Below are 55,890 nucleotides of genomic sequence, written 5' to 3' on the forward strand. Positions count from 1 at the left end.
CCAGCAATTGAAGGATCTGGAGGCCGATCGCGTGCTGGCGCGGACCGACTACAAGGAAGTGCCGCCGCGTGTGGACTACGCGCTGACCCCGCTCGGTCGCACCCTGGCCGACGCGATAATCCCGCTGTGCACATGGGGAACCGAGAACGCGGCGGAAATGGCAAGTATCTTTGCCAAGCGCGACGCTTTGCCCTAGCAAGCGGACGGCAACGGCCCTTTTACATCTCGAGGCCACCATTTCGACCATCGCAGCCTCCAAGGCAAACAACCCTTGACGTAAAGATAGGGTGAACCAACGCTTTCGTCTGTGCGGAGGCGAACGCGCCCGGTCTCGCCGATTCGTCGGTACTTGGTGAGGATGCCAACGCATTGCAACGAATTCTCATGCTGCCGGAGGACGCCTTGTGAGTCAGCCAGCGCAACTCGAAAATCCGGCGACCGTGCCCCAGAAGCTCGGCGGTGAATTCGCATTTAGTGGCAGTAGAAATAGGTCCATTCGCAGTTATCGACGTTGCTTACACTTGCATGTCGGCAGTCTAATCTGCCCGAAATTTTCCAAGGATTTGTCTGGCTGTCCGAAGCCGGCGCCGCTGAGCATTGGCTGATTGGCCTGGGCGTGACGACTGCATCTGGTCTGGACGAAGTGGCAACGGCCGGTACAGCGCGGCGGCGAGACGGCAGAATGCGTCCATGCCAAACATCGCCTCGATCCTGAAAGCTGAAATCTCCCGCGTTGCTCGCAAAGAAGTGCGCGCTGAGATAGAAACGCTCAAGAAGGCATCTGTTGCCCATCGCTCGTCGATTTCTGAGCTACGTCACCAAGTGAATTCACTCGAGAAGGAACTGCGTCATCTTGCGAAGGATTCGAAGCGCCCCACCACTGCAATCGATTCGGACAATGAAGCGGCCGCAGGCACGAAGCGCCGATTCAGCGCAACCAGATTGGCGGCGCACCGCGCAAAGCTCGGGCTCTCCGCGGCGAGCTATGGACAACTGATCGGCGTTTCCGGGCAAACCAACTACCATTGGGAACAAGGCAAGGCACGTCCGCCAGTGGTACAGCTCGAAAAGCTCGCGGAAGTGCGCGATCTCGGCGCGCGCGAAATTGCGGAGCGCCTCACCACGCGATAGTCAGAGCTTTTCGCAGATCAGCGAGGGATCGCATAGCGAAGTCAGTTCGCCGATGTACGAAGTGAGCGCCTCCCGGACCGAGGCCTCCCCCGCGTCGCAGCGGCTCCTCATGATGATGTTTACTGCAACTTCAATCTTTTTCCAAGGATGAAGGACGCCACCCAGTTGGCATGATCTAAACAGTGTCCAAGGTTTGGGGATCAGATCAAGGTCTGGTGGACACCATGCTGGTCAAGCAGATAGGCTGATTCAAGATGAATTGGCCGGACGCAGACGACGGTCAAGCCGATTTGCAAGATCTTGCAGGTTGCCCGTCGGGCTATCGGCGGCGCGGGGCGCTGCCGCGCGAGCCGCATTAGCGCTGCGCCACAGCACACCCCCACCACGCCCCCGCGTGGACCAACTCAAATGGGCGGAAATTGATAGATCAGTTCTTCCAACATCGCGTGCACTTGTGCGGGGGAGAACGCGGGATCGAGTGTCTTGTCTCCGTGCATCGGAATGCTTTGTCTCCAGCAATGCCATGTGGCGTGAATCTCGCCCGTGTCGGCGTCACCTGCGAAGACAAGCGAGTTGAGCCGTCCACCTTGGCTGCCCCATCGAAAACTCACATATGGCGGCTTCTCCTGTTGCGCCCCTTCGCCTCTGTCCACATAACACTCCGTGGACTCTCCAAGCTTGGCTTCCAGGTAGCCATGGAACTTAACGAACACAGGGTAGACCAGCTCGCTGAGCTGCTGATTCACGCGATGAACTCTTCGATCACGATCGGCAGCAATATCTTCTACTCGGGGCTGCACGAGTCTGGTGTCGAAGTACGAGTCCAACAACTGAAAATCCAAACTTTTCATATGTCCTTCCGATGGTTCACGTTGAAACGCTGCTGAATACTTGGCGATGCACACGGAACACGCGTGATTCGTATCGCCTGCTACGCACCTGCCCACCGGCAGACCGCTTGCTTACGGCGAGCGAACTCTAGGTTCGCTCTCGCGCACCTCCTTTCAAGCGCAATGCGTTGGTGATGACCGACGCTGAGCTCAGGCTCATCGCCAGCGCCGCGATCATCGGAGACAGAAGCCAACCTGTGAACGGGAATAGCACGCCTGCGGCCAAGGGGATTCCGAGCGCGTTGTAGAGGAATGCGAACCCGAGGTTCTGCTTCATGTTCGCGATGGTCAGCTCGGAAATTACGCGCGCTTGTGCGATGCCACGCAGATCGCCCTTCACCAATGTGACCTGTGCGCTGTTCATCGCGACGTCCGTACCGGTGCCCATCGCCACGCCGACGTCTGCCTTGGCAAGCGCCGGTGCATCGTTGATGCCATCACCTGCCATCGCGACGACGCGCCCCTCGCGCTGCAGCTTGTCCACCAAAGCGAGCTTGTCGGCAGGTTTGACTTCCCCATGCACTTCGTCGATGCCCAGCTTCGCTGAGACAGCCCGGGCCGTGGTCAGTCCGTCGCCGGTTGCCATGATCACTCGCATGCCAGAGGCCTTGAGAGCGGCCAACGCCTCCACGGTGGTAGCCTTGATCGGATCCGATACCGACAGCAAACCGGCTGGCTGGCCGCCCACCGCCAGGAACATGACGCTGGCGCCTTGCGCGCGCATCGCCTCGGCTTGCGGCTTCAGATCGTCGACTGCGACGCGCAACTGATCCATCAGCGCCGTGTTTCCAAGCGCCAGCTTCCTGCCGCCCACGCTGCCACTCACGCCAATCCCGCTACTGGACTCGAAGTCGTCGGGCGTGGTCAGCGCGAGATTGCGCTCGCGCGCCGCGCGCACGATGGCGTCTGCCAGAGGGTGTTCGCTTCCCTGGTCCAGGCTTGCCGCGAGGCGAAGCACCTCGTCCTCGGTAAAGCCGGGTGAGGGCACTGAGCGCTCGAACTGCGGTCGCCCCTCCGTCAACGTCCCTGTCTTGTCAACGATAAGAGTGTCAACCTTGCGGAAGTTCTCGATCGCGGCGGCATCGCGGAACAGCACGCCCTGCGTCGCTGCCTTGCCTGTTGCCACCATGATCGACATCGGCGTTGCCAGACCCAGCGCGCAGGGACAGGCGATGATGAGCACCGCAACCGCGTTGATCAGGCCGTAGACCCAGCTCGGTTCCGGTCCGAAGAATCCCCAGGCGAAGAACGTCAGCACCGCGATGCCGATGACGGTCATCACGAAGTAGCCGGCAACCTGATCGGCCATCCGCTGCATCGGCGCCCTGGAGCGCTGGGCCTGCGCGACCATCTGCACGATGCTCGCGAGCACGGTCTGCGAGCCGACCTTTTCCGACTGCATGACCAGCGCGCCGTTGGTGTTCAGCGTCGCGCCGATGAGCTTGTCCCCAACGCGCTTGGTCACGGGCAGCGGTTCGCCGGTGAGCATCGACTCGTCGACCGCGCTGCCGCCTTCGATCACCACCCCGTCCACGGGCACTTTCTCGCCAGGACGCACACGCAGCTTGTCGCCGACGTGCACGTGACTGATCGGTACGTCTGCCTCAGTGCCGTCATCGCCAATCCGGCGCGCCGTCTTGGGCGCAAGGCCGAGCAGCGACTTGATCGCCGCTGAAGTTTGCGAACGTGCCTTGAGTTCGAGGATCTGGCCCAGCAGGGTGAGAGAAATGATCACCGCAGCCGCCTCGAAGTAGACCGATACGCGCCCCATCGAGACGAACGACGCGGGAAACACGCCGGGTGTCACAGTGGCCACGACGCTGTAGACAAAGGCGGCGGCCGTACCCAGACCGATCAAGGTCCACATGTTCGGGCTGCGATTCGCCACGGATTGCACTGCGCGCTCAAAGAACGGCCAACCGGCCCACAACACGATTGGCACGGTGAGCACGAGTTCGATCCAGCTCTGCGTACCCATCTCGAACCACCGCAGGCGATGACCGGCCATGGCAAGCAAGGTGACGACGACGGTGAGCGGCAATGTCCAGATGAAGCGCCGCTTGAAATCTTTCAGTTCTGGATCCTCTCCCTCATCGAGGGTCGGCATCTCGGGTTCCAGCGTCATGCCGCATTTGGGGCAATTGCCCGGATGGTCCTGGCGGATCTCCGGGTGCATCGGGCAGGTGAAGATCGCGCCTGCAGGGGCAGGTTGCTCGGGCTCCACCTGCGCAAGCACGAGCGGAACCGTCGGGTGCGCTGCGTGCTGGGCGTACTTCTCCGGGTCAGCCGCGAACTTGACCTTGCAACCTGCACTGCAGAAATAGACCGGCTCACCTTCGTGATGTAAGACATGAGGGGACTGCGCGGTCACCGTCATCCCGCAAACGGGATCCTTCAGAGCCGTATCGGTCTCATGCGGATGCTCTCCGGAGTCGATCGGGTTGGCTCCATGAGGCCCCTCGTGGTGTTCATGCGGGTTGGACGGCGTAGGGTTAATTCGAATTCTCCAACGAAAAATTGGCCGGATGCACGCCCCTCCGGCGCGTCACGTCCACAGTGGGCTGCCTGGGACCCACAGCCAATTCATGCTGGTGTCCCAGGCGGGGGCGGATCACTTCGGCGGATAGCCCGCTTCCGTCAGGGCAGCAGTCACGGACGCTCGATCCTCGGTGCTGTCGATGCGCAGTGTCTTGGTCGGCAGATCGACTTCGATCTTCGCCTTGGCGTCCAGATTCTTGACGGCCTGTGCGATCCGACTCGCGCAACCGCCACAGGACATCGACTGGATCACGAACTCTTGCATGGAAGACTCCTTGTATGAAAGTGAACCCAGTGTCAGGCTTGACATCATGTGAAGGTCAAGTACTTTCTTCGATCTCCGGGGATGTGATTTTTTGCCTTCAGGCTTCCACGTCCAGGATCATCATCAGGCCCCCACCACCGTCCTGGTCGACGTTGTTGTTCGTGGTGTGGTGCGGGATGTGGCAGTGGAAAAGCCAATTGTCGGGCCGAAGCGCCTTCAGGCGCGTACGAAGCGCTTGCCATTGCCAGTCACCTGCACCATGCGGACCGGAAAAACCAGGCGCGTAGGTGCGAACGGGCCTTGCGCAAGGGCACTGCTTACCCGCTCAGGGATGCTTTTTCATCCACGCATCCAACTGCGCGATTTCCTTGGTTTGGTCCTTGATGATCTTGCGTGCCATCGCTTTGAGTTCCGGCGATTTACCATGCGCGATCTCGGGCTTGGCCATCTCGAGCGCTTGCTGGTGATGCATCTTCATCAGCATCGCGAAATCCTTGTCGGTGTCCCCCGACATCTGCATCTTCTGCATTCCGTCCATGCCGCTCATCATGGACTTTTTCATTTCCTCCGATCCGCTGCCGTTTGACATTTGCGCTGGAGACATGGCCATCGGTGCTGGCGCCGCTGGCGTGGCGGATTGGGTTTGCGCCGCTGCGCTCAGCGCAAAGCCGGCGAGCGCGCAGGCGCTCGCGAAAGCCTTGAGAGACTGGGAGTTCATGGTTTGTCCTTGGTGGTTGTGAAATCAATGTGGCATTTCAAGGCAGGCGATCGCGCAGACGCGACAGGCCTTCGCGCACGACTGGCAATGCGGTAACTTGTGCTTGTCGCACTCCTGCGCACAGGCTTCGCAGATGTCAGCGCACAGGCTGCAAATTTCTTTCGCATGTTCACTGCCACGGGCTGTGGCGGCGGCGGTCAGCCTGCAGATCGGCATGCAATCCATGTTCAGCGCGATGCATCTGGCCATCATCTTGACGTTGTCCTCACTCAAGCAGGCTGCCACGCATCGACTGCTCGCAACGGCGCACTCGTTGCAGGCCTCGATGCAGGCGGAATCGGTTTCATGTGACATGGTTGTCTCCTTTTGCGTAGCGACCAGAGCGGTCATGAGAGACGATGCAACCGTGCCGGCTTGCCGGACCCAAAGGCGTTAAGTCGCCGTTTGGCACACGGACAAAGCGAAGATGAAGCGGGTATCGAACGCGTGAATTCCCTGAATGTTTCAGCAGAGTGCAGCAGCTCCGAGCGGACGTCTGTCGGACCAACCCGGTCGTGACTGCGAATTGCGGGTGGCGTCATCGTTTACCCCGGCGGCTTTTCACGGATGCGCTCGAACGAGGGGCTCTCCGACTTCTGTGGCCGTCAGATCTGTCTTTGCGGTACTTGCGGCGCTGCCAGTACACGAACAACGCGAAAACGATCATCCCCGCGATCCAGGCAATAAACATGGTGCTCACCACATTCACGGAGACCCACCGGCCCGTCACATACATACGTAGCCCCGCTTGGATTGCCTGCCACCGATGCGCGCGAACGACGGCACCAGAAGCGTGAGGAGAAAGCACTGGATGGGCTGCACGATGATTTCAGGCAGATTGCCGTTCGAGGCTTAGCGCAGACCCGCGATGTAGTCGGACACTGCCTTGATCTCGCGATCGTTGAGCTTCGCTGCAACGCCGCTCATGGGCATGCTGTTGAGCCGACCCCCATCGCGAAATGCGGTCAGCTGCGCAGCGATGTATTCGGCATGCTGACCACCCAGTCGCGGGTACTGGATCGGGATACCGGCGCCGTTTGGACTGTGGCACCCGGCACAGGCCGGTATGGCGCGGTCACCAATACCGCCCCGGTATATCTTCTCGCCCAACGCTACCAGGTCCTTATCCTTCGCAAACCCGGGCTTGATGGGCTTGGAACCCAGGAACCAGGCGACATCGCGCATTTCCTGATCGGACAGCATCGCGGCCATTCCGCTCATGACGGGACTCTTGCGTTTGCCTGACTTGAATTCCTGGAGTTGCTTGACCAGGTACTCTGGGTGCTGCTGAGCCAGCTTGGGATTGGCGGGAATGGCCGAGTTCCCATCTGCGTTGTGGCACGCGGCGCATGACTTTGCGTTGAAGACGACTTCGCCGTTCGCGATGTCGGCCTTGGCCGGCCTGACGGGCGCTTTCTCCATGGCTGCCATCGGCATGGGATCGGCTGCGAAAGAGAAGCCAGAGGCAACTGCGCCGAGAGCGGCAAGCAAAAGAGGCGCGAACGATTTCATGGGGTGTTCAGTGGTGTGGGGGCGGCCGGATGGAAGGTGAACTGGAGATCTCGCGGTGGCACGGTCAACCGCTCGGCGCTCGTGAATGCGAAAGGACGCGGATGGGCGTGCCGCATCGAATGACACTGGTGGATACGGTGTCCCCCTGGCTGACCGGTGTCGCAGGGTCCAGCATCACGACATGCGCGTGGCGCTGCCCTGTGGACCGATCTACCAGCGTGGCAAAGCGCCGCGCTGCAAGCTCTTCGGTGCTGGGGGCATCCCGGCAGTCCGTGCGATGGCCGTGTCGGATGGCGCTCGCGTGGCCGATCTCGACGATCTCCCCCGTCTGCCAGCCCTCCTGAAAGTCGCGATGCCGCCGATAGAAATCGGCGCAGCCCGTCACGCCACTGGCGAGCACCAGACCAACCACTAGCGCCCGCTGTCGCGTGACTGTGCTGCCGGCCACGCCGCACAGGCGTGCTAGTTCGTGTGCGCCCGAAGGCACGCCAGAAGGCCCACTTGCAGCAGGATGTGCCATGACGATGATGCAATGTTCGCCCACCGCGACAGCCATGCTCGAACGAGTAACGCGGCCTCATCAATGCCTGACCTTCTCGCGGTCGGGGTGCTGGATGAAGCCGGCTCATTGGCAGGCCGGCAAGGTTCAGCGTGCAGCTTCGATCTTCGTGACGACGATCTTGCCGTCGATCTTTTCCGCCTGGAAACGGACCTTGGCGCCGCTATCGACCTTGTCGAGCATGGCGTCGTCCTTCACACCGAACACCATCGTCATGCCCGGCATGTCGAGGTTCTTCAGGGGACCATGCTTGATCGTGAGCTTCTTGTTGTCCTTGTCCACCTTGCGGATCTCGCCTTCGCTGAGATCCGAGGACGCGGCACCATCTAATCCGCCGGCCGCCGGCGCCTTCTCGCTCATGGTCGGCATGTCTGCCATGGATTTGGATGACTGCGCGCTGGCCGCGCCAGCAAATGAGAGGGCGACAACGAATGCCAAAAGTGCGATGCGAATGTTCGACATGAAAATCTCCTTGGATATGAATGAATTTGGAGCTCCGCCGCGTCCCGATGGAAGCCTGCGGCGGACGTTTCGCGCTTACTTCCCGGTCTTGGTGACGTTCACGGCGCCCTTCATGCCGGCGTCATAGTGACCCGGCTGCAGGCACGCGAAGTCGACCTTGCCGGCCTTGGTGAATTGCCAGACGATCTCGCCGCTCTTGCCTGCGGCCAGCGTCACCATGTTCGGATCGGAGTGCTCCATCTCCGGGTTCTTCTTCATGACTTCGTAGTGCTCCTTGAGCTCCTTTTCAGTGCCGAGCACGAGTTCGTGCTTGATCTGGCCGGAGTTCTTGATCACGAAGCGCACGGTCTCGCCCTGCTTGACGCTGATGTCGGTCGGCGTGAAGCGCATGCTGTCGGCCATCTCGACGTTGATCGTGCGCATGGCCTTGGTGGCCACGCCGGGCTTGCCGATCGCCTCGTCGGCATCGTGGCCGTGACCACCAGCATGGGTGCCCGACGCGGAAGCGCCCGCTGCTGCCAGCGCCACCAGGGTCGCAAATGCAGTCTTGCGCAGAGTTTGGTTCATGTGTTTCCTTTGAAAGCTGAGTTTGGAGGGAGGGAGAAAACATCAGTGGCCGGAGTGACCATTGGCGGGTTTTCGAATTTGGACTTCGATGTTCTTGGCGGGCATGTTCTGAGGAGTCATCGCGGCCGCGCCGGCACCGCGTTGGCGCGGGGTCTCGGGCGGCGGGCCATCCAGCTCGTAGGCGACGGTGCCTTTGGGATGCTTGAACCAGCCGGGGTTGGAGTAGTCGCCGGCTTTCTGGTTTTTGCGCACCTTGACCACGCTGAACATGCCGCCCATCTCGACCGAACCGAACGGACCTTCGCCCGTCATCATTCGCGCGGTGTTGTCGGGAATCGGCATTTCCATCTCGGCCATGTCGGCCATGCCGCGCTCGCCCATGACCATGTAGTCGGGCACCAGGTTCGAGATCTGCTTGGCCACGTCCTTGTGGTCCAGGCCGATCATGGTCGGCACTTCGTGGCCCATCGCATTCATCGTGTGATGGCTCTTGTGGCAGTGGAAAGCCCAATCGCCTTCCTCATCGGCCAAAAACTCCAATTGGCGCATCTGTCCAACAGCCACGTCGGTCGTCACCTCGTACTGGCGGGACGTTTTGGGCGTCGGGCCACCGTCGGTGCCAGTGACCAGGAATTCGTGTCCGTGCAGGTGCATCGGGTGGTTCGTCATCGTCAGATTGCCGACGCGAATGCGCACCTTGTCGTTGAGCCGCACGTTGAGCGAGTCGATGCCGGGGAAGATGCGGCTGTTCCAGGACCACAGGTTGAAATCCAGCATCGTCATGATCTTGGGCGTGGCGCTCCCGGGCTCGACGTCGTAAGCGTTGAGCAGGAATACGAAGTCACGGTCCACCTTCTCGATCAGCGGATGCTCGGCCTTCGGGTGCGTCACCCAGAAGCCCATCATTCCCATCGCCATCTGCGTCATCTCGTCCGCGTGCGGGTGGTACATGAAAGTGCCTGGACGACGTGCAACGAATTCGTAGACGAAGGTCTTGCCTGGACGGATCGGCGGCTGGTTCAGGCCCGCGACGCCGTCCATGCCGTTGGGCAGGCGCTGGCCATGCCAGTGCACGCTCGTGTGCTCGGGCAGCTTGTTGGTCACGAAGATCCGTACCCGATCGCCTTCCACCACTTCGATGGTGGGTCCCGGCGACTGGCCGTTGTATCCCCACAGGTTGGCCTTGAAACCCGGAGCCATCTCGCGCACCACGGGCTCGGCAACGAGGTGGAATTCCTTGACCCCGTTGTTCATACGCCAGGGCAGCGTCCAGCCGTTGAGCGTGACCACGGGGTTGTAGGGACGTCCGCTCGATGGCATCAACGGCGCCATGGTGTTGGGTGTCGTCTGGAACACCGGCTCGGGCAAGGCGGCCATCGCGACCTTGCTCACGCTGGCGGCGGCGATGGCGCCGGTGATTGCACCAGCACCGCCGAGGAAATTGCGTCTGTTTTTCATATCGTTCAAATTGGTTGGAGAGCTCAGGTCTTGGGCTCAGTGGGCCGCGCCAGCGGCGGCGCCTTCGCCACCCGAGCTGGCCATCGAGCCGCCCATGGACGTCGGCTTGCCCATCACAGAAGCCGCCAAGGCGGCGTCGGCCAGCCAGAACTGCTGCTGGGCATTGATGGCGTTGGTCACGCTGGAGATCTGGTCGCGCGCTTCGGCCAGCAGCTCGAAGACGCCGATCAGCATGCCGTTGTAGCGAAGGACGTTTTCGTCGGCCATGGCTTGGCGCAATGGGACGATTTCGTCGCGGTAGTGCCGCGCGATGTCGTAGGCGGTGCGGTAGGCTGAATACCCCTCACGCAGTTGCGAGGAGGCGCCGCGCACGGTGGCGTCATACCGATTCGCTGCCGCCAGAGACTGCGCGTTCAACATATCGCGCTGGGCCGATCCCCAGTCGAACAGCGGCAACCGGATATCAAGCTCGAAGCCTCGTCGCGTGCTCTTGGTGCCTTCCGCGTTGTCGAACACGGTGTCGCGACGCCCCCCCACTTCGAGGTCGATGAAGGTCGACAACAGGTTGATGCCTTGCGATTTGCCCGCGACATCCAGTTGCGCACGCGCGAGTTGGACATCCAGACGTTGTTCGGTCGCAGTGGCCGCAACCTCCTTCGCCTCGCGAGGAGTCTTTGGCAGGTCAGGCAGGCGTTCAGGCAAGGCCAGCTTGGCGGCCTGGGCATCGTCCAGGCCCAGCACACGAATCAGTTCCTCGCGTGCGGCTGTCGTGGCGTGCTGCGCCGAGGCGAGCTGCGTTGTCGCGTCGGCATAGAACACCTGCTGGCGCGCGCGCTGCAGCTTGCTGAAGTTGCCGATGAGCTGCATTCGGCGCGCAAGCTCGGCGCTGGCCTGGGCCGACTTGTTGACCTGCTCGGCGTACTGAAGCGATTGCTGTGCTGCGACCGCTCGGACCCATGCCTGCTTGACCTGGGTGACCTGTTCGATCACCGTGCCGGTCAGTTGGAGCTTGGCCTGGTTGGCTTGGCTCTTGGCGATCGACAGGCGCTGCGGCAGCAAAATAAGGTCCACAAGGCCGAAGGAAAGCAGACGCCCGAGCTCAAGTTCGCTGTTCAGGCGCATGCGCTCGAACGTAAAAATCGGGTTGGGCAGCCGGCTGCTCTGGTTGGCCGCGGCGATGTCGCCCCAGCTCTGAGCAATCAGGGCCTGAACTGACGGGCTGTTGGCCAGGGCGAGTTGCACCGCGTCGTTCTGCGACAGCGGCTTGGCAAGCAACTCCTGCGTCAGCGCGCCGCGGCGATCACGCTGCTCCTGGGTCCGGCTGAACTCCAGCTTTCCGCCGGTGAACTGCTGGGCATTGGTGTTCGCGTCCTTCAGGGCGTCGTCGATACCGACCGAGGCGCACCCGGCCAGGACAGCGGCCGCGAGGGCAATCGCCGTCAAACGCAAGGCGCGCTTCATGGCTTCTCCTTCTTCATTGGCGCGCCAGACATGCCGGGCATCGCTGGCATGGGCATCGAGTGGCCCGGTTGCGCGGCAGGTGCAGCAGCACCGCCCTTGGGCGTCTCGGCCTCGGCCGCGCCGGACCCCGACGCCTCCTTGGCGTAGGCCTGCCAGCCGCCTCGGCGGTAGACCGTCTCGTTAGCCTCTTTCCAGGGAATGGGCTTTTCGTCGGCAAAGGGCTGATAGCCCTCAAGCGCGGACTTGTAGGTCAGGACAGTCGGCGTCGACGTAGACGCCGCACTGGAGTTCGCGGATGCGGGCTGCGCCACAGCGACAACCGCGCTGAGAGTTGCCAAGGCCGCGATTGCGGCCGCGGCGGGAAAAGCTGCCAGCCAACGGGCTGACGATGAATGGGACATGGAATCCTCGCAAGTTCATGAACGGAGTACGTCAGAGCTGCCCGAAAAGGCATGACGCAGGCGATGCATGAGCGTTCGCAGCGGCCCGTGACGCGGGTCACAGGCGCACGAACGCGTTAAGCGCGAGGAGGTTTGTCGAGTACGCGCGGCGCGAGCGTGGCCACGGTGATGGCCGGCTCCGCCAGATCAGCGTGAGGGAAGTCGTGGAAAACAGCCAGTTCCAGCGTACTGGTCAGCGCCGTGGCATGGCAGGCGCCGCAGGTGCCACATTTGTGCATCGCGTCAGGCTCCGCACTCGACGTCTTGGCGGTGGTTTCCTTGGCGGGCGGCTTGGCTGACTGCCCTGTCTCGTGGTGATGGTCACCATGCCCGTCCGCATGCGGATGTTGGGAATGGTCGTGCATCCCCGGCAACTCGACGGACATTTGCGCCATCGCACCAGCGTGTCCGGGCCCGCAAAAGATCATGGCTGCCGCCGCGTACCCCTGGAAGGGCACGGCGAACATCACGATCAAAAGAACGAACAGGCGAACCCGGTGCATACGGAGAATTCTAAGTGCGGTAGTGTGTCAGTAGCGACCTGTGCGTGTATCCAGTCCTGTGCGAAATGCTCAGGGCTGCGTTGCACGAGCGGTGCTCGTGTTCGCTTCGGGCACAGGAAGGGACGCGCCGAGTCGCGATGCCGCGTCCCAGTTGGGCTGCGTCTGCGCGGCCTGCAGTTCGGCCAACACTTCTTCACGCGACTTACCAGATCCCACCTTTGGGGTGCTCATCGATCCCCAGCGCAACATGCCCGCCCACTCGGGCTTGGCCTGCGCATTGGCCAGATCGGCGGCCACCCGGGCGTCGGATTGGGCGGGACCCGTTTCGTTCGGGTGGTACATCACGCCCGCTTCGTTCGGTGCGAAGTGAGTAGGTCCGGCGGACGCCACCAACGGCGCTATGAATGCCACACCTGCGCCCATGGCCAGGACGAGGGGGAAGGGGAGGACTTGACGCTTGTTCATGATGTGTCTCCTTCGATGAAATGCACTGAATGCGCCAGCAACGACCCCGCGCCGACGATGCCAGCCTGTTGACCGGCATGTGGGCACTTTAGGAAGCAAGGCCGACAATCGCCCTCCATCCGGATTACAAAGAAGTAATCCCAAAGCGTCATCTCGCGCCCTACCATTTCGGGGATGCGAATACTGGTGATCGAAGACGAACACAAACTGGGCGACTACCTCGTCAAAGGCCTCACCGAAAGCGGCTTCGTGGTTGATTTGGCGCGTTCCGGTCTCGAAGGGCGAAGTCTTGCGCTCGACGGCGACTACGACCTGCTGGTGCTGGACGTGATGCTTCCGGGCATCGATGGCTTCACCGTGCTCGATGCGGTACGCAGATCCAAGTCGATGCCGGTGCTCATGCTCACGGCCCGAGACGAAGTGGCGGACCGGGTGCGCGGACTCCAAAGCGGAGCAGACGACTATCTTTCCAAGCCGTTCGCCTTCTCCGAATTGCTCGCCCGGATCCAGGCGCTTCTGCGCCGCGGCAAGCTGCATGAAGTGTCGAGCTTTGTGCTCAAGGACCTGACGCTGGATATGAACGCGCGCAAAGCGTCACGCAACGGACAGCGCCTTGAGCTGACCGCCAAAGAATTCGCATTGCTGACGTTGCTCATGCGCCGCCAAGGCAACGTGCTCTCGCGCACGCAGTTGGCAGAGCAGGTTTGGGATATGAATTTCGACAGCGACACAAACCTCGTGGAAGTAGCCATACGACGCCTGCGCAGCAAGATCGACGATCCATTCGAGGAAAAACTGCTGCACACCGTGCGCGGCATGGGGTATGTGCTGGAGAGCCGGCAGGGTAGCGCATCGTGAGTTTCGCGAAAGTCATCGCTACGCCCGAAGTTATCGCTGCCCCTACGGCCGCTGGGCCAGGCGTTTGCGCCACCAGGCATGCACAGAGCACTGGCTCCATTCAAACGGCCTTGTCTCGCTGGTTTGCTGCACAGGCCTTCATCGGCCTGAGCCTTGTGTGCATGGCGATCTATGCTGTCACTGCATGGAGCTTTCAGGTCAAGCAGACCAGTGAGTTCGAGCGTCAGTCCGAATTGATCAAGCACCTGATCCAGGAGTCGCGCGATGAAGCAGGGCGCGACGGGCTGCGCCACAAGCTGGATGATTTCTTCTCGACCCATGCGGAAATCAGTCTGGTGCTGCGCCGCGGCAACGAGATCATCTACTCATCGACGCCAATTCGGGCGTCCGCGCGCTGGCTCTGGATGTCAACGCAGGAATCACAGGCGCCGTCGACCGATGCAACCATGCACCTGCAGCTTGGTATCGATGTCCAGGAGGATGCCCATCTCCTGGCGCGACTTGCCTGGACCCTCGTCGGTGCAGTCTTTCTCGGCTCCGGCATCATCTCGCTGACGGGGGCGCTTCTGGTGCGGCGGGGGCTGAAGCCTCTACAAAATCTCGTTCAACAAACCAAGGCCACGGGGCCTGCAAACCCGGGGCGGCGCATCGATCCCGCACCCTATGCCTCCGAGATCACGCCATGGGTCACGCAATTCAACGCAGTGCTCGATCGTGCCGAACAGGCCTATCAGCAGCTGGAATCGTTCAATGCAGACGTTGCGCATGAACTTCGCACGCCGCTGGCCAACCTGATCGGAATGGTGGAGGTCGAGCTGGCACGGCCAAGGTCGGCCGAGGAACTGCGCGACGCCTTGTTGTCGGCGCTGGAAGAGGCAAGGCGCGTTTCCGCGATCGTGGTCGACATGCTCTTTTTGTCCAAAGCGGACCGAGGTACCGTTGCGCGTCGCTCGACCCCGGTCAGCCTGGCCGACCAAGTTCGAACGGTGCTGGATTTTCACGAGGCCACGCTGGAAGACGTCGGGCTGAAGGTGCATGTCAGCGGCGATGCGAGTATTGGCATCGACGCTGGTCTGGTGCGCCGGGCGTTGTCGAACCTGCTGAGCAACGCTAGCCGGTATGCGACGGCGGGCTCCACGATTGCCGTCGTGATCGACACGCAGCCCGACGGGGTCTGGGTCAAGGTTGCCAACCGTGGCGAGCCGGTCGCCGACGACGTGTTGCCCAATCTTTTTAAACGGTTCTTCCGGGCGGAGCGGTCTCGCACCGATTCATCAGAGCACCATGGACTGGGCTTAGCGATCGTCGCCGCGATCGCGCGGATGCACGGCGGGCAGACTCGCGCGACGTCTCGATCGGGCGTCACCGAGATCAGCTTCTCTCTGGGGTTGCCCGAGGGCTGATTCGACTTGGGACGCGCGCCGCTTTGACGCGCTATCGGCAGCCGTCAACCGCGCGGGCGTTGCGGATCGTCTTCTTCGATGTCGGTGTCCAAGGCGCCATTGTCGTGCAGCGAATCGGCCTGCGCGTCCCTCGCAGCAGCCAGACTCTGGGCGACGAATGTCGCAAATAGCCTGATGTCACCCTGGCCGCTTGCCGCGTTCAGCGCCGCCATGTACCGGTCGCGTTCTTCAAGACGTAGTACCGTCCAGGCGAGACCGCCCGAGGCCAGCAGCGTGTTCATGATGAAGCGCCCTAGTCGGCCATTGCCGTCCATGTAAGGGTGAATGAAGACGAACATGAAGTGACCCAGCACCGCGCGCACCGCGACCGAGCGTTCGTCACGCAGCAGTTCGAAGAGCACAGGCATCATCTCGCGCACGGCTTCGCGCGGCGGCGGTACATGTTGGGCATTGCGGATGTAGACCTGGTGCGCGCGGTAGCCCGCCAGGTCCGTCGCCGCCAGTATCCCGGCGGTGACGCTCGGCGCGAACATCGCGCGGAACCAGGCGCCATGATCGCCCTTGAGGACGTCACCGGCGTTTGCGCCGCTGAAGATCTTCCGGATAGAAGCCTTGACCTCGTTGTGCGCCAGCCAGTAGCCGTGCGCCGCCATCGCATCCCTGGACTGCCGGTCCTGCTCGTGGATGTCCTCGTTCCAATCCCCGCTCGCCACACGACGGATCAATTCCGGCGTGGCTCGGTAGCCTTCGATGGACAGCGAATGGTAGGCATCAGTGACATAGACATCTTCGATCGCGCGCATGAATACGTCGACGTCGCCGGGAGGCCCGGGCTGCTGCTGCGGGAAGGCCTTTACCACGTCGTCGCGCATCGAGGCCCACATGAGCCGCAGCCTGGAGACACAGGGAGACTCGATGCGATCGCCCGGGACAATCCTCGGCGGGATCTCGAACGGATTGAATTCAGTGACCTTGTTGCCCAAAGCGCGCATGAATCCCAGGATGTCGTCCGCGATCGCACCTCGACCCACCGCCCGGAACGCGCCGGCAAGCCGGCCGGCGATCGTGCTGTGGTTGCCCTCGGCGAGCAGACGGCTAAGTTCCGATGCATCGCTGACGGACAACAGCACGACCTGTGCATCCTGGGCGGAGGCCCTGAAGAAGTTCTCGGGCGCCTTCAAGAGAGCTTGGGCCAGCGTCATCGTGCGGATGTTACCGACGCTGCCGCGCCGGTCCGGGCCCGGAAAATCCCTCGCCTGATAGTCCATGAGCGAGAACCCGTTGGGCAGGGCCAGCACCCCGTTCTTGCCCAGCGGCGAATGAACGACGACCTGCTGGGGCAGCAAGGTCGTGCCGGCGTGCAGTTTCAGCGAATACTCCGCCGACACGCACCAGTCGGCGCCGAACCGGGCATTGCAGTAGGCGGCAATGAAGTCTTTCATTCCAGCAATCCAGGGCGTCGTGTCGCCTGCCTTGGCCGAGGGATTCGCGGACATGTACCAACCCTGGATCACCGGCTGGAGATACCTCGCAGCGAGTAGCGCCTCGCGGTCGGTGCGGGAAAACTGGCCCGTGTTGAACACGTCAAGGCCCTGCGCCTGGAGCCCATGCAGTGCTTCCAGGGCCGCGGCCTACCGCCGCTGCGCGGGGCTGGCCTTAGGCGAAGCCGAGGTCGGACGGGTGACCATGTTTCATGCTCGCATAGTCGGTGGGGGGCCGATAGCGCTCGACTGCTAGGTTTCGATGCCGATCGATTGCTAGATTTAATTGTGAAGCGATTGCTAGATTATGCTGCACTTCGAGCGCTAGAGATTTATGAGAAGGTGACGCACCTGATTTCGGCGCGCCGTGCTTCAATCTCAGGCGTCGCGCCATACGCCCCGTCTCATCCTGTCCATGTCCATCCGTCTTGAAGTTCTCATCGGTCACTGGAAGACCGATCCGTTGAGCACCTACAACTCTTGGTTCCTGTGGAACGAGCGACTGAAAAACTTCCGCTCCATCCGCCGCGGGCTGGCCCAGGTGGTCAAAGACATCGATGCGGGGACCTTCGGCAGCGCGTTTCGTGGATCTTCTCTTGAGACCGTCGTGGGATCGGTGGCGGAGCGTCTCGTGTTCCCAAGAATCTTGGGGACCCAACCCATGCCTGCTGCGCCTGCCGCCGGCACCCGAAAACCACGGAAATTCAACGCGTCCAGCAGATGACGCAACTGTAATCTGCGCGTGCGGTAACTCGCAGACCTGCGGCCTAGAGTCCATGCATCGGAAGGAGAAAAGTCACTGACTGCTCACCTCCGCAAATGCCAACCCTCTCATTGCCAAAGGACCGAACATGAAGACTTCACTCAAGACCTCCCTGATGCTGGCCGCACTGCTCGGCGCGATCGCCGGCCCCGCACTGGCCGGCAACTATGCCGAAGGCGATCCCCGCCCGGCGCCGATGACCTCGAACACAAGCCGCTCGGCCGTGGCCTCGGACACGCAGCGCTGGCTGCAGACCTCCGTGGATCAGGGCTACCCTGAGGGCAACCCGCGTGCCATCGTGAGTGTGTCCTCCAACACCCGGGCGGTGGTCCAGGCCGACACGCTGGCCTGGATGCGTTCGGGTCTGGCTGCGGCCACGAACGGTGAAGCGGGTGCCGACACGGCTCGCCCGGCCTACCGACAAGCCGCTGCGGAGTACGCGCGCCTTCGTGGTGAGCAGCCGGAGTTCGGCACGCCGGTAGAGCGCCTCACCCAGCAAGGCCAACTGCCGGACGCGCTCACGACGGTTCGCCGATGATCTAGGGGCCGGCCAATCCGCGGGCGAAGGCTGCTGGAGATTTGAGCGCTGCCTACGACGCTCGCGCCAACGCAAGCCGTGCATGTCGCCTCGGCTTGCCCCATTTCTTGCGCGACAGGCCTAGAATTCGTGCAATCACCTCGCAAGCACTGATTCCATCAGCAGCGTTTCACGCCTTCTTTCCATGGCCATCAATGCAACCCTCGTCACACGGCTCGCCAACGCACCCTGCGTTCGGCCTGTGATTGTGTTGGCGTTGCCAGGGGCGCAGCGATGACACGCGCACTGGTTCGGTTGGTGGCCCGTGGCCTGATTGGCTTGCTGCTGTTCTCGCAGCTGGCGATTGCCGCTTACGCTTGTCCGGCGCTCTCCGTGAGTCTGGCGGGTCACTCGTCCTCCGCGATGTCCATGCAGATGGCACAAGATGCCGCCGCTGCAACGGACAGCGCCCGTGATTCCGCCATGCAAGAGTCGCCGTGCGCGGACATGGTCGGTGGAACAGACACGGCTTCCAGCAATCTGTGTGCCGAACACTGCAAGTACGGGCAGCAAAGCGACCACGCTTCCACACTGACGGTCCCCACGGTGTTGCTGTCGGTCCTCTACCCCATGACCCCTTGGGTGCCCGAGACGGCGCCCCCCGCCCGCCCTGCGGCGGCTTCCCTGAGTGCACTGGTTGCGGCATCGCCTCCGCACGCCATCCTGCACTGCGTCTACCGAACTTGATCGCCTGACCGACCTTGTGTCGACCGCCCGTTATGGGCCGGTGCGACGCGTCGATCGTGCCTTGCCGTGTTCGTCGAGCTGTGCTCGGCGCACCAGCGCGGCCCGACAACCTACTCGCAGGTTCGTCAGGAGATTCCATGTTCCCTACTTCTTTTCAGGCTGCGCCGATCGTGCGATCCGCGCGCCGCCCCTTTCGCCCCGCCAGCCTTTGGGTTGTCGCGTTAACGCTCTGCGCGAGCACCATCAGCCTGAGCGCCTTCGCGCAGCAGACGCTCTCTCTCGACGCAGCGCTGCGGCTCGCCGAGGAGCGTTCGTGCCAACTCGTCGCACAAGACTCGGCCGCAGGCGCTGCACGCGCCATGGCCGTGGCCGCCGGGCAACTGCCCGATCCGGTGTTGAAGGCCGGTATCAACAACCTGCCGGTCAATGGAAGCGACCGCTTCAACCTCACGCGCGACTTCATGACGATGCGCTCGATTGGGGTGATACAGGAGTTCACCCGCTCCGACAAGCGCCAGGCCCGTGCGGCGCGCTTTGACCGAGAAGCCGAGGTCGCCGAAGGAAGTCGCGCCGTGGCCCTGGCCAACCTGCGCCGCGACACCGCAATCGCCTGGCTCGATCGCTACTACCAGGGTCGAATATGGGACCTGCTTCAAACGCAGCGCTCCGAGCTGAACCTGCAGATCGAGGGCTCCGATGCCGCCTATCGCGGCGGCCGTGGCACACAGGCTGACGTGTTCACGGCGCGCTCCGCATTAGCGCAACTGGACGATCGGATCCTTGCGCAGGAGCGCCAGATCGCCACGGCCAAGACGCGTCTGGCGCGCTGGGTGGGACCGGGCACGTCCCAGCCCTCGGCCACGCTCCCCGATCTGGGTTCCGTGCGTCTGGACGCCCGCGATCTGGAGGCCCAGATCGGTGAGCATCCGCAGATCGCGCTGATGGCGCGGCAGGAAGCCGTGGCGCGCGCGGAAGCTGACATCGCGCAAAGCAACAAGCGCTCCGACTGGAGCGTCGAGCTGATGTACAACCAGCGCGGCCCAGCGTACTCGAACATGGTCTCGCTCAACGTGTCCATTCCACTGCAGTGGGACCAGAAGAATCGCCAGGAGCGAGAACTGGCAGCCAAGCTGGCCACGGTCGAGCAACTGCAGGCCCAGCGTGAGGAAACGACGCGAGAGAGTGCTGCCGAGGCGCTCTCATGGCTCCAGCAATGGCAGAGCAACCGCAAGCGACTCGCGCTCTACGACAGCTCGCTCATGCCACTCGCCGCCGAACGCACTCAGGCGGTCCTGGCCGCATACCGAGGCGGTGCGAGCACCTTGGCCGTCGCGCTCGAGGCGCGGCGCATGGAGATCGACACACGCACAGAGCGCCTTCGCCTTGAGATGGAAACCGCCGCGTTGTGGGCCCAACTCGAGTTCCTGATTCCCGCCAACCATCCCGCGCTTGATACCAGCGCGCCTGTGGCCGCGGGCGAGACCAAAAGATCGCAGAAATGAAAACAAAACCTCTTGTCCTCGGACTGATCACGGTGGTCATCCTCGCTGCCGCAGCCTTCGGCGCCTATACCTTCGGGGTGCAGCGCGGAAGAACCATGGGCCCATCATCGACCGTCTCCGTTGCTGCGTCGACGATGGCCACAACCTCAGCGAGCGCAGAGGCTGTGCCTGCGGCCTCCCCCAACGAAACCGGAGAAGACGCAACGCGGCGCCACTTGGCAGCAGGGCTCAAGGCCGGCGACACCGACCCGGCCAATGGCAAGAAGATCCTCTACTACCACGACCCCATGGTGCCGGGAAACAGGTTCGACAAACCGGCCAAGTCGCCTTTCATGGACATGATGATGTCGCCCGTCTACGCAGGTGGTGACGGCGACCAGAACACTGTGACCGTGAGCGCGCGCGTGCAGCAGAACCTGGGCGTGCGAACCGCTCTCGTGGCCGAGGGTGCCGTATCGCCGCAGGTATCTACCGTGGGCAGCATCGCCTTCAACGAGCGTGACCAGGTCATCGTGCAGGCCCGGGCGACCGGTTACGTCGAACGCCTGAACGTGCGCGCCACGCTCGATCAGGTGAAAAAAGGCCAGGCCCTGGCCGAGCTCTATGTGCCCGAATGGATCGCGGCACAGGAAGAGTTCTTGTCGGTGCAGCGCATGCGCGGGACCGACCTGGCCTCGCTGGTCGACGGTGCGCGCCAACGCATGCGCCAAGTCGGCATGAACGACGGGCAGATCGACCTCGTCGCGCGCAGCGGTCGCACGCAGCCTCGTATCACACTGTTTGCGCCCATCAGTGGCGTCGTCACGGAACTGGCCGCACGTGAAGGCATGACGGTGAGCGCCGGCACCACGCTGTTCCGTATCAATGGCCTAGCCACCGTCTGGGCCAATGCCGAAGTACCCGAGAGCCAGTCGGCACTGGTGCGTCCAGGCGTCAGGGTGCAGGCCAGAACGTCTGCCGCGCCGGGCGAGACCTTCGACGGCAAGGTGCAAGCCCTTCTTCCCGATGTGAATCCGGCGACACGCACGCTGAAGGCACGCGTGGAGCTGACCAATCCGACCGGCAGGTTGGTGCCCGGCATGTTCGTGTCGATGCAGTTCACGAACATGCGTGCCGACAAGGGGCTGCTGATTCCGACCGAAGCCGTCATCCAGACGGGCAAGCGCTCGGTCGTCATGCTCGCGGAGGACAACGGCCGGTTTCGGCCGGTTGCCGTCGAGATCGGCCTCGAAAGCGGCGGTCAGACCGAGATCAAGCGCGGATTGCAGGCCGGCCAGCGCGTCGTGGCGTCCTCGCAGTTCCTGATCGACTCCGAGGCCAGCCTCAAGGGTGTCGAGGCGCGCCTGAACACCGCGCCGAGCGCTGCAGTTCCTGTGGCGGCAGTGGCCCCTGTCGCGCCGACTGCGGCGACCCCGAGGCATGTGGCCGAAGGCAAGGTGGAAAGCATGACCAAGGACGCGATCACCTTCTCGCATGGTCCGATCCCGACGATGAAGTGGGGGGCAATGACCATGGAGTTCAAGCTGCCGCCCGGCGGCGTCCCAGTCAACTTGAAGCCCGGCGACCGCGCGAGCTTCGAGTTCTTCATCGACACGGACGACCTGCCTCAGCTGACCCGAGTGACGCCCACGGCAAACGCTCCCATGGCTGGCACCTCTGCGAACTCCAAGGCCCCTCCGGTCGCCACGCCAGCTGCGCCCGCAACCCCGGGAAGCAAACCATGATTGCCAAGCTGATTCGCTGGTCCATCGCCAACCGCTTCCTCGTGCTGCTGGCCACGGTGATGCTCAGCGCCTGGGGCGTGTATTCCGTCTTGCGCACGCCGCTGGACGCGCTACCCGACCTCTCGGACGTGCAGGTCATCATCCGCACGAGCTACCCGGGGCAGGCGCCGCGCATTGTCGAGAACCAGATCACTTACCCCCTCACCACGACCATGCTGTCGGTGCCGGGTGCCAAGACGGTCCGCGGCTACTCCTTCTTCGGCGACTCGTTCGTCTACGTGCTGTTTGAGGATGGAACCGATCTCTACTGGGCGCGCTCGCGGGTGCTGGAATACCTGAACCAGGTGCAGTCGCGCCTGCCGGCAGGCGCAAAAGCCTCGCTCGGCCCCGATGCCACCGGCGTGGGCTGGATCTACCAGTACGCATTGGTCGACCGTAGCGGCACACAGGATGCCTCGCAATTGCGTGCCTTGCAGGACTGGTTCCTCAAGTATGAGCTGAAGACCGTGCCCAACGTGGCCGAGGTCGCCTCGATCGGCGGCATGGTGCGCCAGTACCAGGTGGTGCTCGATCCCGAGAAGCTCGCCGCCTACCGAATCCCTCACACCAAGGTGGTGGAGGCGATCCAGAAGGCGAACCAGGAAACCGGCGGCTCGGTGCTCGAGCTCGGCGAGGCGGAATACATGGTGCGCGCCTCGGGCTATCTCCAGGGCCTGGAAGACTTCCGCAAGATTCCGTTGATGACGACCGACGCCGGTGTGTCGGTGCGCCTGGGCGACGTGGCGCGCATTCAGGTCGGGCCCGAGATGCGCCGCGGCATCGGCGAGCTCGATGGAGAGGGCGAAGCCGTTGGCGGCGTGATCGTGATGCGCTCCGGAAAGAACGCGCTGGAGACCATCACCGCTGTCAAGGAAAAGCTCCAGACGCTGCAGGCGAGCTTGCCCAAGGGGGTGGAAATCGTCCCGACCTACGACCGATCCAATCTGATCGAGCGGGCGGTGCGCAACCTCGGCTTCAAGCTGCTCGAGGAATTCATCGTCGTCGCGGTGGTGTGCTTCATCTTCCTGTTCCACCTGCGTTCCGCGTTCGTCGCGATCGTCTCGCTGCCGATCGGCATCTTGGTGGCCTTCATCGTGATGCGCTATCAGGGCGTCAACGCCAACATCATGTCGCTCGGCGGTATCGCGATCGCTATCGGTGCGATGGTGGATGCTGCGGTGGTCATGATCGAGAACGCCCACAAGCACATCGAGAAGTGGAAGCACGATCACCCGGACCAGACGCTGCGCGCAGAGACCCACTGGCGCGTGATCGCGGACTCGGCCGCCGAGGTGGGCCCTGCGCTGTTCTTTTCGCTGCTCATCATCACGCTATCGTTCATCCCGGTCTTCACGCTGGAGGCACAGGAGGGACGCATGTTCTCGCCGCTGGCTTTCACCAAGACATACGCAATGGCGGCAGCAGCCGGCCTCTCGGTGACATTGATCCCGGTGCTGATGGGCTACCTGATCTGCGGCAAGATTCCCGACGAAAAGACCAACCCCTTGAACCGCCTCCTCATCGCGGTCTATAAACCGTTGCTCGATGCAGTGCTGCGCTGGCCGAAACTGACGCTGTCGGGCGCCGTGGTCGTGCTGGTGCTGAGCCTGTGGCCGCTGCAGCACATTGGTGGCGAATTCATGCCGCGCCTGGACGAGGGCGACCTGCTCTACATGCCCTCGGCACTGCCGGGCCTGTCGACGGGCAAGGCCGGCGAGTTGCTGCAGCAGACCGACCGGCTGATCAAGACGGTTCCCGAGGTGGCGAGCGTCTACGGCAAAGCCGGGCGCGCGGAGTCGGCAACCGATCCGGCGCCGATGGAGATGTTCGAGACGACCATCCAGTTCAAGCCGCGCGAGCAGTGGCGCGCTGGCATGACGCAGGACAAGCTGGTCGAGGAGCTCGACCGCATCGTCAAGGTGCCCGGCCTGACCAACATCTGGGTGCCCCCGATCCGCAACCGGATCGACATGCTGGCCACCGGCATCAAGAGCCCGGTGGGCGTGAAGGTGGCAGGCACCGACCTCGCCACCATTGACCACATCACAGGCGAGATCGAGCGCGTGCTCAAAAACGTACCGGGTGTGTCGAGCGCCTTGGCCGAACGGCTCACCGGCGGCCGGTACGTGGACGTGAACATCAAGCGCGACGAGGCTGCGCGGTTCGGCATGAACATAGCCGATGTGCAGTCGGTCATCGCCTCGGCAGTGGGCGGCGAGAACATCGGCGAGACGATCGAGGGACTGCAGCGCTTCCCGATCAACGTGCGCTACCCGCGGGAGATCCGGGACTCGCTGGAGCAACTGCGGGCGCTGCCGATCGTCACCGAGCGCGGCGCGCGGTTTGTGCTCTCGGACGTGGCGGACATCCGTGTCACCGACGGGCCGCCGATGCTGCGCAGCGAGAACGCGCGGCTGTCTGGCTGGGTCTACGTGGACATCCGGGGACGAGACCTGCGCTCGGCGGTGCAAGACATGCAGCGCGTCGTTGCGAAGGAGGTGAAACTCCCGCCAGGCTACGCGGTGTCGTGGTCCGGTCAGTTCGAGTTCCTGGAGCGGGCTACGGCGAAGCTAAAGGTGGTGGTGCCGTTCACGCTGCTGATCATCCTCGTGCTGCTGTACCTGACCTTCAAGCGCTTCGACGAGGCTTTGCTGATCATGGCGGCGCTGCCGTTTGCGCTGGTCGGCGGCATCTGGCTGCTCTACCTGCTCAGCTACAACCTTTCTGTTGCTGGCGCGGTCGGGTTCATCGCGCTAGCAGGGGTGTCGGCGGAGTTCGGCGTGATCATGCTGCTGTACCTGAAGCACGCTTGGGACGAGCGCATTGACGAAGGCAAGACGAGCACCGCCGACCTGCTGGACGCGATCCGGGAAGGCGCGGTGCTGCGCGTGCGCCCCAAGGCCATGACGGTCGCGGTCATCCTGGCGGGCCTGTTCCCGATCATGTGGGGGACCGGTACCGGTTCCGAAGTGATGCAACGCATCGCCGCGCCCATGGTGGGCGGGATGATCACCGCTCCGCTGCTGTCGATGTTCGTGATTCCTGCCGCTTATCTCCTGATACGCCGGCGGCGCAAGCCTCGCGATCAGTACACACCTCGCCGCGCTTTCTGGACGAGAAGGCATGATCAAACCTGATCGCCCGCAGCGACGGTGCGCTCCCTTTGGCATTGCACTGCTGTATCTGTGCCCAGCCTCGGTCAGCACGGCGGCGCTGCTTGTCGCAGAAGCAGGAGTGCTCGACACCCACAAGCCCTTCGTTCGCAACAAAGCTGGCGGCGACTTCAAGGTCGTCGCAGCGCGGCAGTTGTAGTCGCCGCAAGCCAGTCCCATCCACAAGGAAATTCCAGTTGCCGATCCTGCAAAAAATCCGCCAATGGGCCCGCCGTATCAAACACGACGCTGTGACCCTGTGGTTTGCGTGCCGCCATCCGCGCACTTCATGGCTGCCCAAAGCGCTGGCGGCCTTTGTCGTCGCCTACGCGCTCAGCCCGATCGACCTGATCCCGGATTTCATCCCGGTGCTAGGGTATCTGGACGATGTCCTCTTGCTGCCCGGCCTGATCTGGCTGGCGATCCGCCTGTTGCCGAAGGAGGTACTCGTCGAATGCCGTGTGCAGGCGCACGACTGGATACGGCGCGGCGAGGGCAAGCCGCGCAGCCCGTGGGGCATCGCTTTTGTTCTTGCAGTCTGGCTCGGTGTTGCGGTAGGTTTCTGGCTGTGGCTTCGATAAGGAGAAATCATCCATGAACCCCGCCGCATGGCCGCGCCGTTGCGCATGCAATTTGCTTGCGCTGTGTCTAAGCGGCTGGCACCGCGAAACGCCTCGCACGGCGAAGGCCATCGGGCTTTTCGTTGTCGTCTACGCGGCGAGTCCCGTGGACTGGCCCCCTGAAGTGGTGCCCATGTCGGGCTACTTGGACGACCTCGTATTGCTGACAGCCCTTTCATGGCTGGCAGTACGGATGCTGCCGCGAGGCGTATGGCAAGAGTGCCGCGTGAGGAGTGACGACTGGATCAACATCTGCGTCGGCTGGCTCAGCCGCGCGTCGACGACGCTCATGCTGGCGTTGGCTTTGTTGGCAGTCGCTGGGTGGCTCTGGGCGTGGTTCGTCGCTTGGGCGGGACGGTAAAACGAACGCGAGCTCGGCGCTCTACGTCAAGGCGACGAGGTAGAGGAGGTCGGCAAGCAGCCTGGCAGCCCTTGCGCACCCTCGGGTGGCAGGATGCCCCAGCGCACACGCACGCTGCGCGCGTCGTCCTCGCCCGCCCAGGGCAGGCGCAAGCTGCCGGTGCAGTTGGCGGTGGCCAGCAGCGGCTCCAGCAGCGCTCCCTCTGAGCGGAACTCCGGCGTGTCGAGGATCAGCACCATGCCGCCTTCGCGTGCCAGCGCGCCGGGGGACAGCCAGGGCGAGGTGCGCGGGTCGCCGTCGATCAGCAACTGCACGGCCGGGTCCATGTGCAGGACCACCGCGCCGGCGAACCAGGTGTCGCCCACCATCAGCCGCAGGGGACGGTCGCCAGCGCGCTCGCGCCACACGGCATCGACGGCCTCGGCGATCTGTCGCGAGGGCAGGTTGGCACGCGTGATGTAGCCGTGCCTTGCGCTCCAGACACCGTCGACCCAAGCTTGACCGAACGAACCTGCGACATGCAACAGTGCCGCCGCGGCGAGCGTGACGGCCCAGCGGCGCCGGCCCCAGCGCTCTGCCTCGAGACCCGGCACCACCGCCACTGCCCACACCGCAGCCGGCAGGAAGAAGGTGCTGAGCCACGACGCCACCAGGTGCGTCTGCAGCAGGGCCGACGCTGCCAGCACCAGGCACGCTGGCCCGAGGGTCGCCCAAGCGAGAAATCGCCGGTCGAAGCCATCCTGCGCCGCCGGTCGCACACCCGGGCTGCGCTCGCGGGTGAACCAGGCCACTGCGACGAACAGCAGCATCGGCGACAGCCGCGCGACCTGCACCAGCAGGATGCGAAGCGGCCGGGAGTGCACGTGCGCGGCCAGGCCCGAAGGATGCACCGAGTGCCGTGCGTAGCCGATGGTCTGGTTGCCATGATGCAACAGCCACACCAGGTGCGGCGCCATGAGCAGCAGTGCCACCGCGCCAGCGCGCAGCAGGTCGCGCCGCACGCGCGCATCGCGCCACGCTCCCTCGCGGACGATGAAGGCCGCGCCCACCGCGAACTGCACCACGGCGCTGTATTTGGTGAGCATCGACAGCGCGGCGAACACACCGAGCCATAGCCAGTCGAGGCGCCCCGTTGCCGGCGCGCGCAACACGCGCCACAGCATCCACCAGTAGCCTGCCATCGGCAGCAGCTGCACCGTGTTGTGGTTGAAGATGGTCGCGCGCTGCACGTGGTAGGTCACCAGCGTGCCGAGCAGCACGGCCAGCGCCGCCCGCGCGGGAGACATCATGCCCAGCGACCAGCGCCACAGGATGTAGAGAGCCCCTGCCCCGCAGCCCACTCCTGCGGCGTAGGTCAGCCAAGCCTGACGACCAGCCAGGGAGACCAGCAGGCCCATCAGCCAGCTCGGCAGCGGCGGATGCTTGTAGTAGCCCCATTCCAGGCTGCCGCCCCAGAAGAGCTCCTCGACGTTGTCCCACGGGGGTGTCTCGTAGAACGTTGCCATGGGCAAGGTCCAGAGCACCACCAGCATGCCGAGTGCGGCAAGGACCGCGCAGTGCAGTGGGAAAGGTCGCGCGGTCGCCGGCAGGGCACGACCGGCGGGGGATTCAGCCAAGAGTTCATCGCAGCCGTTTGTAGTACGACCGGCCTACCAGGGGCTGACTTGGCGTTCCGAATCCGCGACAAACATGGAGGCGTTCGCCGACGGTCCTCTGCCATTGCAAAACCGCGACGCGAAGCATGCGGCAAATAACGCGTCGCGAGCTTCGGCAGGTACGCAACCTTCTGCCTCTGACCTGCGCCTCGGGTCCCGAGGTCAGTCTCGGCGCTGCTCGGCGCGCTGAGGAATCAGCAGAACGCAACCGAGTATGAAAGCGCCCAGCGCGGCCGAAGCCGTGTAGCGGCTCAACGCGAGACCGCCGCTGCTGAGCGGCTTGTCGAGCAGATCACCCACGGTGGCGCCGAGCGGACGCGTGAGAATGAACGCAACCCAGAACAGGACCGTGTGCGACACCTTCGTCCACCTGTAGGCGGCTACCACGAGTGCGAGTCCCGCAGCAAAAAGGAGGGCGCCACCTTCGTAGCCCAGACCCAGGCCACCCTTGCTGTCTGCCATCCAGTCGCCGAGTGCCGTGCCCAGGGTCTGTGAAAAGAGGATGGTCGTCCAATAGAAAATCTCCGCCTTGCGCGACGAGATGTCCGACACGGAGACCGACCCCATCGCGCGGTGCCACAGGGCCAGGGTTGCGAGCAGCAACGTCAGCAGGATCGCCGTGCCTCCCAGGTAGCCGATGCCCAGCGACCGGTCGAGCAGATCGGCCAAGGTCGTTCCCACGGTGGTGGTTGCGATGATGACCGTCCAGAAGAGAAAGGGGTGGAACTTCCGGACGGAGATCTGCGCCGCCACGGCCACAATGAACAGCGTGGCGAAGATGGCGGTGCCGGTGAGATAGCCCAGACTCATCGACATGGTGACCGCGTCGCCACCGGTTTCGCCAAGCGTCGTCGCCGCAATCTTGATGACCCAGAACCAGAAGGTGACTTCTGCGATCTTGCCCACGCTGATGTGCCTTGGCGCTCCGGTGTCGTCAGTGATGCTCATCGGCGGCCTTGAGCGCGAGGTAGGTTCCGCGGTCGACTTCATGCAACTGCCGCGGATATTTTTCCGTCTCCGTGTACCAGGCATTCCTTCGCGATACGGCGTCCCTGGCGCCGATGTAAGCGTCTACCGCGAGGAAATAGCGCATTGCGTTGCGCTCGACCAGTCCATGCGTTCCTCCGATGTACTCGGGTTGGCCTTCTGGCTTTTGCCCAATCTCCGTGAAGCCGACCTTCGAGCGGCCGAAGGTGGCCAGGTAGGCCTCCATGGCGGTGCGAGTAAGGACGTTCTCGTCGTACGCGTACGAGAAATGCAGAAAGCTGTGGGTTGCATCGGCAGGCACGGCCTCGAAGGCGATCCGGTAGTTGCCGGTGCCCAGCGGTCCGGCCTGCGCACCGAGTCCCACCTCCAGGTGCTGTGGGGTCGCGTCGGCCACATGGAAATCGAAGGCCAGGCGAAAGGCACTGTCGACCGGTCGGTCGTACTTGCGCACCACGCTCAGCGCGACGACAGGGCGCCCGCCATTCTTCGATACTGCGCAGTCTCGATTGTTGATGTGCAGCAGCATGGCCTGGCACCAGGCTTCGGGCGTACGCAGGGCCGAGCTGATCGCCGAAGCCGGATGATCGACGATGGCGTACACATCGCCCTTGAATCCGTTCGTCGTCTCGCTCGCGTTCAGTATCAGGGGGCGTTTGAAAGTCGACCTGTCCAGCAAACCGTGCAACAGGAGGAGCTTGCCGCTCAGGTCTTCGGCGCCTGATGCCTGCACGGCAGATGCGCAAAACGCCATGACGACGGCAACAGTGACACCGGTCACGCGGCGTTGGAGTGAGTGCAGCAGGAACATGTTGCGGTCCAGTGTGAGATGGAGCGACTTAAGAAACACTTAATGGCCTGCAGCCTCCGGGGCTTCGCACCTTAAGCAGCGGTTAAGTCGCCCTCGCCTAGTCTCGCTGGCACCTCTATTTGCTGTCACCACGGGTCTCCATGGACATCATCAGCCTCGTCATCGATTTCGGACTCCACATCGACAAGCACCTCGAGGCATTCGTTGCTGCGTATGGACTGTGGGTCTATGCGCTTGTCTTCGTGATCGTCTTTGCCGAGACCGGCCTGGTCGTGACGCCCTTCTTGCCGGGCGATTCATTGCTTTTCATCGTCGGTGCGCTGTGCGGCATCGGGCTCATGTCCTGCGCAATCGCAGTACCGGTCCTGTTGGCGGCGGCCATTTCGGGGGATCAGTTCAACTTCGCGCTGGGGCGCTACTTCGGGCCGAAGGTGCTGCGGGGAGAAAGCTCGCGATGGCTCAATCGCAAGGCCTTCGACCGAGCGCACGCGTTCTATGGCCGCCATGGTGGCGTGACCATCGTTCTTGCCCGGTTCATGCCGTTCATCCGGACCTTCGTGCCATTCGTGGCCGGGGTCGCGCAGATGAGCCGGGGCAGGTTCAGTGCCTTCAACGTCATCGGGGGCATCCTGTGGGTGGTGGCACTGTGCCTGGCCGGTTACTTCTTCGGCAACCTGCCGGTGGTGAAGGATCACCTCGAAGTGATCATCTGGGCCTTGGTTCTGGTGCCGGGCCTTGTGGCTGCCGTGGGCGCATCCCGTTCGTCGGGCGCCCGGAAAGAGCTTCGCTGACGCGGTTGCTAATCGGATGGGGCGGCGCTGTTGTCGTGTCCGGTGGGCGCGCCGAACCGCACCCGCACTTCCAGTCCGGTCTGCTGCGGACCTTCATGCAAGGACACCGTCGCGCCGTGGCGCTCAGCAATCGATTTGACGATAGCCAGTCCCAGGCCACTGCCGGCCGGATCGCCTTCGCGCACATGCGGGCCGGCACCGCGAAAGAAGCGATCGAATGCGCGGGATCGTTCCGCGAGCGGAATGCCGGGGCCGTTGTCGGTCACGCGCAGAACGGCGGCGCCGTTGACGATGGCCGAACTCACGTCGACCGTGCTGCCACCGGGCGAATAGTGCAGAGCGTTCTGCACCAGATTGTTCAGCAGCGCCCGCAGTTCGTGAGGGTTTGCCAGCACGGAGGTCTTCGACATGGCGACCGCGCCCAGATCGATCTTCAGGAGCGAGGCGGCCGCCGCATGTTCCGACACCGTGTCGCGGACCAGTTGATCGAGGTCGACCTCTTCCTGGCCAGGGTTCTCACCTCTGGGTTCGGCGCGCGAGAGCTGAAGCAGTTGCTCGACCATGCGCTGCAGCCGATCGATGCCCTCGCGTGCATCGCGAAACGCGGCCGCGCGACTCTGGGTGTCATGCGTGTGCTCGAGCAGACCGATCTGCAAGCGCAAGGCGGTGACGGGCGAGCGCAGCTCATGCGCGGCATCGGCGACGAACCGCTGCTGCAGAGCGAACGCGGCGCCCAGGCGGTCCATCAAGCCGTTGAATGCACGGACCAGCGGCTGCAGCTCGCGCGGCATTTCGGTGCCCGCGATCGGCTCCAGCGTGAGCGCGTTGCGTTGGGCGATCTGCGCAGTTGCCTCGTGCAGCGGATGCAATCCCCGGCGCAGCGCCAACACCAGCAAGCCTGCGATCATGAGCGCCAGCAGAAGCAACGGGAGCAGCAGCTTGGACGCAGCTTCCACCGCCATCTCCTGTCGGGCGGCAGTGCGCTGCGCGGCCAGCACCACGAAGTTGCCTTCGACGACGGTGCAGGTGCGCCATTCGACACCGTCGAGGGTCGCGCGGCGCGCTCCAGCCTCCGGATGAAACTGGAACGCGAGAGCGCCGTCCGGAACACCGACGGGTTGGCCGTCGCGCCGCCAGACGCGCGTGACCAGGTCCGACTGGTCCGGAGCGCGCGTGCGCGGTTGCGCGGCCTGGGCAATGGCCGGAAGGGCCTGCCCTTCGGCGTGGTAGCGCCCGACTGCTGCGGCCACTTCGCGCAGGTTTTCGTCCAGCACTTCGTTCATTTCGTCGAGCACGAAGACGTATGCCACGAGCACGAGCACGATCGAGCCGAACGCCAGGGCGCCGAGCGTCCATTGCAGCAGTCCGCGTCGCAGCGAGCGCAAGATCAGTCCGCGACGCGGTAGCCGACGCCGCGCACGTTGACGATGACGGCGGCGCCAAGCTTTTTGCGCAGGTAGTGCAGATGCACTTCGATCGCATTGCTGCCGATCTCTTCGCCCCAGCCGTACATCGACTCCTCCAGTTTCTCGCGCGAGAGCACCACGCCGGGACGCTGCATCAGTGTTTCAAGCAGGGCGAACTCTCGCGCCGACAGCGCAACGGGTTGCCCGCCCTGGGTGACCGTCTTGCGCAGCGGGTCCAGCACCAAGTCGCCTGCGCTCAGCGACGAAGAGCCGCTTCCGGCGTGTCGGCGCAGCAGCGCACGCACGCGTGCCACCAACTCGTCCATGTCGAACGGCTTGACCAGGTAGTCGTCGGCACCGGCATTGAGCCCGGCGATACGTGCCGCGACGGCATCGCGCGCGGTCGCGATCAGCACCGGCAGGTGGTTGCCGCCTCGTCGCACACTGTCGAGCAGCGCCATGCCGTCCTTGACGGGCAGTCCGAGGTCCAGGATTGCCAGGTCGTACACGCCGTTGCGCAACGCCAGTTCGGCAGCCGCGCCATCGTGTGCCCAGTCAACGGCGAAGCCGGCGTTGAGCAGGCCCTGGCGAACGGCCTTGCCGATCATGGGATCGTCTTCGACGAGCAACAGACGCATGGATGGACCGGTGCCTTCATTCGCGATGCAGGAAGTGGAGCGCGGCGCTCTCGCAGGCATCGTAGCGCGTCAGCAGCGCGACCATCCATTTTTCGAGCCGGCTGCGCAGGCGCCACGCCGGGGCAGCGCCGAGCATTGCCACCGGCAGTGCGGCGGCAATGTCGAAAGGAAAGTGCACGCCCAGGTAGACACGGGCCCAGCCAACCACAAGGCCGAGCGCCAGAAGCGGGAACACCAGCCACGATCCGCGTGCCGAAGCGAGCGTTGCGAACGCGACCGTCCATATCAGCGTGACGTGGTCACTCGGCAGGCCCGGGTCGTCCACATGCGCCAGGAACTGATGACCCATGTGCATTGCGAACGGCCGCGGGGACGGCCACGCCATGCCGAACAGTTGCGCCATGCCGAGCGCGAGCAGCACGGACAGCGCGATGTAGAGAAGGTCGAGCCGCGTGCGCTGGCCTCCGCGCAACCAGAGTACACCGCCGACGACAGGAAGAGTGAAGATCAGCCACTGGGCGCAAAGGCGCGCAAACGCCAGCGTCAGCGGTGCGGGCTGCGGGCCGGCGTTGATGAGTTCGAACAAGTGGGCGTTGCTGAGGATCATGCGACCCGTGATCTTCGGCGGTTGTTGCTTAAATGCGACTTAAGCATATGCAAAGAGACAGGGCTGCAGCAGATCGTCTTGCCCTTCGCCGACTCGAAGCGGGCCAGCAATCGGCAACGCCAGGTCAGTCTGGTCGCCGCGCAGCTAAGGTGCCTTCAGATTGCCTTTGAGCTTCGCGTGATTTCCCATCTGGCCGTTCGAGGCCGTGTTGTCAGGCGTCCGCCAGTCTCAGAGGGCTGCGGGCGACAAGTGAGGTTTCATTGTCCGGCCAGAACTGTAGTTGCCTGAAGAGCTTGGGACTGTCGAAACTGCGCCCGCGATGTTCTGGGTTGGGCACTTCACGGCACACGCGACTCCCAAGACGCGGGTCGATCGCACTGCGCATCAGTGCATCAACCAGCGGATGCCAAAGTCGGGTGGGCTGTATGTCCGGGACTTCGAGAAACGACGGCGAGATGTCAACATTCGAGTGGATGGACCTCTGATCTTCATAGCGGCTCACTTTTCATAGCGTCCAGACGCCCCGCTGGGAGTACGTCTTTTCACATGCAGTAGACCCCCATCGCGAGAAGAGGCTTTTGAGGGGTACAGTCCCATCCGCCAAGACAACCTTCTAAAGGACTTAGAGATGATGCAAGACCCCGTGCGGACCGGGATTCCAGGGCTAGACGAGGTGCTTTTGGGAGGCGTTCAGCGAAACAACAATATCCTCGTCGAAGGCGCCCCCGGCGCCGGAAAAACCACTCTGGGACTGGCTTTCATTCACGCCGGTGCGGCCGTCTACGACGAACCCGGCGTGATCGTCTCCTTCGAGCTCGATCCCGAGAAACTGTTGCGGGACGCCAAGGGGTTCAACTGGGACTTGCAGCGGCTCATCGATGAGCGCAAGGTCAAGATCATCCAGACCTCGCCGGCGGTTCTTCTAAATGAATTCCGCTCCGCGGACGGAGCATTCACCGCAGAGCTGGCCTCGATCGGTGCGCGCAGGTTGATGATCGATGGCCTGACGCCGCTTCGGCTCTATGCCGAGGCCAACGACAAGCCGTTTCGCGAGGATGTTCACCTGCTTGTCGAAGGTCTCGCCCGGCTCGGCGTCACGACCCTTGTCACCGCAGAACGCGCGGAAACGAAGCAGGAAGCGCATGCGCACGAGCGATTCGTCTTCGACACCATCATCTCGCTGACCCGCACCGAAGTGCGTCGCCGAGTCCATAGGACCCTGGCGGTCGTCAAGTCCCGCGGCCAGGATTTCCTCAGTGGAAGTCATTCGATGCGCATCGAGGCCGGCACGGGCATTCACGTGTATCGGCGTGCTCAGTCGCGGCCCAAGGTCGATGAGGACCAACCCACGTCGAGCGAACGTGTGTCCGTGGGATGCGCCGCGCTGGACGTGATGATGGCCGGCGGGCTTTACGAGGGCTCGATCACCATGGTCACCGGCATCTCCGGGTCCGGGAAAACGGTTCTGGGCGTGCAGTTCCTCACCACGGCCGTGCTGGCTGGGCGGAGGGCGCTGCTGGTGACCCTGGATGAGCATCCGCGTCAGCTGATCCGCAACGCGGCCAGCCTAGGCTTCGACCTGGAGAGACTGGTTCGGCAGGGCTCACTCTTTATTCACTACGAGTCGCCCCTGGAACTGGAACTGGACGTGCACTTCGACCGGGTGACCAAGCTGGTGAAGAAGGAGGGCATCGACTGCATCGTCTTCGACTCGGTGGCCGTCTACGAGATGGCGAGTCCCGACCAAGCCTCCGACTTTCTCTATGCGCTGGCCGATTTCGTCAAAGGTCGGCTCGCGACGGCGTTCTTCAACTACGAGAGTCCCGAGCTCCTGGGCGTCTCTCAGATCAGCCAGGAGCTCAAAGGCTCGCACCTGGTCGACAACATCATTCTGCTGAGCTATGTGGAAATCTCCACGCGCCTGCGTCGCGCGATCGCAGTGCCGAAGGTGCGCGGGAGCAAGAACATCCAGACGACGCGGGAGTACGTGATCGGCGCAGGCGGCATCTCCTTGCTCGACGAATCGGCGGCCGAAGGAGAGGACGCTGCACCCGTGCCGCAGTTGCCTTTCTCTTCCTACTACGGGCTGCTGGCGCGCTCGCCGTCGCGCAAGAGCCCGGTGATCGAGGACGCTGTCGCGCACGGCAAGGCGTTGCCGGATTCACCGGAGCTGCCTCCCGAGACGACCAAGTGAACGCCAGCGCCGACGCCCAGAGCCCTGAGAACCGTCCGACGGGGTTGGACTGGGAAGGCTGGCGTCGCGCCTTGGCGCGTTTCGCCGCGGCGACCGAACTTTGCGTCTGCGCCTACGACCTGGACTGCGAAAGGCAGGCCGGGTTATTTGCCTCTTCGAAGGTCGCGCGCCTGCTGGCGGCGGCAGGTGTATGGAACGAGGGCCGCCTGGGCGACAGGATCGAGCGAGACCTCGCCGCCAAGGTCTTTGAGACGAGTGTCCCCCAGTACGCCAGCGTTTGCGACGAGTTGCGCCTGCAGGCTGTGCCAATGTTGATTGGAGGCCAGGTGCGTGGGGTGATCGTCTACGGATGGGCGTTCGCCACCTTCGGAACGCCGCTGGGATGCGAGCGCATCGCCCGTCAGCTCGGTGTCGACGGTGCACGACTTTGGGCGGAGGTGCGGTTGGAGTCACCCGTTCCCGCGTTGCGCATGACGGTGTACACCGAACTGCTCGAAACCATGATCGAGTCTACGGTCCGCCACGCCGAGGCGGTCGAGCACCTTCAAGAGCTCAGTCGACTGCGAGAGGTGTTTCTTGCCAGCGTGTCGCACGAGCTTCGCACGCCGTTGTCCGTGCTCGGCATGCGAATCGAGATCTTGCTGCGTGGTGCGCTCGCCGATCCGGAGGCCATCAGGGCCTCTCTGGTCAACATGAAGTACCACGTGAATACCGAGGCGCGGCTGGTCGAGGATCTCATCGAGGCGGCGCGAACCCGCACCGGCCAGTTGCGCATCGACATGCACCCTGCGTCGCTTCGCGACGTCCTCAAGGCCGCGGTGTCTGCCGTGGTGCCGCACGCCGAGGCCAAGCAAATTTCCATCGTGATTCCAGAACTGGACGAACTTGGCGAACTGCCACTCTTGGCCGACCCGCATCGTCTGCAGCAGGTGTTCTGGAATCTTCTGTCCAACGCAGTCAAGTTCACTCCGGCATCCGGACGCATCGAGATGCGGTTGCATTGCGACGCGCAGACGTACACCGTTTCGGTGACGGACACGGGCAGCGGCATCGAAGAGGCGCTACTCCCGCACGTGTTCACACCGTTCACGAAGCAGCTCAAGGCGAACGCCCAAGGGCTGGGCCTGGGCCTTTCCATCGCCCGTCACATCGTTGAGCACCACGGCGGGACGATCCGGGTGGAAAGCGCCGGGAGTCATGCCGGGGCGACGTTCCATGTCACGTTGCCGGTGAATTTGCCACCGGCACAAGGTGCAACGTAGCAGGGGGCGACCGTGCGCCGGGACTGGAGCATCGCAGACTCGGAAAAATCCATACGGCAAATCCTTACAACGGTCGTCATACCTTGATGACGATTGGCCTTGAGCCTTGCGCCACGATAGGGAATCGAAAAGAATTCTTTGACCGACTACCCAATGGCACGATTGCCGGAGCTGCATCATGACCACAGAAAACTACTCCTCTGGGTTGCTGGAAAACGAGCAGGTGGTGGAGGTGCTTAATGAACTGCTGGAAACCGCGCGGGACGGAGAGTTTGGCTTTCAAGCCTGCGCTGACGAGGTGGCTGCACCGAACCTTCAGCAATTGTTCTATCACCGTGCCGAGCAGTGCCACGAAGCTGCCGACGAATTGGTTCTGTTGATCTGGCGCTTTGGTGGCACTCCTGCCGAGCGAAGCACGGTCAGAGGAACCATGCATCGCAGCTTCGTCCGCAACAATGGTGCCGTGGGCACGGGCAGCGACTTGTCGATGCTGGAGGATTGCGAACGAAGGGAGGACGCGTCGGTGGCGCGTTACCGCAAGGCGCTGAAGCAGAATCTGCCGCCCGAGGCACGCCGCTTTGTGGAACGTCGAGCACAGAACGCTCAACGCAATCACGCTCAAATTCGTGAGCTGCGCAGCGATACGCGCTCCCACGATTGAAGGCGACCCCGCCCCGGGGCGAGTTAGTGTCCGCAGTTAAGGTCGCTCACCAACAATGAGGGCGGTCAGTACCTTTAAAGCGCCCGCAAGAGCGGAGCCTCAGGGAATCAGCGAGTAGCACGAGCTCTTAGTGGCTGCTAAGCCGGCTATCCAAGGGTCTAGCAGGCTGCGCTTTTTGGGCGGCTGTGCCATTCCTGAATGAAATGACTTGCGCGAAGCTGGACGCGCTCTTAGACACTGGGGCAGCAGACTCACTCACGTCCAGGACTGTGGGGGATGTTGTGCGACTGAGCCTGCCTCTGCAGGGTGGGACCGCCGAGCGTGTAAATTACCTGGGCTTTCAGGCCCTCGCGCCGCAGTGCACCGCCCGGCGCCGTGTTGCGCAGCCATGGTGGCGAAGTCGAATAGCGCCTACCAATCTCCTCGACCAACAGTTCACGCACCACCGGAAACTTATGCACGTGCCGATGGCCATCGATGAAGGCGGGCGCGCGTCCCATGGCATCCTCGAAGCGCGCGAGTTGGTCGCGAATGTCGGTTCTCAGTCCGTCCGTGAACACCGTTCGCGTATAGGTCCGCACGAGCAACGCCGCCAGGCCAGGCTCGGGTCCATCCACCTGCGACGGCCGTGTCAGGTCGAGATGCAGGCCGACATCGAGCCCTTCGAGGGCGAGATGGCGCAGCACTCGCGCGCCGTCCGGCCAGGCGCTGCGCCGCACCATGCCGCTGGTGGCAGAAATTTTGCCGCGCTGGGCCAAGTCGACGACTGCCGCATTAACACCGGCGCCCAAGCCGAAGTCGTCGGCACAAATGCAAACCTCTTGCATCGCTGCTTTCTTGGAACCGTCGGCCTCAGTCATTGCCGCCCGCTCCGGAAGCCGTTGCGGCGGGCACGGAATCCAGGCAGTGCGGGTCGCTTGTGGCACTCCCCGCGAAACGCCATGCGGCGAGAGCATCGTTGACCACCACCAATTGCGCGCGAGCCAGCCAGGCGTTGGCGAGGTGCGCGATGTTCGGCCCGACAATCCAGGTGGTGCGCGGCACGCAGAGCGCGGCAGCCAGTCGGTTCCGGTCTAGCAACGTCGCAGCGGTGCGCGTGGGTTCAAAGCGTCCCGCATCGGACAGTTCCTTGCGCCAGTTGTCGCGCGTGTCTCGTGCTGCAGCCTCCCAGTCGTCAGATACCAGCACCGGCTCGCGCAGGTCCCAGTAGAAGGGAATCTCGTAGGTATAGCTGTCGAGCATCAGTACCCGCTCGCCGGGCGCGACCGACATGCCGGCAGGTAGCTGCAGGCGAGTGCCAGGCGGCACCGAGTAGATCGCAATGGCCGCCACGCAGGCCAGGCACACTGCAGCGGAGGCCAGCGTGGTCGCGCGCAACCGATTCCGTAGCCCATCGGGCGCGCGGCCGGCGAACACGCGTTGCACAATCAGGTAGGCGAGCGGCGGCAGCGCCGGAAGCACGTACCCCACGAGCTTGGAGCGTGGCATCGAAAAGAACACCACGATCACCGCGAGCCAGATCCACATGAGCCAGTCGACGTCGGAACGCTCGGGGCGCGTGTCGCCATCCTTGCCGCGCGGCACCAGCATCCAGGCGAACCATGGCAGTGTGAGCCCCGCCAGCACCGGCAGGTAGAACCAGAAGCCATGCTCGTTGTTGAAGCCCGACGAAGCGAAGCGCCGGAAGTGCTGTGTAACGACAAAGTAGTCGAAGAACCCCGGGTACTTAATCTGCATGCCCACGAACCACGGACCGGCGACGACCAGCAGCAGAGCCCAACCGGGCAACCACAGCGCAAGCTGTAGCGCCGCGAGTCTACGCGTCGTGGCACACCAGATCGCGATGACCATCACAGGCAGCACCAGCCCGATGAGTCCCTTGGCCAGCAGCCCGGCCGCGGCGAATAGGTAGGCGCCCGCGAGCAGAATTCGCCACGCTTCTCCCCGCTCCTTCGCCAATGCCGCGCTAGCCGCCGACAGCACTGTGCACGCGATGCATCCGGCCACCAGCATGTCAAGGTTCGCGAACTGCGCACCCAGGAAGAAGAACGGAGTAGTCACCAGTACCACGGTCGACAGCAGCGCAATGTGCGCCGTCGACCATTGGCGAAGAAAAAGGTGTAGCGCCGCCGCGCCCGCGACCGCGCCGAGCACAGAAGGCAGCCGCACTGCCCATACCACCGGGCCCGACACCGACATCGCTGCGGCGCCGATCCAGTAGAAAAGCGGCGGCTTGTGAAAGAAGGGCAGGCCGTCCAGCCGCGGCACCAGCCAGTCGCCGGAGCGCAGCATGGCGAACGCGACGCTGCCGTAGCGGCCCTCGTCGGGGGCCATCAGGGGGCGTACCCATGCTGTGGCCAACAGCCACGCGAAGAGCGCCAGCACGAGCCACAGGAGGCGAGGGGAAGTCCAGCCCGCCGAGCTGTTGCGCTTCATTGCGTGTCGGACCTCAGGCCGGTTCCGTGTTCACAACTCACCACGTACAAAGGGCGGCCCTTGACTTCCTCATAGATGCGCGCGATGTACTCGCCCACGATGCCTGTGGAAATCATCTGCACGCCAATGAAGAACATCAGGCTCACGACGATAGTGGTCCAGCCGGAGACTGCGTTGCCGAACAGTAGGTAGTCGATGCTCACATAGATGGCATAGCTGAACGCGGGCAGCGCAAACATCAGCCCGACCACGCTGACCATGCGCAGCGGCCATGTCGTGAAGGCGGTGAGCCCGTCGATGGCCAGGCGCACCAGGCGACGCGCGTTGAAAGTGCTGGCACCCTCCGCGCGCGGCGCGGGCGTGTACGGCATGGCTACGGCGCGGAAGCCCACCCAGGCATACAAGCCTTTCATGAAGCGGCTGCGCTCTGGCAGACTCATGAGTGCATCAACCACCTTGCGGTCCATCAAGCGGAAGTCGCCCGCATCCTTGGGAACGGCGAAGCGGTCCGAGGTGTCGAGCAGTCGGTAAAAGAGGCCGCTGCCGAATTGCTTGAATCGGCTTTCGTCGGTGCGCGCCTCGCGTACTGCATAAACCACCTCGGCACCAGCAACCCATTGGGTGATCATCTTATGGATGAGGTCGGGCGAGTGCTGCAGGTCACCATCGAGCAGTACCACAGCGTCGCCGTTGGCCGCGGCCAGGCCCGCGGTGAGCGCGGCCTCCTTGCCAAAGTTGCGCGACAGCGAGATGCAGCGAAAGCCCGAAAGCTCGCACCAGGCACGTGCAATTTCCGCGGTGTCGTCGGTGCTGCCATCGTCCACCACGATGACTTCCCAGCGCAGTCCCGTGGCCCAGAGGATCTCTTCGAGCCGGGGCAAGAGGTGCCGCAGGTTGGCACCCTCGTTGAAACACGGAATGACGCAGGAAATGCCGGGCACCTGGAGTGCGGATGGCGCCGGTGCATCCAAAAGGTCGAGCGCAATTCGTGATTCCTCCGCCGATGTGGTGGTGCCCTCGATGCTCATGGCGGCCGCCGCGCTTGCGTCTATGGCGTTCGTCGACGAAATCATGAAGGCCTCCACGGTGAACCCGTCGGATGAGTAGTCGGACGCGGGTTCGTTCGCAAGATGAAAAGAACCAGCCAGCGGCCGATGGCGAGCGTGCCGGCGATCACCGCGCCAAGCAACAGGCCGGCCGCGATGTCCAGAGGGAAATGAACACCCACGTACACCCGAGCCCATCCGGTGATGGCGGCCAGCGCCAGCAGCGGCACGCTCCATCGGCGCAGGGCGGGTCGTAAGCTGAAGGCCAGCGCCACCATGAACATCACTGACGCGTGCGTGCTCGGCAATGAACCGCGGCCGGCATGGGCGATATAGGCCGGCGCCAACTCGAGCATGAAGGGGCGGGGTATGTTGAGCGACATTGCGATGGCATGTGACAGCAGCGATGTCAGCCCCGCTGCGGCGGCGACGATGCACAGGTATGCGCGGTCGTCGCGGTGCCGCCACAGCACCGTGCAGAGGATGGCCGCGCTCAGCCAACTGCCCCAGAGCGCGACAGTCGAGGCGATGGCAAGCAGCCACGGCACGGGACGGCTGCCGGCCGTGAGCCAGTGGAAGAGCGTGAGGTTCAGCGCGTTCACGGCGTGACCCCAAGGGAGAAAAAGGAGAAGACAGGCGCAGGGCGGCACCTGGCGCGGCTTGCGCACCCTCGGAAACTAAACATGGACAAGACCTTTCGATGAGGAAAGAAGGCCGGGCTGCGGAGACGCGAGACGCGTCATGACGTCATGCGAGGGCACGCAGCGAGGCGTTGCGACGCGCGCGGCGTCGTTCGCTTCTCAGACGGTGAAAGGTGGCGCAGTGGTGGGCGGCAAGCGCCGCCAGGGCATCGCAGGGGGCGGCGCACCGCCTTGCGTCGGCACACGGTCGGGGAACGTGCGCACGATGGGCACGACCAGACGCATCATCGCGAGTACCAGCGGAAGCACCGCCAGCACCGCGGCCATGAGAGTGTTCAGTGCGACGTTGAACGCATCAGGGTGGTCGATGCTCGCCGGGGTCTGCGCGAACACAGTTGTTTCGTGATCGGCTGGATGATCTGCACGATCATCGGCTTCAAACTGCACGGTTTCGCTTGCGGCGTGCAGCCTGAGCATCGGCTCGTCCTCCAGACCATCGCAGCGGTAGTGAGCTGCGATGAAAGGCAACAGCACCACCAAGGCCATACCTGCCAAGCACCATCGCGTGGAGTGGGTCGCAACGCAGTTTCTGATTCGCGCGAGCAGCATGCGGCGATCGTAGATCGCGATCGTGAACGCAAGCTGATCTCCGCGTTCAGCCTTCTTTAAGGAAGCGCCGTCCCAATCGGCGTGGTGCCGGCCCTGTTCGTGGGCCTGCAATGTCCCGCTGCGTGGTGCTTGCGCCTCGACCACACAGTACGGCAGTCATGCCACAGGTTGGCAATGGCGGCATGGCGCATTGTGCTCTAGGGCATGCAATTGCCAGCCTTGCTGACCGTATTCAAGATGGAATCGCAGGACTCTCCGAATATCGAAGACCGTCGTGCATTCAGTGGCCCGAAGGTGCGAACTTATGCAATGTTCCGGCAGGACAGCAGGGCGTCCGGCACCGGCTTGTAGGTTGGATTGCTGCATGCGGCATGCCGCATCGGCAGCCGCGCGTTGAAGAACAAAGGGATGCGGAGCGTCGCCGCTGCCTTGAAGTACCCACCAGGTCGAGCTAGATGAGTACCACTCCTGTGCCTCGTACGCGGATGGGTCTCGCGCGCATGTTGCCCGCCGGCGTCGATCCCGGCGCCTTGCCCTTGCTCGCCGCGCGGGGGCTTCGCGCCTTCGGGGACGGTTACATGGCGGTGCTGCTGCCGGCCTACCTGCTGTCGATCGGCCTGGGCACGCTGGAGGTGGGCATCGTGAGCACGGCGACGATGCTGGGCTCAGCGCTGGCCACGATTGCGGTCGGCGCGTGGGGGTACCGCTTTGCCGGCGGACGGCTGCTGCGCGGCGCTGCCTTGCTGATGGCGGCAACCGGACTGGGCTTCGCGGGCCTGGCATCGTTCTGGCCACTGCTGGTCGTCGCGCTGGTCGGCACGCTCAACCCCAGTTCGGGCGACGTGAGCGTTTTCCTCCCCCTGGAACATGCTCGCCTGGCCGCAGCGGCGCAGGGTCACGCGCGAACCGCGCTGTTTGCACGCTACAGCTTAGTGGGCGCGCTGTGCGCCGCGCTGGGAGCACTGGCCGCCGCAGTGCCGGACTGGTTGGTGCGACACAGCGAGTTCGCGCGCCTGGACGCGTTACGGGGAATGTTCGTTGTGTACGCCGCCATCGGACTGACCGTCTTTTGGCTCTATCGGCGCTTGCCGGCACACACCTCAGCGAGCAACCCAGACAGCCCAGTTGTCGCACCGACACCGCTCGGGCCGTCACGCCGCGTGGTGGTGCGACTGGCAGCGCTCTTCAGCGTCGACGCCTTTGCTGGCGGTCTGACGGTCAACGCCCTTATGTCGTTGTGGCTGCTCGAGCGATTCGGCTTCTCGCTGACTCAGGCCGGCGTGTTTTTCTTCTGGACCGGCCTGCTGAGCGCGGCATCGCAACTCGCAGCGCCTGTGGTGGCACAGCGCATCGGGTTGCTCAACACCATGGTCTTCACGCACCTCCCGGCCAACGTCTGCCTGGTGTTGGCGGCGCCGTCGCCGAACCTACCGATCGCGCTGGGCCTGCTGACGATCCGCAGCGCACTGTCCTCGATGGATGTACCGACGCGGGCGGCTTACGTGATGGCTGTCGTGACGCCGGCCGAGCGCGCCGCGGCGGCGAGTTTCACGGCGGTGCCCCGGAGCCTGGCGGCGGCCATCAGTCCGACGATCAGCGGCGCGCTCTTCGCCGCCGGCTGGATCTCGCTGCCGCTCATCGCATGCGGCCTGCTCAAGATCACCTACGACCTCGTGCTCTGGCGCGCTATGCGACGGGATCGACTGGATGGGGAGTAGCGGCGCAAAGTGCTTCTGATCTGGAGCGCTTCGACAAGCGAGAAACACCTATGCGCGCATGCCTTTCATGCCGGGCGCTTGAAGACCACAATGGTTGGCATGAAACGCCTGTCGGATAATTTTTCAGGCGGCCGTTCGAAGATGCGAATTGCATTTCGTCAACTTGAACGGGCTGTCGCATCGCTGCTGCTTGTCATCGGTACCGCGGCTTTGATCGGCTGGGTGGTTGTCGAGCTCTACGTCCAAGTGGTCACCACGGACTGACTGCGACTCTGTTCTAGACCACGCCGGCGGCGTGTAGCGACTGAATGCCGTGATAGCCGACATAGAGCCCGACCAGGATGATCAGGGCGCTTGATGCATACGGTGCTCTGCGCGCGAACGTTCCAAAGCCGGAAAATCGTTTCGACGCGTGCTTCACTCCCAGAGCTGCGACCACGCCAGCGGCAACCATCGTGATCGCCAAGCCGATGCTGAAGCAGAGCACGAGGGACGCTCCGAGGGTGAAGCGCTTGAGCTGCAGGCACAGCAGCAGCACCGTGATGGCGGCAGGACAGGGAATCAGACCTCCAGTGAGGCCGAACCCGATGATCTGCCCGGTGGTGACATTGCGGCTCGCAAAGCGGCGCTTGATGTCGTTGGCATGCGCCCGTTCATGCGCGTCCTGAAAACCAGGATCCGATACATCCAGCCCGTGGTCCCCGTGATCATGGCCGTGGCCATGCTCGACAAACTCCACATCAAAGCTGTGTGCATGACCACCGTGCGCAATCGACAGCCTGACCGTGAACTCGTGCGGCTCGGGAATTTCGTCGATTGATTCGAGATAGCTTCCTCTGCTGGCCAGAACGAACGCCTGGCGCTCCCCGCTGGGGCGTTGCGTTTCGAGGGTGACGGTCTGGCCTTGCGGCACGGTGTCATGCCCCTCGAATCGGACGCGGAATCGAGGCGGAACTCCGTCTTCGAAGACTTCCAGATCAACTGTCCCATGGCCGGTATCGATGCGGCGCTTCTCTTCACCATGGCCGTGATGATCATGCCCATGGTCGTGGTCTGTTTCGATCCGCTCACGCTGCTGTTCGCGGTAGGTCCGCCAGAGCATCCAGAGCGCGATCGTGATGATCAGCACCGCCGAAGCCACCTGAAAGTAGGGCTCGGTCTCCTCGGCACTCCAGTTGCGGCCGAGATAGAGGCCACCCATCGCGACGGCCCAGACGACGGCCGTATGCGAGAGCGTTGCAGCGAGTCCAAGCAAAACGGCTTGTCCCACCGTGCCCCGGACCGCAACGATGAACGCAGCCATCATCGTTTTTGAATGCCCGGGCTCCAGGCCGTGTAGAGCACCTAGAAGGATAGCGGATGGGATGAAAACCCAAGCGTTTCCGGACTGAAGAAGTTGAGCGAAGTTATCCATTTTTCGAAAGCGAGAAGAGACGTGAAATTGACCGTCCGCATGACGGTCAGTACCCGAAAGGGGCGTGCCTCAAACTCACCGCATCCTATCCTCCCCCTATGGATACGACAAGCAGATCCCGTGTCACCGAAGCGGGTTCCGCCATCACAAAGCAATCTCACCAGAAGATAGGATCACAGCGATTGCTGCGGCTGGCCTCGACGACAGAGCGCACTGCCGCAACCACCGCCCGGGGATCCTCGAACTGAATGCCATGGCCGGCCTGATCCAGCACTTTGTGATCGCTCCAGGTGGACCACCCTGCCATGTCCTCCTGAAGCTCACTCCAGAAGTCTTGAACGTGCCCACCCTGCTGCGCATCGATCTTCATCGCCCTCAGTTGCTCAGCCGAATAGGGCTTCATCGCGGTTAACACGTACAGCGGCCTGCAGCCGAGGTCGCGGAATGTTCCCGCCTCGGCAAGCGTCGCGTCGAGCTCTTCGCTCTCGGCCATCAGTGCAGGCAAGGAGCGTGGCGCATACGCTCTCACGGCGTCGACATCGCGAGGTCCGAGATCTGGATCATGCGGAACAAGCATCGGGCTGACAGTTCTGACCAAGCCTGTCCCGGCAAGCAACGTCGCCATGCGAAGCAGCAGTGGCTTGGGTTCGGTCATGACAGGCTTGATCTTTCGGACCTGGTCCGGATGCGACGCGTCGACCAACACCAGACCTGCTACTTCTTCGCCGAAGTACTTTGAGTAGGTCATGCTGTACGGCCCACCTAACGAATGGCCGACCAGGATGAAAGGCCCGCTCTCACCCGCTTTCTTGAGCGTCGCATGCAGGTCTTGCGCGACTTGCCTCGCGCTTTGCCGGCGATGGGCTTCATCGCTCCACATCAATCCTGCTCGGCTATAGGTGCAAGCGCGAGCGAATGCGGAAATCGGACGGTGAACCAGCGACCAAGTCGTAGGCCCCTCCAAGGTGAGGCCTGCTTCAAACACCACCGTCGGGGAACCAGCGCCGATGCAGTCCAGTTGGATGCGGCGCCCGCCGATGTCGACCAGTTTTCCGGGCGGTGGAAAATTTGCGGCCGCACGTTGCTGAGCGGTGCGCTCATATGCCGCACCCAGTGCCGCTGCTATCAGCAACGCGCCCACGGTGACCGCAGTGGCCCGAAAGGCCCAGGATCTTGAAATGCTCATGGCATTTTTGCCCTAGATCAGCAGGTGATGCACGTCATATCGCGGGCTTGGCTATGACGGCCAGCGCGGGTGGTCGTCGTCAATGACGTAGTCGTGCGCGTGGGTCGCTTCGCGGGATGGACCTGCGTGGCTGGCAGTCGCCAAGTGAGGATGTGTGGCTGGCAGATCGTCGTGGGTGTGCTTCAGCGTCGCCTCGTCCGAACCGCGCCACAGATAGGCAGCCAGCACGACGGACGCGGTCGCCAACCCTCCCAGGGCAAGGAAGCTCACAGTCAAGCCGGCCTTCGCGCCCAGCCAGCCGGCCAATGGGTAGGTGATGAGCCAGCAGGCGTGCGAGAGCGCAAACTGCGCCGCGAAGAGCGCAGGTCTGTCCTCCGGATGAGCGGATCTGCGAAGCAGACGACCGGACGGTGTCTGTGCCAGCGAATAGCCAAGACCGAGAACGAACCAGAGAGGAAGAAGTGCGGCGTACCACTTCGCCGCCAGAAAACCCAGAAACAGCCCCACTGCGAGCAGCGCAGCGCCGCCCAACATCACTGGCCGCTCCGGAAGCCGCTCGAGCACCTTGGGCAGAGCCAACGCGACCAGCATGGAGCCCGCGCCGAACAGCGACAGTGCCGCGGCGGTGGCGGTCTGCGTGAGCCCGAAGGTCGCCTGCACGAGAACGACCGTGTTCACGATGACCATGGCGCTGGCCGAGGCCACCGCCAGGTTGAGTGCGAGCAGCCCTTGAAGCCGCGGCGTTGCGAGATAGATGCGTAGCCCCCGCGTCGTGCGCTCGTAGATGCCGCGCTTGGGTGGAACCTTGGCTTTGGGCAACACCGCGGACACGACCAGCGCCGCGGAAGCAAGGAAGCCGACGACGGTGCCCCCGAACAACGCGTGGTAGCTCACAACGCTCAGCAGCAGCGCAGCAAGCGCCGGACTCACGAGACTTTCCATGTCATAAGCCAGACGTGACAGGGACAGTGCGCGCGTGTACTGGGCCTCATCCGGCAGCACATCCGGGATCGTTGCCTGGAAGGTAGGCGTGAAGGCGGCAGACGCGGACTGCAGCACGAAGATCAGGATGTAGATCTGCCAGATCTGGCTGACGAAAGGCAGTGTCAATGCAACGCCTGCGCGGATCAGGTCGAGTGCGACGAGGACGGCCCTGCGTGGAAGGCGCTCAGCAAAGGCTGATGCGATCGGCGCCACACCGATGTACGCTGCCATCTTGATGGCCAGCGCCGTGCCGAGGACCACGCCGGCGTTTGCGCCTGCAAGGTCAAAGGCCAGCAAGCCCAGTGCGACCGTGGCAAGGCCTGTGCCGAGCAGTGCGATCACCTGGGCGAGAAATAGATGCCGGTATGTTGTATTACGGAGCACGTCAAGCATGGAAACTCCTTTGTTGAACCGTCTATCGAGACAACGCGCTTTGATGTGCGACGTCGCTGGAGCAGCTGCGCAACTTGATGTACACAGCGTCACCCGTTTCAAAGCGGGTGTGAGAAGGAAGCGCCACAATGCGTCGCCGCAAGTGACCGAAGTCGGCATAAGACACGAGCGCAAAGCCATCGGTGTACCGCCGCTCGGCGGAGGCGACATCGCGGCAATCGCTTGCAGACGCCGCATCGAGTGTCGACGCTGAGCCGATCTTCTCGACCTTGGCCTTGCGCCAGCCGTCGTTAAAGGCGAATTGGCCTTCGTAGACAGTGGCACAACCGGAAACCGCCCCGAGCGAGAGAACGATGGAAGTCCACAACAGCAAGTGCCTGGAATTCATGTCGATGCAGTCGGGTCGGCGTTGTGCGCTCACTTGCCCGAGAAATTCGAGGCGATGTAGTTGCCCGGCAGGCTGAGGAAGACGTAGAGCGTGCTCTTGTCGGCTTCGGGGACGGCCGCGTTCTTGAAGCTCACCTTCCACTCCTTGCCCTTCTTGCCGTCGATCTGTTCGACTTTCTCCACTTTCACCGCGTCCCAGCTCTTGTCGAGCTTGCCGCCGCTGACCAGCGAGGCCTTGCGCTGGGAGGCGCAATCGACAGCGATCTTTTCCGATGCCGGCGTGTTGCCGTGGAAGTGGCAACTGCCGCCTTCTGAGGCCACAGCGGAACCAGCGCCGGCGAGGGCTACGAACGAGGCCAGGGCCATCGCGATTTTCTTCATTGAGTCATCCTTTCTTGATGATGGTTAGTCGAGGGAATCCCTGCCAGGATCGGCAGTCTTTCCAATCTCCATGTCCTCGTGCGCGTGCTTGTGCTCTTGGTCAGGGAAACGGAAACCGTTGGGATCTGAGTCGTGCTGGTAGCCATGCAGTTGCATGAGCAGCAGCAACACGCCGGCGTAGACCAGCGCAAGGTTGGCGGCGAAGCTGAAACGCCGGAACGACGGGCGATGACGCCAGAGCGCCAGCAGCGCGACCATCACAGCCAACGCGGCGATCTGGCCGATCTCGACACCGAGGTTGAAGCTCAGGATGCGGATCAGCATCGAGGTGCTGTCGTCGCCGAGCGGCAGCTGCTGCAGCCGCGTGGACAAACCGAAGCCGTGCAGGAGGCCAAAGCCGAACACCGCGACGAGCAGGTTGGGCGACTTCATGTCGAAGTACTTCTGGAAGCCGCCGTTGTTGTCGAAGCCTTTGTAGATGACGCTGATTGCGATGATGGCGTCGATCAGGTAGTAGTTCCAGGTGATCTTGAAGTACGTCGCGAACACCAGGGTGATGCAGTGGCCCAGCGTGAAGACGGTGACGAACTTGGCCACGTCCCTGAAGTTCGTGAGGAAGAACACCACGCCGAACAGGAACAGCAGGTGGTCGTAGCCGGTGAGCATGTGCGTAGCGCCAAGACCGACGTACTGCAGGTAGCCACCGCTGAGCATGCGCTGGCGGTCGGCTTCGGAGATGCCGTGGGCGAGCACGTCGAAAGGCAGACCGATCAGCAGTGCAAGCACGGCGAGCGCCAGCAGAGCGAGTTTCCGGTGAGGGATCAACATCAAATCTCTTTCAACGGATGCAGGTTTGAAAAATGGACGGGCAAGGCGCGCTCACTCGAGCGCCAGGTCCCAGATCAGGTGCGCGTCGATGAGGAGCCGATAGGTCGCACGCAGCGCATCGGCACGGGCCTCGAGTGCTGCGCGGGAAGCCTCGAGGAACTGGCGCCGGGCCAGCAGCAGCGATTGCAGGTCCGCTTCTCCCAGCGAGTACGCGCGTTGGGTGAGTCGCGCGCTCTCGCCGGTGGCCGTTGCGCCTCGTTCGGAAAGTTGCCAGCGCGCGAGATGGCCGGTGGCGTCCGCGTAGGTCTCGGCCACCGCTGTCTCCAGCTCGCGCTTCTGCCGATCGACGGCTGCGCGCGCCACCTCGACCTCCTGCAGCGCCTGCTTCATGCGCTCGTTGCGGTAGGTGCCGCTCAATGGAATGCTGACGCTCACGCCCACGATGCGTTCTTTGCGAAAAGCCTCCGACGCCGCGAAGACACCAATGGTCGGATCGGGCACTCGGTCGGCCGAGGCGCGCGATGCCGCCAGTTCGGCCTTGCGCAGCTGTGCTTCGGCGACGCGCAATGGATCGGCGGCCTCCAGCACGCGCTCCAGCCACCGGGCCTCTGCCTCCGCCGGCGGGCGCGGATCAGCCATCGGCTGCGCGGGCAACTGAGCGCCCGGGAACCGAACGCGCAGCTTGGCCCGTGCCTTGGCGAGATTAGAGGCCGCCAGGCTCGCCTGGCGCTCCACGTCCGCGAAGTCGGCTGTGACCACGCTGACATCCAGCGCCGAGGCGTCGCCCGCTTTCTTGCGGCTCTCCACGGCTTTCAGGTTGGCCTGCGCAAAGGACTGCTGCTCCTGGAAGAGTTTCTGGGCCTGTGCTGCAGAGAGCCCGTCGATCCACAGGTCCAGCAGGGAGCGCGCGGCCTCGTGGACGGCCTCGCCGACCTTGGCCTGCGCGATGACCTGCTCCGTTTCGCCAAGCTGCCGGTCGAGATCGGCCTTGCCATTGACGCGGATGGGGCGCTCGATCTGCGCATGCCACTCCTTGGAGGCGGGGCCACCCTCGTCGAAGCTGCGCCGCTGCACGGCGAGCCGCGTGATCCATTCGTTCGGCGATGCGGCGATCATGGCCGCCGAGTGGCCCGCGGCCGCCTGGGCGCTGCGGGCCTCGCGGACGGCCGGATCCTGTTCGATCCACTGTCGCGCCGAAACGGTTGGAGGCAGGTCGGGCGGTGTTGCCTGGTTTTCGGCGAGCACGGGCAAGGCCCAGGCGATCATTGCGATCCCGGTCCACAACTTCATTTGATTTCTCCCTCGAAAGCCACGGGCGTGGCCCAGTAGCGGATGCCGGTGCCGGCAAAGTCGCGTTGAAAACGCTCGAGCAGCTGGGTCAGGGCTTCTCCGCTCAACAGAACCTGGATCTGCATGGCGCGGCTGCGGCCCATGACCTGTTCCTGCGCACTCAACCCTCCGTGAGGCGCGCCGTGGCTGTGAACCTGGACGCTGGTGAAGACCTCGCTGTCTTCGCTCTCCAGCAGAGCGTCGAGCAACTTTTCCTCGACGGCCGGCGGGCAGATCAGGTTCAGGCAGTACTCATGCATGGCGCACCTCCAGAGGTTGGTCGTCGCGCTGATCGCGCGCGTAGGCAAACCGCAGGTACAGCAGCGGCAGAAGAATCAGCGTCAGGGCGGTGGCCGTGATCAAGCCGCCGATCACCACGATCGCCAGCGGGCGCTGGATCTCGGAGCCTGGCCCGCTGGTGAAGAGCAGCGGCACCAGGCTGAAGGCGGTGATCGCCGCCGTCATCAGCACTGGCCGCAGCCGCCGTCGGGCGCCCTGCGTGACGCAGGTAATCAAGTCATGGCCCTCGGCGCGCAGCTGGTTGAAGTAGCTCACCAGCACCACGCCGTTGAGCACCGCGATGCCCAGCAGCGCGATGAAGCCGACCGAGGCCGGCACCGACAGGTACTCCCCGGTGACCCAAAGCCCGACGATGCCGCCCACGAGCGCGAACGGGATGTTGCTGAGCACCAGCAGGGCCTGGCGCACCGACCCGAAGGTGGTGAACAGGATCAGGAAGATGAAGCCGATCGCCAACGGCACCACAAGAGTGAGCCGCGCCGCGGCGCGTTGCTGGTTCTCGAACTGTCCACCCCAGCTGATGCGGTAGCCGATGGGCAGCTTCACCTCGGCCGCGACCTTGGCCTTGGCCTCGTCGACGAAACCGACCAGATCGCGTCCCGTGACATTGGCGATCACCACGCTGTAGCGGCTGCCCATCTCGCGGTCGATCTTCACCGGGCCGCTCTCGCGCGTCAGGGTTGCCAAGGTTTCGAGTGGAATGCTCTGGCCATCGGGCGTCGTGATGCGCAGGGCCGCGAATTCGGCCGGCGAGATCTTCACGCTGTCGGGTCCACGAATCACGATCGGGATGCGCCGGTTGCCGTCGATCACGGTGCCGGCGCGCTGGCCCTCGATTTGGACCCGCAGGGCATCCTGCACGTCTTCCACCGACAGGCCGTAGCGACCAGCGCTCAGGCGGTCGACGACCACCCGCAGGTACTGCACGCCATCGTTCTCGACGGTGTACACGTCCTGGTTGCCTGGCACCGTCTTCATCAGCGTCTCGACCTGGCCCGCCAGCTCGTTGAGCTTGTCGAGCTCGGGGCCGAAGATCTTGATGGCGAGGTCGCCGCGCACGCCGATGATCATTTCGGACACGCGCATGTCGATCGGCTGGGTGAAGCTGTAGCTGATGCCCGGCATCTGGTCGAGCACCTCCCGGATCCGGGCGATCAGCGCGTCCTTGTTGGCCAGCTTCCATTCAGCGCGCGGCTTGAGCACGAGGAAGGTGTCGGTCTGATTCAGACCCATCGGGTCCAGCCCGATCTCGTCGGAGCCAGCGCGCGCCACCACGCCAGTGATCTCAGGGATCTGGCGCATGAGGGCCTGGTGGATCTTCAGGTCCAGTGCAGCCGTTTCCTCCAGGCTCACCGAAGGCAGCTTCTCGATGCCCACGATGATGTCGCCTTCGTCCATCGCCGGCAGGAAGGTCTTGCCGACCTGGGTATAGACGCCTGCGGCCACCACGAGCATCAGACCGGCGATGATAAACACCACACGCTGGTGGCTCAGCGCCCAGCCCAAAGCGGGCTCGTAAAGCTTGAGCAGCTTGCGCGGCAGCCAGGGGTCTTCATGCGCCGCCTTCTTCAGCAGGAAGGACGACAGCACCGGGATCACCGTGAGCGACAGTACGAGCGAGCTGATCAGCGCGAAGACGATGGTCATCGCCACGGGGACGAAGTACTTGCCTTCTAAGCCTTGCAAAGTCAGCAGCGGCAAGAACACCGTGATGATGATCAGGATGCCCGCCGAGACCGGCACCGACACCTCGCGCACGGAGCGCAAAACGACGTGCAGCCGTGGCAGTCTTCCCTTGGCGGGTTGCTGCCCCAGGTGCTGCACGATGTTCTCGACCACCACGACCGCGGCGTCCACCAGCATGCCCAGCGCGATGGCCAGGCCGCCGAGGCTCATCAGGTTGGCCGACATGCCGAAGGCGCGCATCAGGATGAAGGTGCTCAGTGCGGACAGCGGCAGGATCACGGCGACCGCCACGGCTGCGCGCACGTTGCCGAGGAAGGCGCCCAGCAGGACCAGCACGATAAGCGTTGCTTCGATCAGCGCGGTCGACACCGTGCCGACGGCTTTCTTCACGAGCTCGGCGCGGTTGTAGAAGACCTTGATCTCCACGTCCTTGGGCAGCGTGGGCTTGAGCTCTTCGAGCTTTGTCGTCACGCCTTCGACCACTTTCTGAGCATTGGCGCCTGCGAGCCCGAGCACCAGGCCCTCGACAGCTTCGGCCTTGCCGTCCTTGGTTACCACGCCGTAGCGCGTGACGCTGCCGTCGCGCACCTGCGCCACGTCGCCCAGCCGCGCCAGGTTGCCGTCCTTGCGACTGACCACGATCGCGCGCAGGTCGTCCGTGGTCTTGATGTTCCCTTCGCTGCGCACGAGCAGCACCTCGCCGCCTTCGCCTAGCCGGCCTGCGCCGTCGTTGCGGTTGTTGGCTTCGATGGCGCTCTTGAGCTGCGCCGTCGACACGCCGAGCGCCGAGAGTTTGACGGGGTCCGGCACCACCTCGAAGCTGCGCACCTTGCCGCCCAGCGCGTTCACGTCGGCCACGCCCGGCACGGCACGCAAGGCCGGGCGAATCACCCAGTCGAGCAGGCTGCGCCGGTCCTCCAGCGACATTCCGTCGGCCTCGACGGTGAACATGAACATTTCGCCCAGCGGCGTGGTGACGGGCGCCATGCCGCCGCTGATGCCGGCGGGCAGGTCGGCCGAGATGTTGGCCAGGCGCTCGGACACCTGCTGGCGGGCCCAGTAGATGTCGGTGCCGTCCTGGAAGTCCACCGTCACGTCCACGAGGCCGTACTTGGACACCGAGCGCAGCATGCGCTGTTGTGGGATGCCGAGCATCTCGACCTCGATCGGGCCGGCGATGCGGCTTTCGATTTCTTCCGGCGTCATGCCGGGCGCCTTCATGATGACCTTCACCTGCGTGCTGGACACGTCGGGGAAGGCATCGATGGGCAGGTTGCGGAAGGCATACCAGCCAAAGCCCGCAAGCAGAGCGGTCACTAGCAGCACGAACAGGCGCTGCGACAGCGCGAACTGAACAAGGCGGTTGAGCATGTCAGTTGCTTCCGCTCTTGCCGAGCCATGCCGCCTTCAGTGCGATCACAGAGCCGGTCGCCACCTGCTGGCCGGCGCGCAGGTTGCCGGTGACCTGGACCGATTGGCCGGCACTGGAGATGACACTGACCGGCTGCGCGACGAAGCCCTTTTCGGTTCGGACGAACACGTAGGCCTTGTCGTCCTGACGGGCAATCGCTGGCAGGGGCAGCGCCCAGCCGACGGTGTTCTCCGCGAAGGGGACCTTGACCTGTACGACTTCGCCCGGACGCAACAGCTCGCCGCCGGCGGCCACCCGGGCACGCAGCGTGACCGTCTGGTTGTCGCTCACCGTGGCGCCTACCGACATCGGTGTCGCGCTGGCTTCGCGCCCGACCACCGTGATCGAGCCGGCGGCCCTGCTCGAGAGCGCCTGCTGTTGACGATCGGATGGGATCTGGATCTCGAGCCAGAGCTGCGTCGTGTTGACCAGGCGCAGCAGGGAATCCGAACCTTGAACGCGCTGGCCCGCCTTCACATCCAGGCCGACGACCGTCCCAGCGCTTTTCGCTCGCACGACGAGGCCATCCTGCAGGTTGCCGGCGTCGCCCATCTTCCGAATGGCCCCAGGATCGACCCCGGCGAGGCGCAAGGAGGCTTCGGCAAACCGCAGGCGGGCCGCGGCCTCCTGATTGGCGGCATTGGCTTCCTGGACACGCCGCTCCGGAATGATTCCCTCGGTGAAGAGCTGGCGTTCGCGTGCGGCGGTCTGGCCGGTCAGCATGGCCTTGCTGGCCGCCTCCAGCAGCTTGAGCTGCAGGTCGCCATACTCCGGGCTGCTCAGGCGCAGCAGCGGTTGGCCGACCTTGACGGGCTGCTGCTCGTCAACCAGGAGTTCTTCGACCCGTCCACCGAACGGCGCGCTGATGACCTGGTTGCCGCTGGGGGGCACCACCACGCGGGCGGGATAGGCCATGCCGCTGATCGCCGATGGCTGTTCGAGCGGCGCAAGCGTGATGCCGAGGGCCTGCATCTGTGAGGCAGACACCGGGAATTCGGCGGCCGATGGCGTCGCCGCAACGGCGCTGGCCACCATGAGAAAACCGGACGCGCAGCAGAGCGCGGCACGGCGGGCGAGCAAATAGGACATAGAAACTCCACGAGAAAGCGATCCCGCCGCGCAATCAGGCGACGAGGAGAAGGCAGCGCCGCAATGGCGCCACCAGGGCTTCAAACGTGGAGTGAGGGCGGCGCGCGGCCGTCAGGAGGAACGGTTCGGAACAGCGGGATGGGTACCCGCTCTCGACCAGGGTGCCAGCGCACGAGCGCTTCGGCCACGGGCTGCGTGATGAGCCCGAATAAAACGAACAGCGGCACAAGTGCCAGAAGCTTGGGCGCGGAGTCTGGGTTGGCGAGTTGGATCGGAGTGCCTTGCAGCGCCGACATCGAATGCCCGCCACCGTGATCCGCGTTGTCCGAATCGACATGCAGCGCATGGTCGTCGTCCTGAGCTACTTGCTCGAAGGACGAGTGGCCTACATCCAGTTGGGCGGCGTGGCTCGAGTAGCCCTCGGGGCCGCTTTCGTGGTGATGCGCGTGGAACGGCGAACTGATCAGATCCACGGCGATGACCAGCACCAGCAACCAGCGCACGACCATCATCACCCCGGCCTTGGCAGGGGCAACCGACTCCGACAGCTGGAAAGCACGCGCGGTCACAGGTACTTCGTGATGTCTTTGAATTCGGCGATGGCCGTGCCGAAATCGCGAGGTGACTTGGCGATCTCTTCGAGGCAGTGATCCAGATGATCGTGGATCAGCAGTTTCTTGGCTGCGCTGATCGCCTTTTCGACCGCGTGCAGCTGCTGCGCGATGTCCGCGCAGTCGCGCCCGTTCACCATCATTTCGATGACGTTCTGCAGATGCCCGTCTGCGCGCTTCAGACGCTTGATCAGGTCAGAATGACTTTGGTGGAGGTGTTCGCCGTGCACCGCCGTATCCTATCAGGGGGGATACGG

At 63.6% G+C, this 55,890-nt stretch carries 56 protein-coding genes and 2 pseudogenes; 20 read left to right on the plus strand and 38 right to left on the minus strand.

Translation table 11 applies throughout. The annotated features are described in order from the left end of the window. Together ACSFBM_RS33525 and ACSFBM_RS33530 are read left to right on the plus strand one after the other, a co-directional pair. The coding region (locus ACSFBM_RS33525; protein ID WP_435488246.1) for a winged helix-turn-helix transcriptional regulator at positions 1 to 196 on the plus strand (196 nt) is incomplete at its 5' end. Positions 197 to 690: 494 nt separating this feature from the next. Next, positions 691 to 1,131, plus strand: coding sequence for a helix-turn-helix domain-containing protein (locus ACSFBM_RS33530; protein ID WP_435488247.1), 441 nt, complete (start codon positions 691 to 693; stop codon positions 1,129 to 1,131). Positions 1,132 to 1,535: 404 nt separating this feature from the next. Here ACSFBM_RS33530 and ACSFBM_RS33535 read toward each other — a convergent pair whose 3' ends face one another. From ACSFBM_RS33535 to ACSFBM_RS33600, 14 genes are all read right to left on the minus strand, one after another. Next, positions 1,536 to 1,982, minus strand: a complete 447-nt coding sequence (locus tag ACSFBM_RS33535) for a hypothetical protein (protein ID WP_435488248.1) — start codon at positions 1,980 to 1,982, stop codon at positions 1,536 to 1,538. A 127-nt stretch (positions 1,983 to 2,109) separates the two neighbouring features. Continuing rightward, complete coding sequence (locus tag ACSFBM_RS33540) at positions 2,110 to 4,458, minus strand: heavy metal translocating P-type ATPase (RefSeq protein ID WP_435488311.1); 2,349 nt, start codon at positions 4,456 to 4,458, stop codon at positions 2,110 to 2,112. Between the two features lie 174 nt (positions 4,459 to 4,632). Then, positions 4,633 to 4,824 carry a heavy-metal-associated domain-containing protein gene (locus ACSFBM_RS33545; RefSeq protein ID WP_435488249.1) on the minus strand — a complete coding sequence of 64 codons (192 nt, stop codon included), beginning with the start codon at positions 4,822 to 4,824 and terminating at the stop codon, positions 4,633 to 4,635. Between the two features lie 325 nt (positions 4,825 to 5,149). Next, positions 5,150 to 5,542 (minus strand): DUF305 domain-containing protein, encoded by a 393-nt coding sequence (locus ACSFBM_RS33550; RefSeq protein ID WP_435488250.1) that lies wholly within the window; start codon positions 5,540 to 5,542, stop codon positions 5,150 to 5,152. Between the two features lie 24 nt (positions 5,543 to 5,566). Then, positions 5,567 to 5,896, minus strand: coding sequence for a four-helix bundle copper-binding protein (locus ACSFBM_RS33555; RefSeq protein ID WP_435488251.1), 330 nt, complete (start codon positions 5,894 to 5,896; stop codon positions 5,567 to 5,569). Between the two features lie 537 nt (positions 5,897 to 6,433). Continuing rightward, positions 6,434 to 7,093 (minus strand): c-type cytochrome, encoded by a 660-nt coding sequence (locus ACSFBM_RS33560; RefSeq protein WP_435488252.1) that lies wholly within the window; start codon positions 7,091 to 7,093, stop codon positions 6,434 to 6,436. 64 nt (positions 7,094 to 7,157) lie between these two features. Beyond that, a complete protein-coding gene (locus ACSFBM_RS33565; RefSeq protein WP_435488253.1) occupies positions 7,158 to 7,649 on the minus strand; it encodes a hypothetical protein in 492 nt (163 codons plus the stop codon). Between the two features lie 90 nt (positions 7,650 to 7,739). Then, positions 7,740 to 8,114 carry a copper-binding protein gene (locus ACSFBM_RS33570; RefSeq protein WP_435488254.1) on the minus strand — a complete coding sequence of 125 codons (375 nt, stop codon included), beginning with the start codon at positions 8,112 to 8,114 and terminating at the stop codon, positions 7,740 to 7,742. A gap of 75 nt (positions 8,115 to 8,189) precedes the next feature. Continuing rightward, entirely contained in the window at positions 8,190 to 8,681 is a 492-nt protein-coding gene (locus tag ACSFBM_RS33575) for a cupredoxin domain-containing protein (RefSeq protein ID WP_435488255.1), read from the minus strand. Positions 8,682 to 8,723: 42 nt separating this feature from the next. After that, a complete protein-coding gene (locus ACSFBM_RS33580) occupies positions 8,724 to 10,139 on the minus strand; it encodes a multicopper oxidase family protein (protein ID WP_435488312.1) in 1,416 nt (471 codons plus the stop codon). A 36-nt stretch (positions 10,140 to 10,175) separates the two neighbouring features. Next, positions 10,176 to 11,600, minus strand: a complete 1,425-nt coding sequence (locus tag ACSFBM_RS33585; RefSeq protein WP_435488256.1) for a TolC family protein — start codon at positions 11,598 to 11,600, stop codon at positions 10,176 to 10,178. Further along, positions 11,597 to 12,001: a hypothetical protein gene (locus ACSFBM_RS33590; protein ID WP_435488257.1), complete on the minus strand. Its 405-nt coding sequence runs from the start codon at positions 11,999 to 12,001 to the stop codon at positions 11,597 to 11,599. Before ACSFBM_RS33590 ends, ACSFBM_RS33585 begins: the two co-directional genes overlap by 4 nt. Before the next feature lie 116 nt (positions 12,002 to 12,117). Further along, the gene (locus ACSFBM_RS33595; RefSeq protein ID WP_435488258.1) at positions 12,118 to 12,543 is read right to left on the minus strand and encodes a hypothetical protein; all 426 of its coding nucleotides are present in this window, start codon (positions 12,541 to 12,543) and stop codon (positions 12,118 to 12,120) included. Positions 12,544 to 12,612: 69 nt separating this feature from the next. Next, positions 12,613 to 13,008 carry a hypothetical protein gene (locus ACSFBM_RS33600; RefSeq protein WP_435488259.1) on the minus strand — a complete coding sequence of 132 codons (396 nt, stop codon included), beginning with the start codon at positions 13,006 to 13,008 and terminating at the stop codon, positions 12,613 to 12,615. 174 nt (positions 13,009 to 13,182) lie between these two features. Between ACSFBM_RS33600 and ACSFBM_RS33605 the strand changes: the two genes are divergently transcribed. Then, on the plus strand, positions 13,183 to 13,866 hold the full coding sequence (locus ACSFBM_RS33605) for a heavy metal response regulator transcription factor (protein WP_435488260.1): 684 nt from the start codon (positions 13,183 to 13,185) through the stop codon (positions 13,864 to 13,866). A 98-nt stretch (positions 13,867 to 13,964) separates the two neighbouring features. Then, the gene (locus tag ACSFBM_RS33610; RefSeq protein WP_435488313.1) at positions 13,965 to 15,269 is read left to right on the plus strand and encodes a heavy metal sensor histidine kinase; all 1,305 of its coding nucleotides are present in this window, start codon (positions 13,965 to 13,967) and stop codon (positions 15,267 to 15,269) included. Between the two features lie 44 nt (positions 15,270 to 15,313). Here the strand turns inward: ACSFBM_RS33610 and ACSFBM_RS33615 are convergent, their stop codons facing one another. Beyond that, on the minus strand, positions 15,314 to 16,852 hold the full coding sequence (locus ACSFBM_RS33615; RefSeq protein WP_435488261.1) for a Fic family protein: 1,539 nt from the start codon (positions 16,850 to 16,852) through the stop codon (positions 15,314 to 15,316). A gap of 313 nt (positions 16,853 to 17,165) precedes the next feature. Here ACSFBM_RS33615 and ACSFBM_RS33620 point away from each other — a divergent pair. The 9 genes and pseudogenes from ACSFBM_RS33620 to ACSFBM_RS33660 all read left to right on the plus strand — a co-directional run. Next, positions 17,166 to 17,378: pseudogene (locus ACSFBM_RS33620) on the plus strand (type II restriction endonuclease); the annotation flags it as partial. Between the two features lie 223 nt (positions 17,379 to 17,601). Further along, complete coding sequence (locus ACSFBM_RS33625; RefSeq protein WP_435488262.1) at positions 17,602 to 18,051, plus strand: hypothetical protein; 450 nt, start codon at positions 17,602 to 17,604, stop codon at positions 18,049 to 18,051. A gap of 273 nt (positions 18,052 to 18,324) precedes the next feature. Further along, entirely contained in the window at positions 18,325 to 18,777 is a 453-nt protein-coding gene (locus ACSFBM_RS33630) for a hypothetical protein (protein ID WP_435488263.1), read from the plus strand. Between the two features lie 137 nt (positions 18,778 to 18,914). After that, positions 18,915 to 20,279, plus strand: a complete 1,365-nt coding sequence (locus tag ACSFBM_RS33635) for a TolC family protein (RefSeq protein ID WP_435488264.1) — start codon at positions 18,915 to 18,917, stop codon at positions 20,277 to 20,279. Beyond that, complete coding sequence (locus ACSFBM_RS33640) at positions 20,276 to 22,003, plus strand: efflux RND transporter periplasmic adaptor subunit (protein WP_435488265.1); 1,728 nt, start codon at positions 20,276 to 20,278, stop codon at positions 22,001 to 22,003. The genes ACSFBM_RS33635 and ACSFBM_RS33640 overlap by 4 nt, the downstream gene beginning before the upstream one ends. After that, complete coding sequence (locus tag ACSFBM_RS33645; protein WP_435488266.1) at positions 22,000 to 25,179, plus strand: efflux RND transporter permease subunit; 3,180 nt, start codon at positions 22,000 to 22,002, stop codon at positions 25,177 to 25,179. The genes ACSFBM_RS33640 and ACSFBM_RS33645 overlap by 4 nt, the downstream gene beginning before the upstream one ends. Beyond that, entirely contained in the window at positions 25,166 to 25,354 is a 189-nt protein-coding gene (locus tag ACSFBM_RS33650) for a hypothetical protein (protein WP_435488267.1), read from the plus strand. Before ACSFBM_RS33645 ends, ACSFBM_RS33650 begins: the two co-directional genes overlap by 14 nt. A 37-nt stretch (positions 25,355 to 25,391) precedes the next feature. Next, the gene (locus ACSFBM_RS33655; protein WP_435488268.1) at positions 25,392 to 25,775 is read left to right on the plus strand and encodes a YkvA family protein; all 384 of its coding nucleotides are present in this window, start codon (positions 25,392 to 25,394) and stop codon (positions 25,773 to 25,775) included. A gap of 13 nt (positions 25,776 to 25,788) precedes the next feature. Beyond that, positions 25,789 to 26,175, plus strand: a complete 387-nt coding sequence (locus ACSFBM_RS33660) for a YkvA family protein (protein ID WP_435488269.1) — start codon at positions 25,789 to 25,791, stop codon at positions 26,173 to 26,175. 26 nt (positions 26,176 to 26,201) lie between these two features. On the opposite strand, the gene ACSFBM_RS33665 is transcribed toward ACSFBM_RS33660, so the two are convergent. The 3 genes from ACSFBM_RS33665 to ACSFBM_RS33675 form a co-directional block, all read right to left on the minus strand. Beyond that, entirely contained in the window at positions 26,202 to 27,680 is a 1,479-nt protein-coding gene (locus ACSFBM_RS33665) for a glycosyltransferase family 39 protein (RefSeq protein WP_435488270.1), read from the minus strand. 312 nt (positions 27,681 to 27,992) lie between these two features. Further along, positions 27,993 to 28,778: a COG4705 family protein gene (locus tag ACSFBM_RS33670; RefSeq protein WP_435488271.1), complete on the minus strand. Its 786-nt coding sequence runs from the start codon at positions 28,776 to 28,778 to the stop codon at positions 27,993 to 27,995. Further along, positions 28,765 to 29,625 carry a hypothetical protein gene (locus ACSFBM_RS33675; RefSeq protein WP_435488272.1) on the minus strand — a complete coding sequence of 287 codons (861 nt, stop codon included), beginning with the start codon at positions 29,623 to 29,625 and terminating at the stop codon, positions 28,765 to 28,767. Before ACSFBM_RS33675 ends, ACSFBM_RS33670 begins: the two co-directional genes overlap by 14 nt. A 140-nt stretch (positions 29,626 to 29,765) precedes the next feature. On the opposite strand from ACSFBM_RS33675, the gene ACSFBM_RS33680 reads away from it, so the two are divergent. After that, on the plus strand, positions 29,766 to 30,416 hold the full coding sequence (locus tag ACSFBM_RS33680; RefSeq protein ID WP_435488273.1) for a DedA family protein: 651 nt from the start codon (positions 29,766 to 29,768) through the stop codon (positions 30,414 to 30,416). Between the two features lie 8 nt (positions 30,417 to 30,424). Here ACSFBM_RS33680 and ACSFBM_RS33685 read toward each other — a convergent pair whose 3' ends face one another. Genes ACSFBM_RS33685 through ACSFBM_RS33695 form a run of 3 tightly spaced genes read right to left on the minus strand, consistent with a single transcriptional unit; the run spans position 30,425 to position 33,067 of the window. Next, positions 30,425 to 31,801 (minus strand): sensor histidine kinase, encoded by a 1,377-nt coding sequence (locus tag ACSFBM_RS33685; RefSeq protein WP_435488274.1) that lies wholly within the window; start codon positions 31,799 to 31,801, stop codon positions 30,425 to 30,427. Positions 31,802 to 31,803: 2 nt separating this feature from the next. Then, positions 31,804 to 32,460, minus strand: coding sequence for a response regulator (locus ACSFBM_RS33690; RefSeq protein ID WP_435488275.1), 657 nt, complete (start codon positions 32,458 to 32,460; stop codon positions 31,804 to 31,806). A 16-nt stretch (positions 32,461 to 32,476) separates the two neighbouring features. Continuing rightward, on the minus strand, positions 32,477 to 33,067 hold the full coding sequence (locus ACSFBM_RS33695) for an undecaprenyl-diphosphatase (protein ID WP_435488276.1): 591 nt from the start codon (positions 33,065 to 33,067) through the stop codon (positions 32,477 to 32,479). A 334-nt stretch (positions 33,068 to 33,401) separates the two neighbouring features. On the opposite strand from ACSFBM_RS33695, the pseudogene ACSFBM_RS33700 reads away from it, so the two are divergent. The 4 genes and pseudogenes from ACSFBM_RS33700 to ACSFBM_RS33715 form a co-directional block, all read left to right on the plus strand. Next, positions 33,402 to 33,557: pseudogene (locus tag ACSFBM_RS33700) on the plus strand (LysR family transcriptional regulator); the annotation flags it as partial. Between the two features lie 138 nt (positions 33,558 to 33,695). After that, on the plus strand, positions 33,696 to 35,261 hold the full coding sequence (locus tag ACSFBM_RS33705; RefSeq protein WP_435488277.1) for an ATPase domain-containing protein: 1,566 nt from the start codon (positions 33,696 to 33,698) through the stop codon (positions 35,259 to 35,261). Further along, a complete protein-coding gene (locus ACSFBM_RS33710) occupies positions 35,258 to 36,523 on the plus strand; it encodes a sensor histidine kinase (protein ID WP_435488278.1) in 1,266 nt (421 codons plus the stop codon). The genes ACSFBM_RS33705 and ACSFBM_RS33710 overlap by 4 nt, the downstream gene beginning before the upstream one ends. 178 nt (positions 36,524 to 36,701) lie before the next feature. After that, entirely contained in the window at positions 36,702 to 37,184 is a 483-nt protein-coding gene (locus tag ACSFBM_RS33715; protein ID WP_435488279.1) for a ferritin-like domain-containing protein, read from the plus strand. Positions 37,185 to 37,435: 251 nt separating this feature from the next. Here ACSFBM_RS33715 and ACSFBM_RS33720 read toward each other — a convergent pair whose 3' ends face one another. The 5 genes from ACSFBM_RS33720 to ACSFBM_RS33740 all read right to left on the minus strand — a co-directional run bounded on the left by ACSFBM_RS33720 (position 37,436) and on the right by ACSFBM_RS33740 (position 42,027). Further along, the gene (locus ACSFBM_RS33720; protein ID WP_435488280.1) at positions 37,436 to 38,044 is read right to left on the minus strand and encodes a ChbG/HpnK family deacetylase; all 609 of its coding nucleotides are present in this window, start codon (positions 38,042 to 38,044) and stop codon (positions 37,436 to 37,438) included. Further along, complete coding sequence (locus ACSFBM_RS33725) at positions 38,037 to 39,620, minus strand: ArnT family glycosyltransferase (RefSeq protein WP_435488281.1); 1,584 nt, start codon at positions 39,618 to 39,620, stop codon at positions 38,037 to 38,039. Before ACSFBM_RS33725 ends, ACSFBM_RS33720 begins: the two co-directional genes overlap by 8 nt. Further along, positions 39,617 to 40,693, minus strand: a complete 1,077-nt coding sequence (locus tag ACSFBM_RS33730; RefSeq protein ID WP_435488282.1) for a glycosyltransferase family 2 protein — start codon at positions 40,691 to 40,693, stop codon at positions 39,617 to 39,619. The genes ACSFBM_RS33725 and ACSFBM_RS33730 overlap by 4 nt, the downstream gene beginning before the upstream one ends. Next, positions 40,690 to 41,268 carry a phosphatase PAP2 family protein gene (locus ACSFBM_RS33735; protein ID WP_435488283.1) on the minus strand — a complete coding sequence of 193 codons (579 nt, stop codon included), beginning with the start codon at positions 41,266 to 41,268 and terminating at the stop codon, positions 40,690 to 40,692. Before ACSFBM_RS33735 ends, ACSFBM_RS33730 begins: the two co-directional genes overlap by 4 nt. A gap of 198 nt (positions 41,269 to 41,466) precedes the next feature. Next, positions 41,467 to 42,027 carry a hypothetical protein gene (locus ACSFBM_RS33740; protein ID WP_435488284.1) on the minus strand — a complete coding sequence of 187 codons (561 nt, stop codon included), beginning with the start codon at positions 42,025 to 42,027 and terminating at the stop codon, positions 41,467 to 41,469. A gap of 389 nt (positions 42,028 to 42,416) precedes the next feature. Between ACSFBM_RS33740 and ACSFBM_RS33745 the strand changes: the two genes are divergently transcribed. Further along, entirely contained in the window at positions 42,417 to 43,634 is a 1,218-nt protein-coding gene (locus ACSFBM_RS33745; RefSeq protein ID WP_435488285.1) for an MFS transporter, read from the plus strand. 99 nt (positions 43,635 to 43,733) lie between these two features. Further along, the gene (locus ACSFBM_RS33750; RefSeq protein WP_435488286.1) at positions 43,734 to 43,898 is read left to right on the plus strand and encodes a hypothetical protein; all 165 of its coding nucleotides are present in this window, start codon (positions 43,734 to 43,736) and stop codon (positions 43,896 to 43,898) included. 13 nt (positions 43,899 to 43,911) lie between these two features. Here ACSFBM_RS33750 and ACSFBM_RS33755 read toward each other — a convergent pair whose 3' ends face one another. From ACSFBM_RS33755 to ACSFBM_RS33810, 12 genes are all read right to left on the minus strand, one after another. Beyond that, on the minus strand, positions 43,912 to 45,048 hold the full coding sequence (locus tag ACSFBM_RS33755; RefSeq protein ID WP_435488287.1) for a nickel/cobalt efflux transporter: 1,137 nt from the start codon (positions 45,046 to 45,048) through the stop codon (positions 43,912 to 43,914). Between the two features lie 157 nt (positions 45,049 to 45,205). Continuing rightward, positions 45,206 to 46,234, minus strand: coding sequence for an alpha/beta fold hydrolase (locus ACSFBM_RS33760; RefSeq protein ID WP_435488288.1), 1,029 nt, complete (start codon positions 46,232 to 46,234; stop codon positions 45,206 to 45,208). 51 nt (positions 46,235 to 46,285) lie between these two features. Then, a complete protein-coding gene (locus ACSFBM_RS33765; protein ID WP_435488289.1) occupies positions 46,286 to 47,611 on the minus strand; it encodes an MFS transporter in 1,326 nt (441 codons plus the stop codon). Between the two features lie 22 nt (positions 47,612 to 47,633). Beyond that, positions 47,634 to 47,999 (minus strand): hypothetical protein, encoded by a 366-nt coding sequence (locus ACSFBM_RS33770; RefSeq protein ID WP_435488290.1) that lies wholly within the window; start codon positions 47,997 to 47,999, stop codon positions 47,634 to 47,636. 29 nt (positions 48,000 to 48,028) lie between these two features. Beyond that, positions 48,029 to 48,379, minus strand: coding sequence for a DUF6488 family protein (locus ACSFBM_RS33775; protein ID WP_435488291.1), 351 nt, complete (start codon positions 48,377 to 48,379; stop codon positions 48,029 to 48,031). Positions 48,380 to 48,403: 24 nt separating this feature from the next. Next, positions 48,404 to 49,207 (minus strand): HupE/UreJ family protein, encoded by an 804-nt coding sequence (locus ACSFBM_RS33780; RefSeq protein ID WP_435488292.1) that lies wholly within the window; start codon positions 49,205 to 49,207, stop codon positions 48,404 to 48,406. Positions 49,208 to 49,258: 51 nt separating this feature from the next. Next, entirely contained in the window at positions 49,259 to 50,497 is a 1,239-nt protein-coding gene (locus ACSFBM_RS33785) for a TolC family protein (protein ID WP_435488293.1), read from the minus strand. Then, positions 50,494 to 50,796, minus strand: a complete 303-nt coding sequence (locus ACSFBM_RS33790) for a DUF3240 family protein (protein WP_435488294.1) — start codon at positions 50,794 to 50,796, stop codon at positions 50,494 to 50,496. Before ACSFBM_RS33790 ends, ACSFBM_RS33785 begins: the two co-directional genes overlap by 4 nt. Then, positions 50,789 to 53,893: an efflux RND transporter permease subunit gene (locus tag ACSFBM_RS33795; protein WP_435488295.1), complete on the minus strand. Its 3,105-nt coding sequence runs from the start codon at positions 53,891 to 53,893 to the stop codon at positions 50,789 to 50,791. Before ACSFBM_RS33795 ends, ACSFBM_RS33790 begins: the two co-directional genes overlap by 8 nt. A 1-nt stretch (position 53,894) precedes the next feature. Then, positions 53,895 to 55,022: an efflux RND transporter periplasmic adaptor subunit gene (locus ACSFBM_RS33800; RefSeq protein ID WP_435488296.1), complete on the minus strand. Its 1,128-nt coding sequence runs from the start codon at positions 55,020 to 55,022 to the stop codon at positions 53,895 to 53,897. An 80-nt stretch (positions 55,023 to 55,102) separates the two neighbouring features. Further along, positions 55,103 to 55,591 (minus strand): hypothetical protein, encoded by a 489-nt coding sequence (locus ACSFBM_RS33805; RefSeq protein WP_435488297.1) that lies wholly within the window; start codon positions 55,589 to 55,591, stop codon positions 55,103 to 55,105. After that, entirely contained in the window at positions 55,588 to 55,863 is a 276-nt protein-coding gene (locus ACSFBM_RS33810) for a metal-sensing transcriptional repressor (protein ID WP_435488298.1), read from the minus strand. The genes ACSFBM_RS33805 and ACSFBM_RS33810 overlap by 4 nt, the downstream gene beginning before the upstream one ends. Positions 55,864 to 55,890 lie beyond the last annotated feature (27 nt).

This window comes from Variovorax pasteuri, from assembly GCF_051216435.1.
Taxonomy (GTDB): domain Bacteria; phylum Pseudomonadota; class Gammaproteobacteria; order Burkholderiales; family Burkholderiaceae_C; genus Variovorax.

Excerpts from the sequence above, each read along its gene's own strand:
- ACSFBM_RS33530 (WP_435488247.1), top strand. The coding sequence starts at position 691 with ATGCCAAACATCGCCTCGATCCTGAAAGCTGAAATCTCCCGCGTTGCT.
- ACSFBM_RS33535 (WP_435488248.1), bottom strand. The coding sequence starts at position 1,982 with ATGAAAAGTTTGGATTTTCAGTTGTTGGACTCGTACTTCGACACCAGA.
- ACSFBM_RS33545 (WP_435488249.1), bottom strand. The coding sequence starts at position 4,824 with ATGCAAGAGTTCGTGATCCAGTCGATGTCCTGTGGCGGTTGCGCGAGT.
- ACSFBM_RS33550 (WP_435488250.1), bottom strand. The coding sequence starts at position 5,542 with ATGAACTCCCAGTCTCTCAAGGCTTTCGCGAGCGCCTGCGCGCTCGCC.
- ACSFBM_RS33555 (WP_435488251.1), bottom strand. The coding sequence starts at position 5,896 with ATGTCACATGAAACCGATTCCGCCTGCATCGAGGCCTGCAACGAGTGC.
- ACSFBM_RS33560 (WP_435488252.1), bottom strand. The coding sequence starts at position 7,093 with ATGAAATCGTTCGCGCCTCTTTTGCTTGCCGCTCTCGGCGCAGTTGCC.
- ACSFBM_RS33565 (WP_435488253.1), bottom strand. The coding sequence starts at position 7,649 with ATGGCTGTCGCGGTGGGCGAACATTGCATCATCGTCATGGCACATCCT.
- ACSFBM_RS33570 (WP_435488254.1), bottom strand. The coding sequence starts at position 8,114 with ATGTCGAACATTCGCATCGCACTTTTGGCATTCGTTGTCGCCCTCTCA.
- ACSFBM_RS33575 (WP_435488255.1), bottom strand. The coding sequence starts at position 8,681 with ATGAACCAAACTCTGCGCAAGACTGCATTTGCGACCCTGGTGGCGCTG.
- ACSFBM_RS33580 (WP_435488312.1), bottom strand. The coding sequence starts at position 10,139 with ATGAAAAACAGACGCAATTTCCTCGGCGGTGCTGGTGCAATCACCGGC.
- ACSFBM_RS33585 (WP_435488256.1), bottom strand. The coding sequence starts at position 11,600 with ATGAAGCGCGCCTTGCGTTTGACGGCGATTGCCCTCGCGGCCGCTGTC.
- ACSFBM_RS33590 (WP_435488257.1), bottom strand. The coding sequence starts at position 12,001 with ATGTCCCATTCATCGTCAGCCCGTTGGCTGGCAGCTTTTCCCGCCGCG.
- ACSFBM_RS33595 (WP_435488258.1), bottom strand. The coding sequence starts at position 12,543 with ATGCACCGGGTTCGCCTGTTCGTTCTTTTGATCGTGATGTTCGCCGTG.
- ACSFBM_RS33600 (WP_435488259.1), bottom strand. The coding sequence starts at position 13,008 with ATGAACAAGCGTCAAGTCCTCCCCTTCCCCCTCGTCCTGGCCATGGGC.
- ACSFBM_RS33605 (WP_435488260.1), top strand. The coding sequence starts at position 13,183 with ATGCGAATACTGGTGATCGAAGACGAACACAAACTGGGCGACTACCTC.
- ACSFBM_RS33625 (WP_435488262.1), top strand. The coding sequence starts at position 17,602 with ATGAAGACTTCACTCAAGACCTCCCTGATGCTGGCCGCACTGCTCGGC.
- ACSFBM_RS33630 (WP_435488263.1), top strand. The coding sequence starts at position 18,325 with ATGACACGCGCACTGGTTCGGTTGGTGGCCCGTGGCCTGATTGGCTTG.
- ACSFBM_RS33635 (WP_435488264.1), top strand. The coding sequence starts at position 18,915 with ATGTTCCCTACTTCTTTTCAGGCTGCGCCGATCGTGCGATCCGCGCGC.
- ACSFBM_RS33640 (WP_435488265.1), top strand. The coding sequence starts at position 20,276 with ATGAAAACAAAACCTCTTGTCCTCGGACTGATCACGGTGGTCATCCTC.
- ACSFBM_RS33645 (WP_435488266.1), top strand. The coding sequence starts at position 22,000 with ATGATTGCCAAGCTGATTCGCTGGTCCATCGCCAACCGCTTCCTCGTG.
- ACSFBM_RS33650 (WP_435488267.1), top strand. The coding sequence starts at position 25,166 with ATGATCAAACCTGATCGCCCGCAGCGACGGTGCGCTCCCTTTGGCATT.
- ACSFBM_RS33660 (WP_435488269.1), top strand. The coding sequence starts at position 25,789 with ATGAACCCCGCCGCATGGCCGCGCCGTTGCGCATGCAATTTGCTTGCG.
- ACSFBM_RS33665 (WP_435488270.1), bottom strand. The coding sequence starts at position 27,680 with ATGGCAACGTTCTACGAGACACCCCCGTGGGACAACGTCGAGGAGCTC.
- ACSFBM_RS33670 (WP_435488271.1), bottom strand. The coding sequence starts at position 28,778 with ATGAGCATCACTGACGACACCGGAGCGCCAAGGCACATCAGCGTGGGC.
- ACSFBM_RS33675 (WP_435488272.1), bottom strand. The coding sequence starts at position 29,625 with ATGTTCCTGCTGCACTCACTCCAACGCCGCGTGACCGGTGTCACTGTT.
- ACSFBM_RS33680 (WP_435488273.1), top strand. The coding sequence starts at position 29,766 with ATGGACATCATCAGCCTCGTCATCGATTTCGGACTCCACATCGACAAG.
- ACSFBM_RS33690 (WP_435488275.1), bottom strand. The coding sequence starts at position 32,460 with ATGCGTCTGTTGCTCGTCGAAGACGATCCCATGATCGGCAAGGCCGTT.
- ACSFBM_RS33695 (WP_435488276.1), bottom strand. The coding sequence starts at position 33,067 with ATGATCCTCAGCAACGCCCACTTGTTCGAACTCATCAACGCCGGCCCG.
- ACSFBM_RS33705 (WP_435488277.1), top strand. The coding sequence starts at position 33,696 with ATGATGCAAGACCCCGTGCGGACCGGGATTCCAGGGCTAGACGAGGTG.
- ACSFBM_RS33715 (WP_435488279.1), top strand. The coding sequence starts at position 36,702 with ATGACCACAGAAAACTACTCCTCTGGGTTGCTGGAAAACGAGCAGGTG.
- ACSFBM_RS33720 (WP_435488280.1), bottom strand. The coding sequence starts at position 38,044 with ATGACTGAGGCCGACGGTTCCAAGAAAGCAGCGATGCAAGAGGTTTGC.
- ACSFBM_RS33725 (WP_435488281.1), bottom strand. The coding sequence starts at position 39,620 with ATGAAGCGCAACAGCTCGGCGGGCTGGACTTCCCCTCGCCTCCTGTGG.
- ACSFBM_RS33730 (WP_435488282.1), bottom strand. The coding sequence starts at position 40,693 with ATGATTTCGTCGACGAACGCCATAGACGCAAGCGCGGCGGCCGCCATG.
- ACSFBM_RS33745 (WP_435488285.1), top strand. The coding sequence starts at position 42,417 with ATGTTGCCCGCCGGCGTCGATCCCGGCGCCTTGCCCTTGCTCGCCGCG.
- ACSFBM_RS33750 (WP_435488286.1), top strand. The coding sequence starts at position 43,734 with ATGAAACGCCTGTCGGATAATTTTTCAGGCGGCCGTTCGAAGATGCGA.
- ACSFBM_RS33755 (WP_435488287.1), bottom strand. The coding sequence starts at position 45,048 with ATGGATAACTTCGCTCAACTTCTTCAGTCCGGAAACGCTTGGGTTTTC.
- ACSFBM_RS33760 (WP_435488288.1), bottom strand. The coding sequence starts at position 46,234 with ATGAGCATTTCAAGATCCTGGGCCTTTCGGGCCACTGCGGTCACCGTG.
- ACSFBM_RS33765 (WP_435488289.1), bottom strand. The coding sequence starts at position 47,611 with ATGCTTGACGTGCTCCGTAATACAACATACCGGCATCTATTTCTCGCC.
- ACSFBM_RS33770 (WP_435488290.1), bottom strand. The coding sequence starts at position 47,999 with ATGAATTCCAGGCACTTGCTGTTGTGGACTTCCATCGTTCTCTCGCTC.
- ACSFBM_RS33775 (WP_435488291.1), bottom strand. The coding sequence starts at position 48,379 with ATGAAGAAAATCGCGATGGCCCTGGCCTCGTTCGTAGCCCTCGCCGGC.
- ACSFBM_RS33780 (WP_435488292.1), bottom strand. The coding sequence starts at position 49,207 with ATGTTGATCCCTCACCGGAAACTCGCTCTGCTGGCGCTCGCCGTGCTT.
- ACSFBM_RS33785 (WP_435488293.1), bottom strand. The coding sequence starts at position 50,497 with ATGAAGTTGTGGACCGGGATCGCAATGATCGCCTGGGCCTTGCCCGTG.
- ACSFBM_RS33790 (WP_435488294.1), bottom strand. The coding sequence starts at position 50,796 with ATGCATGAGTACTGCCTGAACCTGATCTGCCCGCCGGCCGTCGAGGAA.
- ACSFBM_RS33795 (WP_435488295.1), bottom strand. The coding sequence starts at position 53,893 with ATGCTCAACCGCCTTGTTCAGTTCGCGCTGTCGCAGCGCCTGTTCGTG.
- ACSFBM_RS33800 (WP_435488296.1), bottom strand. The coding sequence starts at position 55,022 with ATGTCCTATTTGCTCGCCCGCCGTGCCGCGCTCTGCTGCGCGTCCGGT.